The sequence below is a fragment of the Nostoc sp. FACHB-888 genome (genome assembly GCF_014696655.1).
In the GTDB taxonomy this organism is placed as follows: Bacteria; Cyanobacteriota; Cyanobacteriia; order Cyanobacteriales; family Nostocaceae; genus Nostoc.
On sequence record NZ_JACJQM010000002.1, the window covers coordinates 173015 to 230685 of the forward strand.

Here is a 57671-nt window from a genome sequence, read left to right on the forward strand (position 1 = left end):
GTAAGTCGCTTGGTTTGAATCTCGTCAAGTCGTTGGATACAACCGAATTAGCACAACTGCTGGATATTAAAGGAGCCAAACCCGCAAAAAAAAACTCCCCAACACCATAGTCAGCTTCGGATTTTGGATGTTGGATATTGGTATTGCATTGCTGCATGTGATGATTTTTATTTGACTTTGTACAGACGTAAGTTAAACAATCGCTAAATCAGTTAAGTCGCCTTTGTAGCCACTAATCTCAACAACAGCATCAGTAAGGGCAAAAAATCCATTACTACTGTCATTGAGTGCCACAAAAGTCCGCCCATTATTGCCTGTACCTAAGGTAAAAGTTGCCGCACCTTTAGCCACAAAAGCAGTTGTACTCAATATCTGTTGTACGTCTGACAGATTCAAACTTGCAACCGAGCCAAGTTGAAGCAAATTGGTGGCTGAAACTGCATTCAGACCATCAATTTTATCTTCACCGATTTTTAGGTCAGTAATTTTATCAAAACTAGACAGCAGCGAATCACTTAGGTTGTTGATTACAAATTCATCATTCCCACAACCGCCTGTGAGGGTATCACTACCAGCGCCACCGTTGAGGATATCATTACCGTTACCAGCAACTATTTTGTCATTTCCTGCTAATCCAAATAGTTTATCGTTGCCGTTTTTCCCGAAAATTTGATCGTTGCCAGTTCCACCAGTGAGTGTATCTTTACAACTGCTACCGTATAAGGTTTTATTCGGTACATTTGCATCGTTGGTGGTTGTACTGAGCAGTTGACCGTTGGCATCATATAAATAACTGGCAACTGCATCAATAATACCATCGCTGTTATTGTCAATATCTGCTGAAGTTAGTTTGCCATCGGCATCGTAGTTGTAACTGGTAATCTCGTCAGCCAGGCCATTATTATTTTTGTCAACTACCTGTGCAGTGAGTTTGTTGTTAGCATCGTAGCTGTAAGCAGTTACCTCATCAATGATGCCATCCTGATTATTGTCAATCTTCTGTGTAGTTAGTTTTCCCTTAGCATCGTAGCTATAGATACCAACTGCATCAATTACATCATCATTATTAAAATCATAACTGGCGCTTGTAAGTCCATAGATATAGGTAGTCACACTTTCAGCTATGCCGTCGGACTTTAAGCCATAGATACCATCAGTTTCGCCCTCGCTATTGTAGTCAGAGCTAGAGGATGTCAGATTGCCGTTGGCATTATAAGTATAGGTTGTGACACTCTCAGCTATGCCGTCGCCAATGTAGTCTAGGCTTGCCGATAACCGATTGCCCTTGGCATCATAAGTATAAGTTTCGACATAATCAGCTACGGGGTCCCCGGCTTCGCCAGTAAAGAAAAAATTAATTATGCCGTTGCTGTCATAGTCTTTGCTTTCCGATGTCAAGTTGCCGTTGACATCATAAGTATAAGTTGTTATCTCATCACCGACGCCGTCGCCGTTATAGTCGGGGCTAGAGGATGTCAGGTTGCCCTTGGCATCATAAGTATAGGTATAGGTTGTGACGCTCTCAGCGATGCCGTTGCCGTTATAGTCATTGCTAGAGGATGTCAGGTTGCCCTTGGCATCATAAGTATAGGTTGTTACAGAATCAGGAATGCCGTCGCCGTTGTTGTCATCGCTAGAGGATGTCTGGTTGCCCTTGGCATCATAAGTATAACTTTTTACAGAATCAGGAATGGCGTCGCCGTTGTAGTCATAGCTAAAGGATGTCTGGTTACCCTTGGCATCATAAGTATAACTTTTTACAGAATCAGGAATGTTGTCACTCTTGTTGTCATCGCTAGAGGATATCTGGTTGCCCTTGGCATCATAAGTATAGGTTGTTACATAATAAGGAATTACGTCACCGTTGCCGTAAGAGCTTTCCGATATCAGGTTATAGCCGTAGTTAATAACTGAGTCTATTGTCCCATCACTGTTGTTGTCTATGCTCTGGGATATCAGTTTGCCGTCAGCATCGTAAGTATAAGTTGTGGTTGAGGTCATAAACTTATGTTCCCAAATAAATATTTGTATGGCTCCAGTCGGGTACTGTTAAACCGCGTCCACCTTGAAAACTGTAGTTCTTTCCGTATGAACAGAAAAAACCCTCATACCCCAGCCCCTTCTCCCAAATTTGGGAGAAGGGGAGCCGGAAATAAGTCCCTTCCCCTACTAGGGTGAGGGCAAAAACTACGGTTTTCAAAATAGATGAGGTTTATGTGTTTAATCACAATTTATTTTAAGAGCAGTAGCAAAAATGCGTATATCAGCATTATAAATACTTCGTAATCAATGCTGAATACAGCACTCGGTTGCACAACATACTCTTGTTATGTGAATAGCACTTATAGAACCCATTTGACATCTTAGGATATACTTTAAAGAAATGTGACATTTAATTGCGCTATTGTAAAAATCAGCTTTACATAAGTTGATTTATGAGGCAGCCTGAAAATACTATTACCCAAGCTACTGCTCTGACTAACCACGATCGCAAACCTATCCACATACCTGGCTCTATTCAACCTCATGGCGTTCTACTAGCACTCAGTACCCAGCTAGAGATAGTGCAAGTTAGCAACAATACCCAAGTATATTTGGGCAAAGAGCCAGAAGATTTGCTTGGTCAACCATTGAGCCATTTGCTAGAATCTCAACAAATGGAAGCTGTAAAGCAGTGCTTGGCAAAAAAAATTGGCATTGCTAATGCTTTTAAAGTATCAATAAATACTTTGCATCAGGAACGATACTTTGACGGCATTGTTCATCGTACAGAAGAGGCTGTGATTCTGGAGTTAGAACCGACTGACTCAAAATCTGAGATGAGTTTTTTAGACTTTCATGCTTTGGCGGGTGAAGCGATCGCTAAAATGCAAAGGACATCAAACCTGATAGAATTTTTGCATATAGTAGCTGAAGAAGTCCAAAAAATCATCGGCTTTGATCGGGTAATGGTCTATAAATTTGACCAGTCCGGAGCGGGTTCTGTAATTTCGGAAGTTAAACGGGAAGATTTATCACCTTATTTAGGACTCCACTATCCCGCTACAGATATTCCAGCGCAGGCTAGGGAGTTATACACACGCTGCTTTCTGCGATTTCTCCCCGATTTGATAGCCGAACCTATTAAACTAGTTCCACCGGAAAATCCGACAATACATCAGCCTCTTGACTTAAGTTACTCTCTGCTACGAAGTTTTGATTCATGTTGTGCTGAATATCATCAAAATATGGGAGTAAAGGCTCTTTTGGTGATTTCGCTCATTCAAGAGCAGAAGCTTTGGGGATTAATATCTTGCCATCATTTAACACCAAAGTATATTTCTTACGAAGTGCTAAAGATGTGCGAATTTTTGGGACAGATTGTGTCTTCTGAATTAGCGCATAAAATTAGTTATTCAGAATGGAACTATAAGGTAAAACTGAAATCACTACAGGCTGATTTTTTAGAGTCTATTTCTCAGGCAGATAATTTTATTGATGCTTTAATTAAACCTGAAATCCGCTTGCTGGATCTTGTTAGTGCCTCTGGAGCTGCGGTTTGTCTGGATAATGAAATTAACTTTGTGGGAGCAACACCGAATATTCATGAAGTTCGGGCGTTAATTGAATGGGCGGATATTCAAGTTAATGACAACCTGTTTTTCACTAATTCTCTGCCGAAACTTTACCCAGAGGCGCTCATCTTTAAAGATACTGCCAGTGGCTTGCTGCTACTGCGAATTTCTAAAGTCCGACGCTATTATATTCTTTGGTTTCGCCCTGAAGTTATCCAAACGGTAAACTGGGCAGGTAATCCCAACGAATCCATTCAAGCTCAGATGGATGGTAGCCTTATTCTATGTCCACGAAAATCCTTTGAACAATGGCAAGAAACGGTTAGATTAACTTCTCTACCTTGGGAAACTTGCGAACTTGAGAGTGCGATCGCTCTGAGTAATGCGATCGTTGGTATTGTACTATCTAAGGCGGATGAGCTAGCTAAAATCAACCTAGAATTAGAGCGTAGCAACCGGGAATTAGCCTCCTTTGCCTACGCCGCTTCCCATGACCTCAAAGAGCCTTTGCGGGGAATTTATAACTTCTCGACGGTGCTGCTAGAAGATTATGCCCAAGTCTTAGATGATGAGGGAATAGAGTGTTTGCAAACAGTAGTGTCCTTGTCTATACGCATGGAAACTCTAATTAATGCTCTGCTGCGACTCTCGCAGTTAGGACAAGCACAACTGCGAGAGCAAGCAACTGACCTCAATGAATTGCTCAACCAAGTAATTGATGTCTTTCGTGCTAGTCGCCAAGACTCTGCGCTTGTGGATATTCGCATTCCCCGGCCTTTACCAACAGTTCAGTGTGACCGAGTTCTCGTTAATGAAGTCTTCAGTAATCTCCTCGGCAATGCATTTAAATACAACGATAAGCCAGAGCAATGGGTTGAGATTGGCTACCTTTCTCAAGAAGAGGAGCAGGGAGCAGGGAGCAGGGAGCAGGGGGCAGGGAGCAGGGGGCAGGGGGCAGGGGGAGCAGGGGGAGCAGGGGAAGCAGGGGAAGATGAACTATTGATTATTGACCAATCCCCAATTCCCAATTCCCAATTCCCAATCTTCAATTCCCAATTCCCAATCTTTTATATCCGAGATAACGGTATTGGTATTCCACAGCATCACTTAGAAACTATTTTTCGACTATTTAAGCGGCTCCACTCGCAGGAAAAGTACGGTGGAGGAGCAGGTGCAGGACTAGCTATTGTTAAGAAGATTGTTGAGCTTCATAATGGTCAAATTTGGGTTGAATCTACTGTAGGCGTTAGCTCAATTTTCTATTTCACCCTGGAATAGTTTAAGATAATAACCAAATATATATTTTTGTTAAGTTCTTTTAAGACCACGAATGACAAAAAAACTTCATGAACCTCTGCTTGTTGTTGAGGACAGCAATGAAGATTTTCGGATGCTACAACGTCTGATGCGGCACATGTCCGTCCAGAACCCCATACATCGTTGTACTAATGGGGATGAGGTTTTAGAATTCCTTCATCAACAAGGAAGCGAAGCCTTACGCAACTCTAAAGTAGCACTACGACCTTCTGTTATCTTGCTCGATCTAAATTTGCCAGGTATTGATGGCCGTGACATTTTAGATCGGCTTAAGCAAGATAAGAGTTTCAAGGAAATCCCCATTGTTGTTTTTACCACATCATCTAACCCCAAAGATATTGAACTGTGCTACCAAAAGGGCGCAAATGGATATCTGGTAAAGCCGATGGATGCTCAGGAACTAAAAAAGACGATTCAAGCATTTGTGGACTATTGGCTTGAAGCGAATATGCCGCCAGTCTTGGATTAATTTGTTTATTCTCTGTCGATGAGGCACTAGGGAAAAAAGGATAACAAAGGAGACGGCTCAGAGGACACAGAGACACTTTCCTCCTTGAGTCACTGTGTCTGTTTGTCTCTTTTAAATGCATTTTCCCCATTTTCTTGTTTTATGAATATTTGTATTACTTTAGAATTACTAAAGAATTTAGATTTTATTTACACTTATTTTATATTATTTTTAGAATTATGCAATAAAAACACAATCTGGATAAAAAGGATCTACATGGCTCCCTAAGCCTCATACTTGTATATGTTGGACACATGGACGCTACTCATCATCGATGATTGTGCAGCAGATCGAAAAATCTATCGTCGATATCTGTTGAAAGATCCGCACCAGTCCTACCAGATTTTGGAGGCAGACTGTGCAGAAGAAGCACTTGCTTTATGCCAAAAAATGCGGTTTGATGTCATCCTCCTAGATTTTTGCCTACCTGATATGAGTGGGTTAGAACTCTTCGATCAGATGCAGCAGGAGATATTGGAGACATCTGTCCCTGTGATTATGTTGACAGGGCGTGGTGATGAAGAAATAGCTGTGCAAGCAATGAAACAAGGTGCTTTGGATTATTTGGTCAAGCAAAATCTGACACAGGATGTGCTGCAAATAACAGTCCGCAACGCCATCAAACAATCGTGCTTGCAAGCCCAACTCAACAAAACTCAAGAGCAACAACGCTTAATTGCCACGACTGCTTTACGAATTCGCCAGTCTCTTAACCTAGAGGAAATTTTGAATACGGCTGTAACTGAGGTACAGCAACTTTTGAAGTGCGATCGCGTGATGGTGTATCAGTTCGCCCCAGATAGCGACGGTAAAATAGTTGCCTCCTCAGTTGAGCCATGCCGCACTGTAACATTGTGCGATCGCGTCGGGGCTAGGGAAGAAGCAGGGGAGCAGGGAGCGGGGAGCAGGGAGCAGAGGAAGGAAAGAGGTCAATTAATTACTTATTCTCCCCCTTGCACGCTGCACCCTGCCCCTCTGCCTCTTCTGCCCAATCCCCAATCCCCCATCCCTTATAACTATGAGTTTGGCTTGTGTAATTGTCTCAGCCTGAAAGAGCAATTTAATACTAAGGCAAATCTGGTAGTTCCTATTAATCTGAGTAACAATGGGAACCCAACCCCCAAACTTTGGGGTTTGTTGATTGCTGACCATAATTCTGGGGAACGACAGTGGCAAACTGATGATGCCCAAATGCTCAATGAAGTCTCAGTGCAACTAGCGATCGCCATCCAACAAGCGGAATTGCTAGCCCAAACTCAAGCAGCGCTTGCCAAAGAAAAGCAACTCAATGTATTTAAATCTCAAATCATTGCAACGGTTTCCCATGAGTATCGAACGCCACTAACTTCAATTCTTGCGGCTGCATCAACTTTGGTAAAACATAGCCAGCAACTGGATGAGTCTAAACAACAGAGGTTCTTGGGAATCATTGAACAGAAAGCAAGGTATATGTCCAAGCTAGTGGATAATATGCTTCTAGTTAACCAATTTGAACTGGAAAAATCCAAAATTAAGCCTATTCTGCTCGATCTACTGCAATTTTTTTCTGATCTGATAGAACAAGAGCGAGAAACAGTAAGCGATCGCCACGAATTGATTTTTCAAATTACTGGTAATAACCAGGGCTTTTGGGGCGATCGCGGACTTTTGCAGCAAATTTTTATTAACTTAATATCCAATGCAATTAAGTACTCTCCAGATGGAGGTACTGTAGAATTCCACCTGATCGGTAAAGAATCACAAGTAATCTTTTATATCAAAGATCAGGGAATTGGTATCCCAATGGCAGATCAAGAAAATTTGTTTCAATCCTTCAGCCGTGGAAGTAATGTTGACACAATCCCCGGTACAGGATTAGGGCTAGCGATCGCTAAAGCTTGTGTCGATTTACATGGTGGTGATATCACCTTGTCTAGTCAAGTAGGGCAAGGAACTAAAGTTACAGTTAGCTTACCAAAGGCCTGTCCATTTGCTTCATAACAGATGCACATCATCTGGTTGCCCGTCGTAGTTAGCATTTTCACATTTAATATAAGTACTTTTATTACTTTTGCGGTACTCAAGTTTGTGAATTCTGAACTACATAGTTACTCAACTTCAGTATTAAATAAAATTAGTAACAATAGTCTAGGAAAAGCAAAGACGTGAACCGTTTCAAAAAGCTATCCTTAATCGCATTTCTGCTATTAGCCTTTGTGTACCCACCTGCTTTAGCTGAAGCCAAAGATAATACTTTAGATAATGTTCTCAATGAACATCTTGATGTAGAGACAAAATTAATTGGAGAGCAAAGTGAAGAGCTTTTGTTAGCTCATCGACGGACTCGAGGACGTTATCATAGACGGCAACGGACTAGACAATATTATTATCAACGCCAACGTAATCGACGACATTATTATAGACGACGCTATCGTTCTATACGTTATCACGGACAACCATATCGTCATGGACAATGGGAACTTGTGCGTGATCGTCATGGGCGATTAATATATCATTGGCAGCGTTAATAGTAAACTTTATACCCAATTTTCCCAGAGAATATTTATGCGTAAATCCTAATATAGGTGGACTTGTTCGAGATAAGTAAAACGATTGGAAACAGGAAAAACTTAGCTATATCAAGAACATGAACTAGGCTAAAACACTCTTCACTTCTGCCTTTCATCCTTCGGCTTGGTGCAGCAATGTAATTGATAATTTAACCTCGATATTACCAAATTGCGTTGCTCCTTGACTAAAGCCCTAATTTTTCTTGAACGACTGCCTCATCTTTAAAGCCGACCAGCACAGCTGTTCCATCTTTGACGAAAAGTGGACGTTTGAGCAGCATTGCGTCGTGAGTAAATGCATCAATCCACTGTTCATGCGTCCAAGTCTTTTTTTGATCTCCTAAAGCGCGGTAGGATTGACCAGAGGTATTTCGCATGGGAGCAAAACTCAAAGACTTTACCCAGTTTTGGATCTGCTCACGGGTCGGCGGAGTCTCTCTGGTGTTGATAAACTCATAGTTAATTCCGTTGTCTTGGAGCCACGTCAAAGCTTTTTTGCAAGTGCCGCAGTTTGGAATACCGTAGACTTGAATAGACATAAAACAATTAAAACAATCTGCATATATGACATAGCTAGTATAACTTCTGCAATTGAATCTCTGCGGCAGAAATTTATAGCGATCGCTCGAAAGCGACTAATATTTATACTGGACTACACATATTTTTTGAGTCTCTTCGTTTTTTTTGCAAAATTGGGATGCTCACTAGGAATTTGGATTAATGCATTTGAGATGCTCACAGCCGAAAGCTTGAGTCATCATTGCAGATAGCTGTTGAGAAACTTGCCTATCAAAGTTGAGTTCTCGCATGATTTGGTCATGTGCTTGTCCCTGCGTGATCCGCTTTGCCATTTGCTCAAACTCTACCCAAGTCAAATCACTCTCAACAAATGCTTTCGCAAGGGTAATTATCAGTTCCTCATAATCATTGTCTTCCAGTTTCGTCATCATTCGGTGTTCGATTTGAAGTGAATCATCGAAACAGTAATACCAAGATTTTGGTTGCTGCTTAAGTACTCTTCGGAAAAAATCTTGCTGTTTCGAGCGACTAACAGCATGATCTGCTTCACTACATACCATTAAGATAGGGGCAGAAACACAGCCTTGAGCCTTTTCTAAAACCTGATATCCTAATTCCAGAAATATCCGTAATGCCTTAAGACGAAAACCTTTATAACCAAAATTACCAGGTGCATCTTTGTTGAACCATTCAAAGTAAATTGGCAAGATTTTTATAAGTAAATCGAATAGTGAATAGCGGCTACCCAAATAAGGCGTGAACAATAAGGTGCAGTCAATCTGCTCAGGATGCTCTAAAGCTAACCAAGCAGCTAAAGTTCCACCAGTTGATAATCCACCAATCACAACTTCTTGACCTAGGGTTTTTGCAATCTGTAACCATTTAATTACAAATTCTTGATAAATCTTAATATCTGTTGGCAGGGGTGGAGGGTTTTGATGCCTCCAGTCACCGGAGCGTCCATGACCGGGTTGTAAAGGAGTCAAAACGTTATATCCCATGTTAAAAAAGGCTTTACCGAGCGGCTCGAACTGGTAAGGGCCTGCTGTAAAACCATGCAAAAATAAAAAAACTTTTGATCTAAAATCAGGGTGAATCAAAAATTTTGAACGACAGGCTTCATTCTTTAGACCCAGTGTAGATTCTAATTGGTGAACTTGCTCCAGGATTTCTGCTGTTTTTTGAATGCCAGTTTTCATTGATTCCCGGTCGTATTTACAGATATCAACTTATTTTATTAACTTAATATTTACTACGTATCTAGCAGAGGATATGTTTCAAGCCTTCTAGATTCAATAAATGGTCATTACGAATGCAGCGTGTCGCAGACAAATAATCGCATAATCGTCTAGTTTTTGCGATTGCTTGTCTGTGACACGCTGCGCGAACGTCGTTCCTCCTCTGTGCGCCATCGCACAACCTAGAGCTAGATGACGAAACCAAGTACTAGGTAGAATTTTAAGACTTCTGTGTACACTGTAGGATAAGGGGGAGACCGGAATCAAAGTCCTCCTTTTAAAAGGGGATTTATAGGCATCTATGAAGTTTTAAAACAGCATCTTGCTAGTTAGTTAAATGTTTTTAACAGTTTAATAGATTCTTAATAAATTGATTATATAATATTGAAAAGCATAAAGGAACTTTATGGTTAGCATTGTAAAACCAGATTTCGCCGATGATTTTCTAAAAAACACACCGGATGTAGCTGGAGATGATAGTTTACTTAATAATAACCAAGAAAGCCCGGATTTTTCTGGTTTTCTAGACTTCCCAGAGGATGTAACTGAAGATAATAGTTCATTTATTAATAACCAAGAAAGCCCAGATTCTTCTGGTTTTGTAGACCTGCTAGAGGATGTAACTGAAGATAATAGTTCATTGATTAATAACCAAGAAATCCTAGATTCTTCTGGTTTTGTAGACCTGCTAGAGGATGTAACTGAAGATAATAGTTCATTGATTAATAACCAAGAAATCCTAGATTCTTCCGGTTTTGTAGACTTCCCAGAGGATGTAACTGAAGATAATAGTTCATCTAATAGCTTAGTAATCATAAATTTTGTCGGTAGCTTTAGAGATAACACACAGTATGTAACTGGAGATGTTGATCGAGATGGTGATGCTGATTTAATTGAAGTTTCGCAAGATGGAGGACTATTCAAATCCACAACTTGGATTAATGATGGTCTAGGTTCATTTAATAATATAGGAAGCATAGATTTTGTCGGTGACTTTAGAGATAACACACAGTATGTAACTGGAGATGTTGATCGAGATGGTGCTGCTGATTTAATTGAAGTTTGGCAAGATGGAGGACTATTCAAATCCACAACTTGGATTAATGATGGTCTAGGTTCATTTAATATAGGAAGCATAGATTTTGTCGGTGACTTTAGAGATAACACACAGTATGTAACTGAAGATGTTAATCAAGATGGTGCTGCTGATTTAATTGAACTTTGGCAAGATGGAGGAGTATTCAATACCACAAATTGGATTAATGATGGACTAGGTTCATTTAATATAGGAAGTATCGATCCCTTTCTAGGTACACCAATACCTTTGATTTAAGGCATCTCTTCGTTAAGTGAGCAGACGAGCGAGGGAGAACACTTCCCCTGTGCACCCTTGCTCCTCTGGTTGCCTTCTCCTTTGGAGACGCTACGCGAAAACGAGTAAATTTCTTACTCAAAAAGTATTGGGTGACACACAGTATCTAACTGGATATGTTGATCGAGATGGTGATGCTGATTTAATTGAACTTTGGCAAGATGAAGGAGTATTCAATTCCACAAGTTGGATTAATAATGGTCAAAGTTCATTCATTTAATAACAGAGCCATTACTGAAGGTGAGTTCTTATTTCAGGATATTCAGCTTGCAACTATCGAGAATATAGCAATCCTATCTTATTCGCAAACAACGACAGGCACAGATCCCCAACTTATTAAAGAAATCTGGGATCTTTTGTTTGTAAATTATTGCTGAAAAACATCTCCAAAATGGCTATTCTTGATGTCGATATAAAACTTTTATTACTCCTATTTTATTTTTAAAATAACCAATTACTTTTCTAGCTCTCTTCTTTCCAAAATTCTCGGCGTTGTCTGCACTTTTTGTGTATTATTTGGTAAGGCGCTGAGAGCATATTTTGACCCTGATTAATGCGTATAAATTAATGCTTTGTCAAGCATTAACTGCTGAATACTGATGCTTTGAGTATTATATTGATGAGTATTTTATAGAATTTAGAAGCTGTAACTATTGATTTTGTGTTATCTCAAGGTTTTCTCAACTTAAACAAACCATTTGGCTGGACTTCCCACGACTGCGTAGCGCGGATACGAAAATTGTTGCGCCTCAAACGTGTAGGACATGCGGGAACTTTAGATCCAGCTGCTACAGGGGTTTTACCAATCGCCCTTGGTAAAGCCACAAGATTATTGCAATATCTGCCAGAGAACAAAGGTTATAAAGCCACTATTCGGCTGGGTGTGCGTACCACAACCGATGATTTACAAGGCGAAATCATTACTTCTCAACCTTGTGCTGGATTGAGTTTGGCACAGGTGAAAAGTGCATTACCACAATTTGAAGGCAAGATTGAGCAAATACCACCTAGTTACAGTGCAATCCAGGTGGATGGTAAACGTCTCTACGACTTAGCACGCCAAGGGATAGCGGTGGAAGTTCCAGTGCGAACAGTGGAAGTTTTTCAGATAGATATTTTGGACTGGAGAGAAGGAGATTTTCCCGAATTGGATGTTGCGATCGCCTGTGGTTCTGGTACATATATTAGAGCGATCGCTCGTGACTTAGGTGCAATTTTAGAAACTGGTGGCACTCTTGCCGCTTTGATTCGCACCCAAAGCAGTGGTTTCGATTTAACAGATAGTCTCACTTTGACAGACTTAGAAACTCAACTGCAAGCCTATACATTTCAACCGATTTGTCCAGATGCAGCTTTACAACATTTGTCATCTGTTACTTTAGCAGCAGCATCTGCTCAAAAATGGTGTCAAGGTCAGCGAATTTCTCTAACTTTTGATGTTCCTGAAATAGTGCGAGTTTATGATGAAGAGACTCGCTTTTTGGGTATTGGGCAATTACAAGATGAGGTGTTGATTCCGCAAATGGTTTTTGAACCGATTTCTTAAAACTGTAAGAAGTTAAAAGTTTGAAATCAAAAGTGTTAGCTAAAGGCGGTGATAGGCGGTTTCATGCAAAGTTTATTGATGGTGTGTTGCACTTTCTAGGTTTGGTAACAGAACATTAGTGCAGAATAAATATGACAATACTACAATTAAAAAATCATCCACTATGGCGGTATTTGACTGAAATCTTAGAAAACTTCGATGCCACCATGCGTAAGACCATATCCAACAGAGATAGAGGACGATTGGAATTCAGGGCTGATTTATACCCTAGATCATCAAGAAGTTTTTTGAACTCAGGATCGAAGTCATTTTCATTTATAGTTTTTGCGTATTGTTCAATTTGAACATATGTTTCTCGCACTAACTGTTGAGTTTGATTAATTTCGTGGCGTACTTTCAACATTACTTTCGCCGTGCTGTGCTAGCTGTACGACACGATTAAAAAAATAATATAACGAATCACTATGACAGAAAGGCCAAATCGAATTGAGGCAATTTTAGAGCAAACAGCAGAAAGGGCTGAAGCAAATACGACAACGATGCAAGCGATCACTAGACAGGAGAACAACGAGTAATGAGCGATCGCCATCCTACCACTGCTGCACGTCTCAATGTCTACATCCAAGGTCAAGGATTCCCCATTCTGGGCTTACATGGTCATCCTGGTACTGGTCGTAGTCTTTCTGTATTTACCAATCATTTATCAAAACGCTATAAAACTTTTGCCCCTGATTTACGTGGATACGGCAAAAGTCGCTGGAATGGCAATTTTGATATGAATGACCATTTGACTGATTTAGAAGCCCTGCTAGACCGCTTTGAGATTGAAAAGTGTTTAGTATTGGGATGGTCACTTGGGGGCATTCTGGCAATGGAACTGGCATTACGTTTGCCAGAGCGTATTACAGGGCTGATTTTAGTGGCGACAGCCGCAAAACCCCGTGGCAGTCATCCTCCTATCACTTGGCAGGATAATTTATATACTGGCGTTGCTGGCCTACTAAACTATATAAAACCAAGTTGGCAATGGAATATTGAAACTTTTGGTAAGCGATCGCTTTTCCGCTACCTAATTCAACAACATACATCTACCACTTACAACTACATTGCGACTGAAGCAGTACCAGCTTATTTACAAACCTCTCCTGCTGCTACTCGCGCCCTTTCGAGTGCAATTCAATCGGGCTATAACCGACTTCTAGATTTGCAACAAATACAATGTCCTGGTTTAGTACTTGCTGGTGATCAAGACCGCCACATCACATCTGATTCCAGTTTAGAAACTGCTCAACACCTGAACAATTCTCAGTGGCAGTGCTATCCTAACACTGCCCATCTTTTTCCGTGGGAAGTCCCCCAGCAGGTGCTGAATGATATTGACCATTGGCTCGAAGTTCATCCGCAGGTAGTTGGTAGTCAATAGTCGAATATTTTAAAAATTTTGACTATTGACGAAGGAGAAATGGAGAGTGAAGATGTGGTGACGCGGTGAGTGGAAAAGACGCAATAACACAGTAAAAGAATTCTCTCTCAGTGTCTCCGTGTTTTTGCGTCCCTGCATCCTCGCATCCGGTTCATTCTCTGGCCTAACTAACTTAACTTAAATTTGACCGCCAAAGGCAGGCTGTACTTTGCGGTCAAATCTTTCCCCCAAGTCTTCAGCAATTGTTAAGGTGTTAGGTTTGCAACGCTTGACATTTACAGCAATTCCCGTAGCTCCTTCGATCTCCAAATCTTCTATATATCCAATGCTTGACAATCTTGCTTCAGAAGAACTTAGGAATGGCCCGAAGTAGTATGTGCAACGGGGATTTTGTGTCACAATCTCTACCCACCAAGCCAAGCCGAGGGAGTCGAATGTGTTAATTAACACTTCCTTGAGGTTATGCCAAATGGTTTTCATGGTTTTCGCGAGTTTATAAACGTCTACAGGGTGTTAAACGATATGTTGCTTTATTATCTTTTACATTTCTTTATACTCTGTTAGGGTTATTTTTTCAAAGAATTTTTTTGTAATTTATCTAAGTGCAGGGTGTTTAGCGATCGCTGACGGTAAATTTCATAAAGTGTCATACCTGCTGCTACAGAAGCATTGAGGCTAGGAGTCTTACCTTGTAGAGGAATCGATATCAAGAAATCACACGAACGTTGAGTCAACATACCCAGACCTTCACCTTCTGAGCCGATGACCAAAACGATTGGGCCAGTGAAATTCACTGTATGTACGGGTTCGCTACCACTTGCAGCAGTGCCATAAATCCAATACCCAGCTTCTTTTAACTCTTCTAAGGCGCGGCTGAGGTTAACAACTCTAGCTACAGCGAAATTTTCTAAAGCGCCTGCTGCCACTTTCATGACAGTGGAAGTTATCCCAGATGCTCTTCTTTGAGGAATTACCAAACCTTGAGCGCCTATTGCTTCGGCGGTGCGAATAATTGCTCCCAAGTTGTGGGGATCAGTAATTCCGTCAGCTACTACAATTACGGGATCGGTTACAGCTTTTGCCTGTTCAATTAAATCGGGCAATTCGATGTAGGCGTAAGGAGCAACTTGTGCTGCCACACCTTGGTGATTGGCCCCGTTGGTGAGATAGTCTAAGCGCTTAGGTTCAACCTCATCAATAACTGTGCCATTTTCCTTCGCTTGGAGGAGAAAATGGTGAAAGCTGGGATCGTAGCGTAGACGGGTAGTAATCCAGAGACGGTTGAGATTGCGCTGATTTTGCAACGCACTCAATACTGGATGACGACCATAGATGAGATCGTTATCTTCTTCTATGGGTTGTGTAGATACAGGCGGCTGGGAAAAGTTGTTATTTCGTTGGCGGGAGTTGCCAGAGATCGGGTTGCTATCTACTTTTTTGGGATTGCGGGTAGGATTAGCAACATCTATTTTCCTGGGATTGCGAGTGGGATTAGCAACAGAAATCGGGTTGCTATCTACTTTCCTGGGATTGCGAGTAGGATTAGTAATAACACGCTTGCCCTGAATTTTTACGGGTTGCCCACGATTGGGTTCATTAGTAGAAGTCTTGATGATTTTTCTCGGTTTATTCTGCATTTGAGTGATGGATATGATATAGCGTATGGTTGAACATACCGATTACCTGAATTTCTAAAACCTAATCTACTGCTTTACCTATTGTTGTGAAATTGAGTTTTCACCCTTTTTCTACATGAAGCATTTGCAACAGTTCGGTTAGACGCTGGTAATCGGTGAGATATAAGTAGCCTATTAAGGTTTCTAGACTAGTTGCCTGTTGATAAATTTCGGGATTAAGTCGCTTAGGGCGTCCTGTAGCGGCGTTTCTACCCCGTCGGACAATTTCTAATTCGGTGTCCCTTAAATGAGGAACCAGCGATCGCAAATGTAGTGCTTGTGTTTCCGCTCTTACCTGCTCCACTACCAAACGATGGTAAATTCCTGACCGCTGCAATGGCAGCAGATAGAACATTCTAACATACAACTCATAAATTGCATCCCCCAAATATGCTAAAGCAGTAGGAGAAATTTGTTGCACTTGTGAGAGGGAAATCTGTTGGAATGGCGCTGTGGTTGTCAAGAGTGCTTGAGTCCAAGATAAACTCTGTTTAGGAGTTTCGTCTTGTGTATCTAATAGCTCTTCCTCCTGTGACTTCACAATAAATCATTCCTTGACGGGCTACATTTGGCAGGCATTTTTTGCAAAGACTGATTTTTCTGAAGTAAGCCATAATACCATACTTAGCATAATCAATACTATCAGAAATACTTACTAATTCTATCTTTTTGATTGAGAGTTGGCATTTTACATTATCCTAATGTCAACGCCTATAAATCAAATTGCGCTTACTTGTGGTCTGTGTCTAAGATGGTGTAAAATCATGACATCAAACTCACCTGTTACTTGATCGCCTTGCCAATGCTTACTTGGTAAGCGACAATTTTTAACTATACAGTTACAGCATCAAGTCAAGTTTACCCATAAAGAAATCTGCTGACTTTGTGTTTCTTACAAATTTCTTAGACTTGATTGTTTATCTGATATTCTAGCCGACAATTACAGACCCAAGAATTGGGTGTCTATATTTTTGTTATTGGTCAACTTTAAACATAATAGCTTAACTGGCTTTGTGCCTCTCCCACAAGGAGAGAGGTTTTCTGCCAGAAGTTTTAAAAATTAAGCTATCCGATGTTGAATCTGGATAGCCGAATTGGTCTCTCGGTTCAAGCAATCAAGACTACTTGACGTTTTCTAGAGCTTCTTCAACTGATTTTTGCAGGGAGAGAAACTTTTCTAGGCGAACAAGCTTGACCGTTTGAGTTACCCGGGCATTCGTGACAATTTGCAAAGTGCCTTCAGCAGTTTGAGCCTGCTTGGCTAGCTGCACCAAAGCACCCAAGCCAGAGCTATCAATAAAGTCGATTTGTGAGAGATCCAAAATAATATGCTTAGGGCCCTCGTCAATCTTACTGCCAAGTACCTTGCGAAATGTCGGCTCAGAAAAGGCATCTAACAAACCTGTGAGGCGGAATAGCTGACAGTTATCCCGGACTTCACGAGTGCCCCTCAGGCTAACGGTTAGATTCAGTGGCTCAGCAATAATTCCCTCCTCATGAGTTAAAGTGAACGCTCAAGTATAGATGGTTTTTGAGCAAGTTGTCTACAATCTACTGGGGCATTGGGCATTGGGCATTGGGCATTGGGCATTGGGCATTGAAAAACTCTTTCCTAGTCCCAAGTTAGTTCCCATGTTTCATACCCTATTCCCCATTCCCTATTTTTACCTTACTTCGGCTGTTGCGGCTTGACGTGCTGTTCGCATGACTTGAACAAATTGCTCAAATAAGTAATCAGCATCGTGAGGGCCAGGACTTGCTTCTGGGTGATATTGTACAGAGAATACAGGTAGAGATTTGTGACGTACCCCGGCAACGGTGCGATCGTTCAAGTTCAAGTGACTGATTTCCACAACTGCCGTAGGTAAAGAATCTGGGTCTATAGCAAAACTATGGTTTTGGCTGGTAATTTCTATCCGTTGTTGTAAACCGGCTGGCTGATTTAAACCACGATGACCAAATTTGAGTTTATAGGTTTCTGCCCCTAGTGCATGACCTAAAATTTGGTGTCCCATACAAATACCAAAGATGGGCTTTTCACTTAACAGAAGCGCTTTGGCAGTTGCAATCCCTTCTGTGACGGCAGCAGGGTCGCCAGGCCCATTTGAAAGAAACACACCATCTGGATTGTAATTGAGGATTTCTTCTGGTGGCGTATCAGCAGGCACAACAATTACCCGACAACCATAACTTGTTAAGCGACGCAAAATATTACGTTTTACGCCAAAGTCAAGGGCAACAACGGTAAAGGGTTCTCCAAGATTTTCCGCAGTTTCAGAGTTGAATTCCCAAGCTGGAATTGTGGGATCTGACCATTCATAAGCATTTGGGGTGGTGACTTCCCGAACCAGATTCAATCCCGCCATGTTGGGAGCCGCCTGTACCAGCTCTAGCAATTCCGCTTCATCGAGGATGGTTGTGGAAATGCCTCCGTTCATGGCTCCAAACATCCGAATTTTGCGGGTGAGGGCGCGGGTATCAATGCCGTATATCCCTGGTACTTGGTTTTGTTTAAGGTAGTCTGGTAAGGATTGTGTTGATCGCCAGTTACTCGGTCGGTGACAAATATTCCGAGCGATCGCACCCCGAATTTGGGGCGCATTTGATTCCTCATCTTCAGGATTAACGCCAGTATTTCCTAATTCAGGATAGGTAAAAATGACAATTTGACCGCAGTAACTGGGATCGGTTAGTACTTCTTGGTAGCCGGTCATGCCAGTGTTGAACACCACTTCTCCGATCGCGGTTCCCGTAGCACCAAAAGACCAACCGCGATAAGTGGTTCCGTCTGCCAGGACAAGTAAAGCTGGTATTGCGTCAGTCAGGGGCATAGTAAATTGGGGAGTGGGGATTGGGGATTGGGGATTGGGTACTGGGGATTTGGAAGAAAATAGTATTTTTAATCTTTATTTCCTATTCCCTAGTCTCTATTCCCCAGCCCCTATTCCCCATTCACAAATACTGCGATTGTTAATTATCCCATGAGTTGAGCAATTGGGAGTTTTTAGAATAGTTAATTAAAATTAAAAGGGAATTAAATTAGCGGGAGTGGCTTTGGCAAAGCTTGGGTGGTTAAAATTAATTATGCTTCAGTCTTTTTTATCCCGTGCAACCCTAATTTTTCTATCAAGCGCTCTAGCGGTTTTGTGTGTTGCCTGTAGTGAAGACCAACGAAACACGGCGACTGGTGGCAATGAGCAACCCGCACCAATTGGGGATCAGGCATCAGTACAGCCTGCCGTCGAACCAGCAACACCAGCAGTTACCTCTACTCCAGAACCACAGTCGCTAGAGCCGTCTGACAGTGAACCAAGTCTTTTTGAGATGGGACTAGACAAAGCGGTTGGCGCTTGGAGCATCAGCCGATCTGCTCAATCTCCAGGTGATTGGATTTTGGTAGCGAATCAGTACCAGGATGCGATCGCGCTGATGCAAAGAGTCCGGCGGCAAAGCCCAGAGTTTGCGATCGCTCAAACCAAAATCACTGAATATCGTCGCCAAATCAAATATGCTCAACAACAAGCTGCTCCTCGCCCTGTGCGCCTTGCCGAACCGAAGAGGGTAGTAGTTGCAGTTCCCCAGACACCAATCACACCAAAGTATACCTTGCCTCCAGAAGAAACAAAACCGTTATCAATAAAGCCAGCTTTGCCGTCATCAGCAGTAGTGATTCCAGCTCAAGAAGTGTTTACAGCACCAATTAAAAGGCGAATTGGTGGAACGCCAATTGTCGAAGTTACTTTTAATGGGCAGCAACAATTTGAGATGATTGTGGATACGGGAGCCAGTGGCACTGTAATTACCCAAGAGATGGCAAATACCTTGGGAATAGTGCCCGTAGGGAAAGCTAAGGCAAATACCGCTAGTGCAAGAGCTGTAGAATTTCCTGTGGGCTATGTCAATTCGATGGCAGCTGGCGGGGTAATAGTAAATAGAGTAGCAGTAGCGATCGCAGGTGCGGAACTAGAAACTGGACTTCTGGGACATGACTTTTTTGGCAATTACGATGTCACCATTAAACGTAATGTAGTAGAATTTCGTCCGCAACTGCGATCGCAATTCAATTCCCCAGAAACTCAACTAACTGCTCCAACTTCGTCCAAGCAGCCCCACTTTGTAGAATATCCTTAGCGATTTTAATCCCTTGGGCGTGATCTAGGAGTGCGATCGTACCTGCTACTTGCAGCGCCAACGATGCATTCAACGCTACTGCATCTTGTTGCGCCTGAGTTCCCTTACCTTGGAGTACCGCCTTCAGAATCACCGCATTCTCTTGGACATCACCACCCCGAAGCATACCTATAGAAGCAGGTGTTAGATCCAAATCTAGGGGATTAATGGTAGTTAACTGCACTTCTCCGTCTGATAACACCGCCAAGTCAGTTAAATCTCCCAACCCAGCCTCATCAAGTTTTTCTCGTCCGTGCAGCACAATCGCCTTTTCCTTGCCCAAATTCTGTAAAGCTTCGGCAACAGTTGCCAAAAGCTTAGGAGTAAATAAGCCCACTACCTGCCCAGTTGGACGCAAGGGATTTACTAACGGCCCAAGCAAATTAAAAATTGTTCGCACTTTCAAAGTCCGCCGTAATGAGGCAACCGCCTTGAGTGCTGGATGCCAACCAGGGGCAAACAAGAAAGTGATCCCTACTTCTTGTAGTGCGGCTTGCACCTTTTCACTAGAGGCACTCAAGTTTACACCCAAGGCTTCCAATACATCTGCGCTCCCCGTGAGACTTGACGCTGAACGATTGCCGTGTTTGGCGACAGGTATACCAGATGCTGCGGCAACAAATGCAACGGCTGTAGAAATATTAAAGGTTGATGATCCATCTCCACCAGTGCCACAGGTATCTATTACAGTGCTGAATTCTAAGTGCTGAGTGCTGAGTGGTGAACATTGGGATTGTAATACTTCAGCCATACCAGTCAACTCGTCGGCAGAAATGCCTCTAAAGTTCAGCGCTGTTAAAATAGCCCCTGATAACTCTGGGGGAACCGCTTCACTGAGCCAACCTTGCATTAATTCAGCAGCTTGAGTACGGGACAAGGATTGGCCATCTATTAATTGTTGCAGCAGGACATACCAGCTAGCAGAGGATTCTTGAGCAAGGATTGGAGAAGTTATCATAGCTAAGGTTTGTATGTTGTAGCTATATTGAGAGCTATGGGGTTATCCTACCGGAAAATTGGAAGCTATAAAAGTTAAGTTTAAATCTCAAGGCTTAATTGCCAAGCTGGATTAGCAAGATTCTGAACTTGTGATTTTTTCTTCAAATCAAGTTTAACTTCGTAGTTTGTAATGAATAACTCTTTTCCTTTAGCTGCACTACTCTGCTTATAGTTATTCATCCCATACTGTAATTCCCACTCTGAAATATTAGCCCATTGAAAATTGTCTCGAATGTGCAGTGAGTCGTCGTAGGTAATTAGCCAGCGATGATGACATTGTTGCAAAAGGTTAGCAAACCTCTGATGTTCAAAATAAGTGTGCAAGTCACCATATTTACCGTATAGTTTTGATTTTGTAGCGCTAAAATATGGCGGATCTAAAAATAAAAATACATCTTCCCCTTCTGATTTTAATAGGTGGCTGTAATCCAAATTACTAATTTGGACATTTTCTGATAAAATATTTTCTAACTTTTCTAGCCGTTCTATTGAAGAATCAGTAAATCTTTTATCGAAAGCTTGTTCAGAAAAACCGCCTGATTCTACAGTTCCTGAAAAAGTAATTCTATTGAGGACGAAAAACCGAACTGCTCTTTCTAAATCAGATAAATTATTAATATCTACACTAGTTAATTCTATAAAGAGTAATTTACCATCTGTATGTTTAACTTTAATATGTCGAATTTCTTTAACTAATTGAGTTATATCAGACTGGGCAACCTTCCAGAATAAGAAGAGTTCGCGGTTTAAATCGTTAATCCAAATCTTGATATTAGGGAACTTTTGTTTTAAGTAAATAAATACAGAACCACCACCTACAAAAGGTTCTCTAAATTCAGAAAAGTTCTCTGGCAAGTATTTAACTATTTGATTTATTGCTTTTGACTTACCACCAGGATATCGGAGAGGACTTTTGATCATAACCAAAAATTATAAGGTTGAAAAATTACTGGATACTTCTATTTGAAGTTTCTAAAGCCAATTTTTTAATAATTATTTTTTGATTTGTATTAAAATTTTTAATATTAACTTCTAAAAAATATTTGAGTTCTTCTAGTGATGCATCTGGAAAGACAATAGAACCAATAATATTGTTACCTGTAAGTTTGAGCTTTGTAGCAAATAATACTTTCTGCCCATTCAATACTAAAGAATCTAAATTAGAAAATAAAATTAGCTTGAATAAACCATCTTGAATATCAGGAAGCTTTGGCAAAGATGCTGTTGAAGTATTTTTTGACTCTTGTATAATATATATGTTGTTCTCGAATATTATCTCATTAGGAGTCAAATAGTAAATTCCGCCAAGATAGTTTTCAATACTAAAAGTTGCTTTTAATCCATCCACTAAATATTCTAGCTTATGAGAAGTCAGCGCTTCTCTCTTACTAGCATTCTGAGAACCTTTAAGAGAAATATTCTTAAATTCCTCAAACTCTTCTCTGATCTTATGTAAATATTTATCTAATCCTTCTCGTGAGTGAATTATTACTCCAGTTTGATGAAAAATAGAATCATAAGAATCTAGAGCTTTTTCAAAAGTTTGTGTAAATCTTTCTTCAAATAAATTATTATTCCAATGAAGTGCGCTTTGGCGATATGCTAATATTTCACTAATTTGAAATTTAACAAAATCATTAGCAAATTTTTGATTACTCAATTTATTCTTATTAATTTGCCCTTTTTTAATACTTTTTTTTGCTGTTTCGTAATAAGCAAGTACTATATAGATATTAAGCAAATTCATCCAAGAAATTGTAGAGTATTGAATTTTATCTATATCTCCATCTTTGCCCTCATCTTTAATCACCGGAATAATAGTTATAACTTTCGAGGAATTATATGTATTATAAATTCTGGCAAATGGATAACTTCTGGTTCTCTTAGGTGATACCCATTTTGAATAAGCAATTTCAGTTGTAGGTGATTTGATTAATCCATAACCCCTTTCTTTATTTACATCAAATACATCTAAATTAATCCTACTTAAATTATCATCCAAGTAAGTTTTATAAATCACTCCTTTGATAAATCCTGTAAAATGGAGAACTTCTGCCATATATTCAAATTTTTATTAATATTTGTCTTTGCCATAGTTCAGTATTGGCTATTAAAGCATAGAAATAACGCAAGAACCGAGTTAATTTCCTCCTGAATGCTTACAATTTTCTGAAATAAGCTACTTAGGATTATTGTTATGCCCCGTTCTGTACCCTATCAACCTTTATTATTGCGAATTCTTCACGGCTTAAGTGGAATTTTAGTTATCGCAGCAATTATTACCGGATTTTTAGTTTACAACACTTACGATCGCCGATTTGGTAAAATACCATTTCCTCAAATTGGGGATATTCAGGGCATTCACGGCACTTTTGCATTATTTTTCTTGCTTATTCTCCCTGCTTTTGCCCTCTATAGCTTTCATGCTGCACAAAAGCGCCTGCTTCAATCTGATTCTTTGCAGCAACTAACCCAGGTTGGCAAGCCGATTTGGTGGGTTAGCTTGCAACGTCTGGTAAATACTCTTATGCTCATTGCTGCTGTTTTGGCTGTGAACTCTGGCAGGATGATGAAGGAAGAATGGCTTCCAGCAGGGCAGCTACATCATATTTGGTACTCCTTCCACCTTTGCACCTGGGTTGTGATGGTAGGCTGTGTGGCGATTCATGTTTTGATGTCTACCAAGGTGGGTGGTGCACCGTTGTTACTCTCAATGTTTTCGTGGAAGTTTCGCCCAGAAGATAGCCCTGCTAAATGGTCTAGTCGTTTCCGTACTTGGTTAACTAGCTTACAAACGAACTTTGGTGCGGAAATGAATAATTTTATACAAAATAATTTTTATGTCAGAATTATTGAGGTGATTGTGCTTGGTGGAATTTTGACAGCGTTTATCTTACCTGTATTTTTTCCCGGTAGTGAGTCATAGGTAATTGGCTGTTAGGGCACAGCCTGCCAATCGGCAGAGATAAATCCCTTGTCTGCGTAAATATCACTAGCATTAACCATCTCTAAAACACCATCAGCAGTAATTCTCTCATCTGTATTAGCAGGCACTATGTCATTAATAACGTTCCAAAGTCTATGCTAATCATCGGGGAAGTCTGAGTTGAAAAGCTGGTAACTTTCATCTTCTTACTTCTCCCGCCTTTTTTTTAATTCACATTAAGCGTTAGTTTTAATTCAAACATCTGTGCAATAAGTCTTTAAGCTTATGCTGATTGCCTGTGAGGTTGCTCCAGAACTTGGGGCTTAAGCCCCAAGTCTTGACATAGCTATCCTTAAATCTTAGTCATGAGAAATCTTGATATTTCTGCATGTGCCAACACAGCAGCAGGTTCGCGCTGGAGAGCGTTGTAATACTTTCTCTCGAAGGTATTGCCCGTCTCTAACGGTACAATCAGTGTGCGGACATCAGCAATCAACTTTTCAAAATCCTCCATTGCTATCGGTTCATCTGCTTCAAGCATTTCATCAACTTGCACAACCACCTCAGAAATACGATGTAGCCAAGCAAATTGTTCATGAGCGATAACTAGCTGAAGTAGTTCTCCACTTGATACTCGTCCACTAACCTGTTCGTAGGTAATGCGTTCTGTCTCCAGCAACATCTTATGAAGGTGGAGTAATTTGTTTCGTAAATCACGCAGATATTGATGTTGACGTATTCTTTGTGAAAGTGTGTTAGAAGTCAATGTTACCCATCCTTTCGTTATGATAGTTTTCAATGGCTTAAATAATTTCTGTGTCGGTATTCATTACGACATAGACTGTAGCGAACAACTGGTTTGTTGAGTGATACTTTAGGGGTTAGTAGCATATCCAACATACATAGTTGCGTAAACGTTCGCCAGCAGGCTTGCCGCTCTTACCAGAAATTTTCCTTTCCTTCTCTACAAGAGGCTTGCCTAACCTCAGTTCATGTATTTGGTTTCCTTCTGTAGACCTATGATAATCAACATATTTTTTATAATCGTTATATCTTATATTTGATTAATCATATATTAGCATAAACTTATAAGAAGTACATAGTGTAGAACCTATCAAAAAAATATCAATTATGGGAAAACCGTCTTAATGTCGCTAGCATACGTAATTCTAGGTCTTCTTCAGCAGCAAGAAATGACGGGCTACGACCTCAAAATAAGCTGCTTTGATCAATGCATTGCTTATTTGTGGCCAGCAGACCAGGCACAAATTTACAGAACTCTCGATAAGCTAGTTGAGCAAGGCTGGATTACCTGTACGGTTGAGATTCAGCACGATCGGCCCAACCGCAAAGTCTACAGCGTAACTGAACCAGGGAAAGCCGAATTCACCCGATGGCTTGGAATTCATCAGCCCTTGCCGACTGTACGAGAACCAATGCTTGTCCAGTTGCATTTTGCAGATCAGTTGCCGAATGAAACCATCATTTATCTACTGGAGCAACAATTAGCGGCTCGAAGCAAAAAGCTTGCTGAATGTGAAATCATCGATTTGCCATCACTTAGTGATGAGTCTGCCAACCGTGAGCAAGTTATGCAAAGGCTGGTGCTGGAGTTAGTGATCAAAAGAGAACAGACTTATATTGATTGGTTGAAGATAGCGCTTAATGTTATCAGTCACCAAAAGCCATATGCATCACATTACCAGATTCTTTGACACTCCCTAGCACGAAACGAAAATCGGCGGGAATCCTATCCCTTCAATCGGTACTAATGACTCGAAATCCCGCGGATTTTCATAGCCGTGGGATGAGTTAACTGTCCTCTTTAGGATGATTGGTTATCATGCCCACAGACTTAAACTGTATACTGTAGGGCGTTTTCACTAGAACCCCCGCGCCGTTAACATTTCAAAGAGAGGAAGCTGTTGGCTCTGGCTCGTTTTTCTGTAACTCTCATAAATCAAGGTAATGGTAACAATAGCAGTCAATCCGTATCTCGATCGCAATTTTGCTCCAATCCGCGAAGAAATCACCACAGACAAATTGCCAGTCATCGGTGAATTACCCCTTGACTTATCGGGGATGTTTGTCCGAAATGGCCCTAATCCTCAATGGACACCCATCGGTGAATATCACTGGTTTGACGGAGATGGAATGTTGCATGGTGTGCAAATTAGCAACGGCGTAGCCACTTATCGTAACCGCTACGTACAGACAAGGGGATGGAAAAAAGAACGAGAAGCGGGTAAGGCTCTCTGGAGTGGGATGTTAGAACCACCACGAACTGATAACCCCCACGGTGGCTACAAAAATACTGCCAATACTGCCTTAGTGTGGCACGCTGGTCAGATGTTGGCACTGAACGAGGGAGGTAAACCTCACGCCATTAAGCTTCCTGAATTAGATACTATTGGCGAGTATACCTATAATGGGAAGCTAACTTCTGCCTTTACAGCCCATCCTAAGGTAGACCCGGTGACGGGAGAAATGATCTTCTTTGGCTACTCTCTGTTTGTACCACCGTACCTGCAATATAGTGTGGTTTCAGCACAAGGAGAACTTTTGTGGACAGTACCGATTGATCTGCCAATAGGAGTGATGATGCACGATTTTGCCATCACAGAAAACTACACAATATTTATGGATTTGCCGTTGACTTTTAAGCCTGAGCGATCGCAACGGGGAGAACCTGTAATGATGTTTGAGCGCGATCGCTCTAGTCGTTTTGGCATTGTACCACGTCACGGTAACAACAGTAATATCCGATGGTTTGAGAGTCCCTCTTGCTACGTCTTCCATACCCTCAATGCCTACGAAGAGGGAGATGAAGTAGTGCTGATTGCTTGTCGCATGAGTTCTACGACTGTTTTGAGTTTAGATGATTCGCAACCTGACCCAGATGCAAATATTCCCCGCTTGCATCGCTGGCGATTTAACCTCAACACAGGGACAGTACGCGAAGAAATGTTAGATGATGTAGCTTCTGAATTTCCCCGCGTCAATGAAAACCTGTTGGGGCGACAAAACCGATATGGCTACACTAACAAAGCAGCAAACAATCCCCTACCTTTATTTGAAGGTATTATTAAATACGACTTCAGCAGTGGAAAGTCCCAAACCCACGAATTCGGACAGGGGCGCTATGGCGGTGAAACTGTGTTTGCACCGCGTCCTGGTGCAATTGCTGAGGATGATGGTTGGCTTATGACTTTCGTCCACGATGAGAATTCCAACACTTCAGAATTAGTAGTGGTGAATGCCCAAGATGTAACTGCTGAACCTCTAGCGCGGGTGATAATTTCTCAACGAGTGCCTTATGGATTTCATGGTGCTTGGGTTGCAGGGGAATAGTCGATCATTTCGCTTTTACAGTCAGCAATTATTATAAAAAGGCCTCTCCCTGGTTCTGCTACGCAAAACCTGTCCCTCTCCGAGTCGGAGAGGGACAGACTTGAACTTTAGTTCAAAGTAGGGAGAGGTTAGTGGAACTCACGTTTACGTTTTTTCCCTATACCCACCAGCGTAGTTAATTACACAAATTGTTCTATATGATTTGTGGGTTCCATAAGCAACGCCAGCTACTCTAAAAGTGCCGTTAAAAATGTTTGTTCTATGACCGCGATCGGGCACACCATCATCAATAATTAACTGCATGACAATATCTTGAGCGGTGTTTGGGCCATAACTGATATTTTCGCCTGCGGTTGTTTGCCATCTACCATAGCGATTGATGCGATTAAAGGGGTTACTACCATCGCTACCATCATGACCTGTAGCACCTTTTGGGCCTTGGTCTTTAACATGGTCTCTTGCTCCTAAAGACATACCCTTAGATGCACTCAACGCTCCTACAGGACGTGCTGATTTCAAAAATGCGATCGCTTCATCGACTGCTTTGACTCCTTCTTGAGTTCGCAGATAGGTATTATTAGAAATTTTGACTCGGTTCCCCTCAAAGCGCTTTCTATAGTTTTCCATAATCGGGAGATATGACTTGGGATTTGTTCGTACTTTATTTGTTTCAACAATTACCTGTTGTTCCAGTGGTGAAAGATAACTCGCCTTTGCTAATAAAGTTGGAGTGCTAGGTTTAACTACTGCTGGCTTAGAGTTTGCCACAGATGGGGTAGATTGAAACAGTTGATTTGAGCAGCCGAAAACCAGGGCAACTGGCAAAAGTACCCAAAATTTAATGCGATACATTCATTACCTCACAATCTTTTCTATGGATTAATTTAGTGAATTAGAAGAAATAAAAATTTTCAACACACAGAGAAGTTTGTAGACGCTTCTTTATTCGGAATTTTAGAAGCGGCTTGTTATCATACATTAAAACTTCGATCAGTCCCCTAATAAGAACGGAAATGAGTTTATCAATAGTTATAGATAACCCTGTGCTCGTCTTTGTTCCTTGAGTGTTAAAAAAGGATTACTTAATACCTGTTGTAACCTAGCTAACACTCAAACGCAAACCACAAAAAATATTTTTCCCGAAAAAATGGGTTTAGAGCTACGTCGTTCTACAACGGCTTTTGTTCTATTAGTTCAGAAGTTGTCATTTGTGGTTATGCTAGGTTGAATAAGAGTTTAATATTATGATCGTGGTATCCGATACCCGGTTGAATACCACGATCGTAAGATTAAATAGTCAGCTAGAACATATTAGTTATGTTCTAGTGTGTCAACTTTACTGATTATGAGTCTTAGGTAACAGTTGAGTCATCATAGACATCAGAGCTTCTAGCTTAATATTAAGCTCCTTATTTTGAGCTTCTAGCTCGTCTCTTTGGGCTAACGCTTGTGTTAGTTTATCTAACTTAGGTTGAATAGGTTGAGCAGTTTTTTTCTTACCTTTACCGATCATTCTCACGCTATCCGCGCTAACAAATGTAGGCTGCTCAACGCCTTCAGGTAACTGTAGATGAAATACATACTTATTGATGTTACTAGGATCGGAAGGGTCAACGGTACGCTTGATCCCGTATCCCTTTTCTTTTTTTAAGTAGTTACCGAAAAATGATCGCGATCCCTCACGCCCTGTTCCTATATTCATTCCCTTGTTCTCAAATTCATCTAAAGTCGATCCCTTCATTAGTAGGGTAACGATCATATACATCTGTGTTCCCTCTGTAATAGGCTTAAGTTTGTCCTTAGAATTAGGCGCTATATCAGCGTATTTGTCAAACTTTTTAACTCTAGTTGTTTTGACAGATTGATCGGCTTGATCGTTATTTTTATTAATCGTGATCGCTACAGGTTTAGTAGTTTTTTTCTTTTCCTCTAACATATCGGCAATCGGATCGGTTGATACGTTATGAGGTTCTAAAACTGTTTTTAGTGAGCGAATAAACTCCCTTATAATATCTGTTTTGGTTCGCTTTGCTTTTTTTGCATATCGCTCAATGGCTTTCATCTCTTCTTGCGAAACTCTAATGTGCAACTGTTTTTCAAGCATTCTGTGTACCAATGTGCTACACTAATTATAGTGGAAAGGTAATCAACCACTTAAAAAACCTAGCTGTCGAAAGACAAAGCACTGAACCTTGACAATTGAATCTATGCAGTTCTACTGCATTGTTCTAGTTTCTTCCTAGCAGTAGGTAAAAGATTCATAGGAGCTAGACGACTCAGAATTTTGGAACAATTTGTTTCAAACTAAACAGGACTTGCAGGAATGCAAATAGGGTAGGGCATACCCGAATTAACGCTTGGGGAGAATCCCACCTCTGGTCTAGATGACGCGAGGACTCTGGGTTAAGTGGTTTCGTTGAACCAAGAATTCCCGTCGATTTATCGCGGGGAGTGTCAAACTTTGAGAAACCAGCGCTGCCGATACATCAGAACACCAACAGCCCACCACAACAACACGGTGACTATGGCAAACAATAGGGAACCATTCAGCACTCCCGCCCAAGATGCGAAAAAATTCTGGTAAATCCAATTGTAAGTACTGGGAGCATCTTTACTTGTGCCAATAGTGGTTTTCACTAAGATTTTAATCAATAAAACGGATGGAACGAAAAGTGCGATCGCATTTAAGCCCATAATTTCAAAAGGTTTACTCCAGCGACGATTCAGCCGGACTTCGATTAATTCATAACAAGCTGCTAGCAAAAGTAACGCCCAACCGCTAGTAAAGATTACATAAGAACTTGTCCACAGCTTTTTGTTGATGGGGAATGTCCACCCCCACGCCCAACCGATAATTAAACAACCAACTCCAAATAATGCTAACCCGATACTTGTGCGTGACTGTACAGGTTGGCTACGTATCCATTGACCAGTAAAGTAGCCAGCGAGAACGCTTACTATTGCGGGAATAGTACTGAACAGTCCTTCTGGATCTCCCATAAAGTTGAAACCATCACCTTTATATAGATGTGGTTTAGGAATAATCAGACGGTCAACATAAGCACCAAAATTAGCTTCTCGTGTCAGAACTCCCGCGCCAAAATCGGGTACTGGTACATACATCATCGTTAGCCAGTAGCCAATGAGTAGCACTGCTGCGAGTATCCATTGAAATTTACGCGGAAGGTTGAGAACTATTAAGGAAGCCAGCAGATAGGTAATGCTAATGCGCTGCAACACTCCCATAATGCGGATGCTACTCAAATCAAAAGTCCAAATACCCTGATTCCAAAAGCCATTTAGTAGTAATCCCAAGGCAAAGAGAATGGCGGCGCGGCGTAAGATGCGCCAGTAAATAGCTGAGGTTGTATTACCTTCGGTGTACTTTGACAGCGAGAAAGTCATCGCTACACCAATAATGAAGAGAAAGAAGGGAAATACCAAGTCAGTTGGTGTGCAGCCGTGCCAATCGGCGTGGGCTAAGGGAGGATATATATCATCTGCAACTCCCGCCATATTAACAAGAATCATCGCTGCGATCGTAATGCCACGAAAAACATCCAGTGAAGTCAGGCGCATAAGCGGAATTTTATGTTAAATGAGTGAGTATCTAAGCTACTCTGCCTGATGCAGGTAATCAAGCAAAATTTATAGACTTGGATACAAGGTAAAATTTTGTTAAGTAATTACCACCACTCGCTATGCCAATTAAAGTTGGAGATACCGCTCCTAATTTCACTTTACCTGCTCAAAACGGCTCAACAATTAGCCTCCAAGATTTTCGCGGCAAAAAAGCTGTAGTCTTATATTTTTACCCCAAGGACGACACACCCGGATGTACGGCTGAATCCTGCGCCTTTCGCGATCAGTATGAAGTGTTTAAAAGTGCTGGCGCTGAAGTTGTTGGCATGAGTGCTGACTCCACCGAATCTCACCAACGATTTGCAGCAAAATATAATCTACCTTTTACCCTATTAACTGACAAAGGCGACCAAGTTCGGAAGCTATATGGCGCAACAGCAGCCTTTGGCTTATTCCCTGGTCGCGTTACTTACGTTATTGACCAACAAGGAGTTGTGCAATACGTCTTTGATTCAATGTTTAACTTTAAAGGTCATGTTGAAGAAGCATTGAAAACTTTGCAACAACTTGTGAAATGAAGGATTAGGTATTGGGTAGTGGGGATTGAGAAATTCTTTTCTAGTCCTCAGCCCCCAGTCTCTAGTTCCTAGCCCCTATTTAGAATGCGATTTTTCCGGCATGACAATATTAGCGTGGCTTGCCTTACCATTCTTGCCGTTAGTATGGGCATTACCATTGCGGGGATGGATCACACCATAACCGCCGTGGTTGCGTTCGTAAATTACATTAATCTCTCCAGTTTCAGAATTGCGGAACATATAAAAGTCGTGTCCCACAAGTTGCAGTTGTTCCAGGGCTTCTGCAAGGGTCATCGGCGGCATGGAAAAATATTTGGTACGGACGACTTCGTTAGGTAGTTCGGGGGTGCGATCGCCAATTAAATCTGTGACTACCGATTCTACAACAACTTCTGGTGGTTGAGCTTGAGTTTTTTGGTCTTGACGGCGTTCTTTGTATTTCCGTAATTGACGAGCAATTTTATCTGCAACTAAGTCAATGCTGGCATAGAGATTTTCGCTGCTTTCCTCGGCACGGATAACGTTACCATTTGCATAAATAGTTACTTCAGCCGCTTGTCTAGTATTAATTCGGGGATTACGGGCTACGCTAAGATGCACATCCACTTCATTTGTAATGCTCTGAAAGTGACTAACTGCTTTTTCAATCTTTTGATGTACATACTCACGAATTGCATCGGTGATTTCAATATTTTTGCCGTGGATGACAAGCTTCATGTAAACTCTCCCACTGAATATTTGATGTGTGAATTTGCTTTGTATGAAAAGAAATTGCGGTAAGGTCTATTACTCCCGCCAAAACAAATTGTGAACTTTTTCTATGTACTGCTCGTAAGCTGTCTCTAAGCTTACTGCATCTGGGTTTTTGCTCATTATACCCTTGATTTTCCTCCTCATCTCTGCGCTGATATCCAATTGGATTTTCACATAGAAATTTTTGATGAGAAAATATTAGCAGTAGCTTCTGTAACTATCTTTTGTATTAAAAGAACGCTTACAGAATTGTTGATAGTTGCTCCTTCTGTGTTCGGTTGAATTTTGCTTGCTGTTGTTCAATAATACAAGTCTTTGGGGAAATTTGATTCTGTTTAAAATTCAAACAATCTTATGAAAATCATCAGCCAATACATTCGCCTTTATCGTCTTGGCATGATGCTTATTGCAGAGAATTCCTCCTAAAACCTATTGAGGTTGTATATTCAAGCTAGCACTTTGTATTTTCTAATTTATGTTCCCTTGACTTTCCTTTAAAATCCTTTGCAAATCTTTACATTTATTGACTCCATCTGTGTAACTTGAAATATATTTCGTCCCCGATACGAGTTGATTTTTGGCATGATCCATAGTATAAAACTACATAAATACCGTTGTTTATTATATAACCAGGGATTAATGCCTTACTTAGATGCTCATGGATGGCAGCGATCGCTCCTCACTGAGCGTATCCATGACCCTAATCTAGATGACGTGTTAATTTTGCTAGAACATCCACCTGTCTATACTCTTGGGCAAGGAAGCAACTCAGATTTTCTCAAATTCGATATTGACAAAGGTCTATATGATGTGCATCGAGTTGAACGAGGTGGTGAGGTTACTTACCATTGTCCCGGTCAACTGGTAGGGTATCCAATTTTAAATCTGCAACGTTATCGTAAAGACCTCCATTGGTATTTGCGGCAACTCGAAGAAGTCATAATTGGCGTATTGGCAGTTTATGGATTGCAGGGAGAAAGAATTCCGGCTTTTACTGGCGTTTGGTTACAAGGGCGAAAAGTTGCGGCTATTGGTATTAAAGTCAGCCGTTGGATTACCATGCACGGCTTTGCATTAAATGTTTGTCCAGACATGACAGGCTTTGAGCGCATTGTACCCTGCGGTATTTCTGATAAACCTGTAAGCAGTTTGGCTGAGTGGATTCCAGATATCACCTGCGAAGAAGTGCGTTTTTTTCTAGCACAGTCCTTTGCTGAAGTCTTTGGCGTGGAATTAGTCGAGTCGCAGCCTCAAAGATTTTTCCGATCTGAGTAGATTCAGATTGTAATTATGTAATAAATGCTATAGCAGTTATATTTAAATTGTGAGACACTGATGAGAGTAGCCCATATTTAATAGTATGAAAATAACTATTTAACTACGGTTGTCAAAGCAAAAATTTGATTATTTACAAACTTCTATCCTAAATTTTTACGGTACTCAAGCACAACTTTGCGCGTGAATTACTCAAATAATCTCCAGGTATATGCCCCATCGTTAACCTTTCTGAGAGAACGTGATTGGACAGCTTTGATAGAACTATTTGATACAGACGATGGTGATGAAATTGAAGCCGACATCGACAGGAGTTTGTTTTGGCTGATACCTGAACCTTGTTGGGAAGATGATCCCTTTGATTTCTTACGCGAATATCTTTGATGAGTTATGAGTTATGAAAAAATCTTTAATTTACAACTCCTCGCTCCTAACTATTTAACGTTGAGGCGACTGAGGAAAATACGCAGACGATCGCTTTGGGGATTGGTCAGTACTTCATAGGCTGGGCCTTGTTCCGTCACAATACCTTTGTCTAAAAATATCACTTGATGGGCTACTTCTTTGGCAAATTGCATTTCATGGGTGACAACCACCATTGTCATCCCTTCTGATGCCAATTGCTGCATCACTTGCAAAACTTCGCCGACGAGTTCGGGATCTAGGGCGCTGGTGGGTTCGTCAAATAGCATGATTTGGGGATTTATACATAAACTACGAGCGATGGCTACTCGTTGCTTTTGTCCACCGGAGAGTTGTTCGGGATAAGCAGAGGCTTTGTCAAATAAACCAACTCTGTCTAAATATAATCTCGCTAATTGGGCGCTTTCCTTCGGTGTTTTTCCCAAGACTTTACGCGGTGCGAGTGTCATATTTTCTAATACGCTCAGATGAGGAAACAGGTTGAACTGTTGGAAAACCATGCCTACTTGTGTTCGTAGTTGCCGCAGTTGGTTATAGTTGACAGTGGATCGGGATAAGTTGATACCGTTGATTATTAAACGCCCGTTGTCAATGGTTTCTAGGCGATTGAAGCAACGTAGTAGGGTACTTTTACCACAACCGGAGGAACCGATAACTGCAACGACTTCTCCCCGGTTGATTTCGCCGGTGATTCCTTTGAGGACTTTTAGGGAACCAAAGTTTTTTTCGATGTTGTCAAAAATAATGGCGGGGATGGTATTGTTCATCACTTGTATCAGGCTGCTCTACAGTTGATTGTAAGGCTTTTAATATAGACGCGTAGCAGTTCTAAAAAGCGCCTCAGAATGTATTTATTGGCGGGAGATTTGATAGTTGCAAGATATAACTTGAACGAACCACAGAGGCGCAGAGAGCGCAGAGGAGGAGAGAAAATAATATGGTTAAATTTAGTTTTATCCGTTGGTTACGCTTATCTCTAGTTGTAAGTTTTAGCTGTTTGTTACTGGCTGGCTGTGGGGTGAATCCTAGTACGGTGAAAATGCGGGTTGCTACTGAACCGGCGTTTCCACCTTTTGAATTTCAGGGAAAAGGTGGTGAGTTGCAGGGTTTTTCGATTGATTTGATGAATGCGATTTCTTCTTCTACTAACTTTAAAGTGGATTTTCAAAGTCTGCCTTTTGACGGCATTATCCCAGCTTTGCAAGGCAAAACGGTAGATGCAGCGATTAGTTCGATCACTATAACAGAAGAGAGAGCGAAGACGATTTCTTTTTCTCGTCCTTATTTTAAAGCTGGGTTAGCGATCGCAATCCGCACAAACAATCAAAATATTACTGGCTTTGACAGTCTCAAAAATAAAAAAATTGCAGTACAAATTGGTACAACTGGGGCTGCAAAGGCTAAAAGTATTCCCGGAGTGCAAATTCGCAGTTTTGATTCAGCACCTCTAGCCCTCCAAGAATTGCTCAATGGTAATGTGGATGCGGTGATAAATGATGCTCCTGTGACTTTATATGCCATTAATATGGGCAATCTTCAAGGAATAAAAGTAGTACAGCAATTGCTGACGGAGGAGTTTTACGGGATTGCAACAGCTAAAAATTCGCCGAATTTGGCATTAATTAATGACGGTTTGGATAGGGTGCTGGAAAATGGTACTTATTTCCAAATTTATCAAAAATGGTTTAAAGCCGAACCACCATCATTACCAGTTAAATCACCATTTGAGAACCAGACTAGCGCTGGCGCACCTCAAATATTTACCTCAATTGGCGTGATTTTGCAGGCTTTTCCGACTTTATTACAGGGAGTTTTAGTAACGTTGCAATTAACAATACTTTCTGTAGTGTTTGGTTTAATTGGGGGTTCCTTGATTGGTATCGTCCGTCTTTCTCGTATCGCACCCGTGCGTTGGGTAGCCAGGGCGTATGTAGATTTTTTCCGGGGAACACCTTTGTTGGTGCAAATTTTTATGATTTATTTTGGATTACCTGCAATTTTGCAAGAACTTGGTTTTACATTTACTTTTGATCGTTTGGTAGCTGGGGTAATTGCCTTAAGTTTAAATAGCGCCGCATACATTGCGGAAGTTGTACGTGCTGGAATTCAATCAATTGAAACAGGACAAGCAGAAGCAGCGCAATCATTAGGTTTAAGTTCTGTGCAAACAATGAGTTATGTAATTTTTCCCCAAGCTTTCCGGCGAATGATTCCACCCTTGGGCAATGAGTTTATCAGTTTGTTGAAAGATACAAGCTTAGTTTCTGTGATTGGGTTTGAAGAATTGGTACGTAAAGGACAGTTAATTGTCGCTGATAACTATCGCGCTTTTGAGATTTACGCTGGTGTAGCAGTGGTTTATTTATGCTTAACGTTACTTTCTTCACAAGCTTTTAGTCGCTTAGAAGTTTGGATGAATCCGGTTAAACGGCAAAGAAAATACGATACCTAATAATTTTTCTGATGACTGGAGGCAGCGTAAGTCTCTGGCTCTGCGGCTAAATTTTTTATTATTAATAAGTGGATTTAGCTAAACTATAAAAATCAAATTTTTTCAACATTTCCAAAAAAGTGAATACCGCAGGCACATGGAGGGCATTAGATAGAATTGCAGTTCCAATTACTCTCTTTAGCGGTGCAGGTAAACTGTATACCTGCACCTTTGGGGGAATAGGTACAGCTGCCAAACGAGGCATAATAGCTGCTCTCAATCCTTGATTTACCATACTAACGACTGTGGAATCTTCTTGGATATCGCTAGCAGTATTTATTGGGATTGCTAAAGTCTTCAGGTGATTGTGAAGAATGCGTCCACAGGGTGTGCAAGGAAGTAAAACCGGTGGATAGGCTGCTATATCTTCCCAAGTAATTTCTGGACTGCTAATTTTGGTATGTGGTGGTAGTAAAGCTAGATACTCATCCTGAAAAATTTCCCAGGTGTCAAATTCTTCACCAGTTGGTAAACAGGTAATACCAATATCGGTACGTCCGTCACGCAAACACTGTTCTACATCTGTGAAAGCAGGGCACTCTATGATTGTGACAGCAATTTCTGGAAATTGATTATGAAACTGAGAGATCGCTTTTGGTAATAAATGGGTGGCGACGCTACGAAAAGCCGCAATTCGCACATGGCCACCATGTAAACCTTTATGCAAGTTTGCTTCGTGTTGCATCATCTCTAGATGCTGCATAGCCTGACGAGCATGATATAAAATGCGCTCTCCAGCCGGTGTCAGCACAGCACCGTGACGGCCTCTGGCAAATAAAGGCACACCTAATTCTTCTTCTAAGGTAGCGATCGCATGACTAATCGCAGGCTGAGAAAGCTGCAATTCTAAGGCTGCTTCACTAAAATTACCACGATCTGCGACTGCAACTATGGCTCGAAGTTGGGAGAATTTCATAGGCAATTAATGAGAACAAGGGTATACACATCCTGATTTAATTGTGACAAAAAGGTAGTATTAGTAATTTTTCATATCTATAAATCCTATTTATACAACCTATACAAGCCATGATTTGATTCCTAATTAAGATATTGCTACTGTTTTATTTACTGAGCAACTTTCAGGAATAATTTTATGAACAATAAAATTAGGCATCTCACAATAGGAGAGCCAAAAATAAATGGTAGCCCGTTATTGAAGAAAAAATTCAACTCCAAATTTTGGGGATTTCTGCATAGTATCTGGAAAAATTTTGTTAAAAAGCTCTTACTAGATTCTAACGAATTACAAGTTTGGCAGAAGGTTGACCGCTACGGTAATATCTACTGGCAAGCTTACGATCCTGCAACTGGAAAAAGTTTTTCTTCAGGTTCTCAAGCTGATGTTTGTATGTGGATTGAGCAGCTTTATAGGTATTAAAAATATGACGCAACTAACTTTAGTAATTGGTAATAAAAATTATTCATCTTGGTCACTCCGTCCTTGGCTATTGATGAAACAACTTGGTTTAGAATTCAATGAAATTAGGATTTCTCTCTACAATAACCTAGATTATGCATCAAAAATTCGGCAATACTCACCATCAGGGAAAGTACCTGTGTTGTTGCACGACACGCAAACTGTGTGGGATTCTCTTGCTATTTGTGAATATCTAGCTGAAACGTTTCCGACTCTGCAATGCTGGCCAGAAGATAAGGCCGCAAGGGCATTCGCCCGTTCCATCAGCGCAGAAATGCACTCAGGCTTTCAAAATCTGCGTCAGAATATGCCGATGAACTGCCGTACTAAATATCCTGGTAAAGGTTTAGCACCCGGCGTACAGCAAGATATTGACCGCATCACTAATATTTGGCAAGAATCACGTCAAGAATTTGGGAATGGTGGCAATTTTTTGTTTGGTCATTTTGCGATCGCTGATGCATTCTTTGCTCCAGTTGTCCTACGGTTTGTAACCTATGATGTGCAGTTAGATCCTGTTTCTAGAAATTATGTAGAGGCAGTTTTGGCACTTCCAGCTATGCAAGAGTGGATAAAGGCTGCAAAGAATGAGACAGAAATTATCCCCCAATACGAGTATTAATTAAGTAAAGAAGAATATGAACAGCAGGAATATTTCAATTCGAGAGGCAAACCAAAGGGATATTCCTGCCATTATGGAATTGATTCATTTGAAAGCCGAATTTGATGGTTGTCCTAAATCTGTAGAAGCAACTTCTCAAAAGCTAGAAATTGATTTATTTGGAGAAAAGCCCCTTGCTTTTGTTCTTTTAGCTGAGGTTGATAGGGATGCCATTGGGTTAGCAACCTATCACTTTACCTATTCAACTTTTTTAGCAAAACCTGGAATTTGGCTTGATGACTTATATATCAAAGCTGAACATCGAAGCCATCGTGTTGGTCAGGCGCTGATGTTACGCTTGCGCCAGATTGGGCAGGAAAAAGGCTGTGGCAGAATCGATTGGACTGTAGCTGTATCTAACGAGCGTGGAATCAAGTTTTATGAAAGAATAGGTGCCAAGATTATTAACAAAGTAAAATTATGTCGCTTAGATGGTCAAGAACTAAGTAAGTAAATCTTCAGTAGGGGAAGCAGAACTAACTCAGGCTTCCTTCCTTAGCTTATAACTGGTTAATAATAGAAATTAATATAAATAGTGCCTTCAGAGCCGTAAACAATTTTTAATCTGCTACAGCATGAGTTAATATATAAATAAATGTCTTCTCAGGCAAAAGTTAAATAATTTTAAATATTAATAATATTTATACAGATTTAATCTAAAAATATATATCTATACCAATAAAAATAAATTTTTATTTGGTATTATTTTGTGGTTGTTATAATATTATATTGGCATAAATCTCTCTATCACGAATAAAAATATCTAAATTCAGCGATTTAAGGAGTAAAAATTATATTTACTGAGTATCAACACACCGAGGACTAATAGAGTTAAACTAGATAAAATATAAATTACAAATTAGTAGCTACAACATAATAAGCATTTATAAAATGAATTATTGATGAATAGCATAACAAATTAAACACTTTTTTGTAGTCAAATTAAAGCAGAATACATAGATGCGGATAATTGGACATATCAACTACAAAACGTACTACCCATGAGTTCCCGCGCACTGCTGCTAGTAAATCATCATGCCCGCCAAGGGCAAAAGGGTCTGTCGGAAGCGATTGAATATCTGAAGACACTTGGCTTTAATTTAATTGAGGAGTCTACAGAAGATCCCAAACATCTTGCCGAAGTTATACTTCGCTATCAGCATAAAGTTGACTTGGTAATCATTGGCGGAGGAGATGGCACTCTCAATGCCGCAGTAGATGTTTTGGTTGATACTCAGTTGCCCTTAGGAATTTTGCCTCTGGGAACTGCCAACGATCTAGCGAGGACTTTAGGAATCCCGAATTCCCTCAATGAAGCTTGCAAAATTATTGCTTGTGGAAATTTACACCGCATCGATTTGGGCTGGGTGAACGGCAAGCACTTTTTTAACGTTGCTAGCCTGGGATTGAGTGTAAAAATTACCCAGCGGCTTACCAAAGAAGCCAAACGCCGTTGGGGAATATTTGCTTATGCCGCCACTGCATTGCAAGTGATTTGGGAAGCTAGACCTTTTACTGCTGAGATTGTGATCAATAGTGAATCAGTTCGCGTGAAAACAGTACAAATTGCTGTGGGTAACGGCCGCTATTACGGCGGCGGGATGGCAGTGGCTGACGATGCCACAATAGATGACCAAAGGCTAGACCTTTATAGCTTAGAGATTAAACATTGGTGGCAGATTATACTATTACTTCCTGCTATGCGACAAGGGCGACATATATATTGGAAAAGTGTACGCTCTCTTCAAGGTCAAGAAATAAAGGTGCATACTCGCAAACCTCGCCCTATCAATACAGATGGTGAAATCACTACCTACACTCCTGCTCATTTTCGGGTTATACCTAAAGCTATAGCTGTTTTAGTACCTCCAAAAATTAAAAGTTAGCTCTGCTAAAAATGTGGGAACTCGCATCAACTCACGCCAAATGCATCTGAGATTTTCTCAAGATATAAAGTCCCTGTTGCAACGCCTAGCTGAACAACCCTTGACTCTAGGTGATATTCTGGCAGAAACCTCAGAACGAGGGTTTTGCCTAGTAATTACATTATTAGTTTTGCCCTTTTTATTTCCTATGCCACCGGGATTAACTGGCCCTTTTGGTGGTGCTTGTTTACTGTTGTCAGGGCAAATGGTTTTAGGGAGGCGATCGCCCTGGCTACCAAAAAGAATCGCTAACTACAAATTTCCTCGTCCCTTTGCCCAGTTACTTTTGCAAAATTTGGGACGTCTTACCAAAGTTTTACAGAAAATCGCCCGTCCCCGATTAGCAAAAATAGCCAATAATCCTTTGATTTGGCGAATTAATGGTATTTGTATCTCTTTATTAACAGTATTACTAATATTACCAATTCCCTTTACAAATCCCATTCCCACTGTAGGTATTTTACTTTTGGCTGTTGCCACCATCGAATCTGACGGTTTATTAATTTGCATTAGCTACGGCATTACTGCCCTAATTACGTTGTTCTTTGGATTTATTGGTTATGCACTATGGTTAGCTCCCAATTTGTTGCCGTCTATATTTAAATAATAAAAGCCCCCAGCTTTAGGCTAAGGGCTGTAATTTATTAGGGTGCATCTACCATTTATTAATCCGCTTTCTTGAGTGCTATATCCGGGCATATTTAAATTGGGGACAAAATTATTTTTTCACACATCAAAGAACATCAGAAATAAAAAAGCCTTCAACTAAAAGCTGAGGGCTATAATTTAATTAAGGTGCATCTACTATTTAGTAATCCACTTTATTGAACGCCATATCCGGGAAAATTAGACTTATAAGCAAATTTATTTTATTCCCGAATTAGAAAATATCAGTAATAAAAAAAGCCCCCAACTAAAAGTTGAGGGCTATGATTTAATTAAGGTGCATCTACTATTTATATATCCATCTTAGTTATTGCTGCATCAGGAAAAATTGAAAAAAAAATGGATGGCTGTGGCATTGATTCCATTAGCTACAAAAGAAGTACTAGTCTGAATGAGGATAACCTTCGGTTTTTGACTAGGTAATCATTGATCAACTTCACATTAATTTTACAATTACCCGGAATTTCCCTTAGATAAACAAAGTTTCTGTTAATATCTCTGATGCTATATCCGCAATAGTACTAATTTAGTTTATTAGTTGGGTATATGACTATAAAAGTTAGACGCACCCAACTTGATGAAGCGATCGCAATTTCTATTAGCCCTAGCTAGTCTTTGTATTGTCGGGGGAAGCTTTTTTCTGAGAACCACTTTTAGCAGTACTAGCGAACCTAAAATAATAACTGATACATCACGCTACAAAGAAATTCGTAATCAACTATGGTCTGATAATGACCAAGTAAAACATTTTCCTAATGAGATTCCCAGTGATGCCAAAAGCGTTCGCATTGCTTACTCTCCCAAATTTTTGCAAGGAAGTAGTTTTTTTCAAATTAGGCTGAAACAGCCACCTAACAAGATAGAAACATTACTTTCACACTACAGAAGTAGTGCAAAACACAAATATAGGGGTGGTAACACAAACAATCACATAAACCAGCCTAATGGTGTGCCGACAACTTTTTTCTACACCAGTGACTTTCCTACGGAATCTTTTCCAGCTAATTATGAAATATTAGTATTAAATACAAATGATAAAGGTAGACCTGGCTTCAAGTGGAATCATGGAGATAGTTATGGTGTCGCTATTAATAGTTCTGCCTCAGAAATTATCTATTGGTCTGAAAAATGGTAATTAGCAATACTTCTAGAGATAAACCTCTGTATCGATTATAGGAATGACCTACCACGGTGATAGTGGAGGTAGTTGTTAATTCAAATACCCTATAAAATACCCCTAGTCAATTAAGTGGATATTAGATTGATTCTACTCTCATGATAGTAATAAAAGAACGCTAATTTCCACTTCCCAATTCCAAAGTTTTCATTCTCTGTTACTAGGGGAATATTCTCTTGATCTTAACTATATAATAAGCAACACCACTAAGATGCTTTAGTTATAAAATAACCCATCTCAATGGTACAGTTATTAGTATTATTTAAAATTCACGGTCAGTTAAGCGAAAAAGGTGCACAAAATGAAAAAACTAGCAAATAGCCTCCTGAATGAACGCACAAAATCGATTGTCAGATCATCTGAAATATATCAACTTTTATTTAATAAAATACATTCAAGTAAGCTAGCTGTTGCAGGCAAAAAGCTTGATATTTGTGCTAATGAAATTGCTATTTATCTGCTTCAGTGTGGGAAAGGGAAATATGTATTGCGTGATAAAATTTGTCTTGAAATTGGAAGCGGATGGTTACTAACTCATTCATTAGTCTTTTACCTTCTTGGAGCAAAAAAGGTTTATGCAACGGATGTTTACCCGTTATTACAAACCGAAAATATTTTTAAAGCTGTGTGTAAGTCTGTACATTGGAGTGTCTTAGATAGTCTATCTACATTTGAAGATCGTGAGATTATCCGCTTACGTTTAAATAAACTGCTTTCATTAAAACAATTATCCGTAGAAGCCTTACAAGAGTTAGGTATAGAATATATTGCTCCAATTGATTTGTCTGAAATAATGCCTAGTTCAGAAAAAATAGATTTTATCTTTTCAAAATCTGTCTTAGAACATGTGCCAGTTGATGATGTTGTACCGCTATTGAAAAATCTTATAAGTAGCCTTTCTGAAGATGGCTTTATGTTTCATCTTATTCATTTACTAGATCATAATAATTTAAACGAAAAACCATTTGATTTTTTTGTTTATCAGCAGGAAGCCTACTCGATGGAATTACAATCAAGGTGGGGAAATCGAATTCGACGAAGCCAATGGGCGCAGATATTTTCTAACCTCAAAGATGTGGACTCTAAATTTTTATTTGAGTGGTCATGCAAGGACAGAGAATTACCAGAAAAAATTGACCCATCTATTCAATATATAGATGAAGAAGATTTAAGAATTTCTCATATTGGTGTACTTACTCGGAGAATTCACATCACTTCCGAAAGTCAAGTCTTAGGGAAAGAGAAGTTTTGAGTAAAAGCTTTCTCTAACCCGAATTTAGTACTTAGTGCTGCTTTTAGCCTTTTGGGTATATCACTTTGGGTAGTTAAAAGTTATAGGCAGCATAGCTAAAATTAATAATATGCTTAACAACTATCTGAATATGTAGAATGCCAACCGCTCTAATTACTGGTGCCTCTAGTGGTATTGGTGAAGCTTTTGCTCAAGAACTAGCTGCACGCAAAACAAATCTTGTACTCGTTGCTCGTTCTGAAGAGAAACTAAGCCAATTAGCTAAACAACTACAAGAAGAACACAAAATTCAAGTAGACGTTATAATCAAAGACCTCACGGAATCTGATGCAGCTACTGCTGTGTTTAATGCCACTAAAGCAAAAGGATTAACCATTGACTTACTAATCAACAATGCTGGTTTTGGTTACTATGGCGACTTTGCTGAAGGGGATGGAGAAAGACAAATTAAAATCGTGCAATTAAACGTTTTAGCATTGGTAGATTTAACTCATAAATTTTTACCCTTGATGCGGCAACGTCGGTCTGGAAGTATTATTAATGTATCCTCTATTACTGCATTTCAACCGATACCATACCTTTCTGTTTATGCTGCCACTAAAGCTTTTATTTTAAGCTTTAGTGAAGCGCTATGGGCAGAAAATCGTCAATATGGTGTCCGTATCTTAGTCACTTGTCCAGGCCCAATAGAAACAAACTTTTTTACAGAAGCTAATTTTCCTCCAGCGCTCGTAAGCAGTACAGATAAAGTGTATTCTTCTAAAAAAGTAGTTTGTGAATGTTTAGAGGCTTTGGAAAAAGGCTATCCAACTGTTATTAGTTCTGATACTACCACTCAAATTAGAAGCAAACTATCTCGGCTAGTACCGCGCAAACTTCTGCTAACTATGTTAGCAAAACACTTTAAAGCTTAAGTATATAGTTAGGAGTTAGGGGTTAGGAATTTCTAGTTCAAGAAAGTGGTAAATTTTAAACTCTTAACTTTTCACTCCTCACTCCTCCCTCCTCACTTATTACATATACCTTGTTAATTGAACTCGGTAACGGTCTTTTTTAGTAACGGCGATTTCCCCAACTTCTAAACGCCCTTTAGAGCGAATGGCGATTAAGTCGCCTGATTTGACTTGAGAACTAGCTTGAGTAACTTCCTTCCAATTGACGCGAACATCACCAGCATCAATGAAATCAACCATTTTGCTGCGAGACATACCAAAACCAGCAGATGCGATCGCATCTAACCGCAAAGAAGCCTCTACAGTAGTTAACTCTTTTTTCTTGGGTTCCCGAACCTTTAATTCAGTTACCTCAATTCGCTGAGTTTTCACAGGAACCGATCGCACCTGTTTAAGACTCATTTCCAAAAATTCCACCAACTCTGGTGCGACAATCGCCTGCGCCCCCCGTTCTCCTAAGACAATGATATCTCCTGTCTTTTCACGAACAATTCCCGTTCCCAACATTGCGCCTAAAAAGTCGCGGTGAGAGGCGGTATCAAACAGGAAATTACCAGCAATTTCCACAGCCACAAGACTGACTTGAGATTGATCTAAGGGAAGTTCTGAACGAGCGATCGCTAGTCTTTGGCGTTCAGCTTGCGGGTATCCGCCCCACGCAACTAATTGCACTTCTGTTAATCGGTTAAACACCCGTTGAATTTCCGCCAATTCTGGGGGAGACAGAAAATCAGTTAAAACCACTTCCCAAGTTTTGATGGCTTGCTCCGCTTGGTCAATTACACGAGCTACACTATCTCGATTTTCAACACTTTTTAAAAGTTCTTCTCGTGGCAACATTCTTAAAAATTATGAGTTATGAATTGAGAATTAAGCTTTATAACTATTTTGATTCTAACTTTAATTCCCATTTCAGTAGGTTCTCATCCCTAGCAATTTGTTGCATTCCCAGTTTTTCCAAAATGCGAATCGAGGCAACATGATCGTCTGGAGAATGAGCGATAATTCTCTTGAGTTCTGGCTGAGTAAAGGCAAAATCGACCAGTGCTTCTACTGCTTCAAAAACAAATCCCTGCTGGCGATAAGCTGATACCACCTCATAACCCATTTCTACAGTTCCTGTCTGATCGGGTTTGCTACCAAATCCCAAATCACCAATCAGGGTAGAATCAGCAATGTGGATCATTAGCCAGACACCCCAACCCAACTGGGAAGGATCATCTATTAGCATTTGAGCATACATTGGGAAAAAATCTAGCACCTCAGATCCATACCAATCATCAGGAACCCTGACCCCTAAAAGCCTCTCTACTTGTGATTTATTTTTTGTAATTACCGCTTGTGCCACTTCCAAAGAACAAGGAAGTAGCTCAAGCCTCTGTGTTGTAATGTGTAAACTATGATTCATTTATTACACGTTACCTGTGTCAGCATAACCTTGGATATTTTCTGGATCAAACTGACGTAATATTCGGGTTGCTTGTCGAGTGAGAGTTTCAGAACCTTGAACGGCAACCAAGTATTTACCTGCATCTAAGCGGTTGCGATAAGGTAAAGCATCACCACTACCAAAGAGTAAACCGATTCCGCCACCAACAAATACACCACCCATAGCACCACTAGCAGCACCCAATAGTCCGCCAACGATGTGATTACCAACCTCACCCGCCCAGGCAAAAGTATTTAAACCAGTGATTAGGCTGAATGTAAAACCTGCAAAAAAGCCAAACGGTATCAGCCAGGTTGCCATCAGTTGTGCTTGCTTTTTGGCTTGGTCTTTAGGGTCAATTAAGCCAAACTCGTCAGCCGTTTTATAGCCCTTCCCAAGGATGGTACTGTTTATACCTTCTTCTTCTAAAGCTAAGTAAGCAGCTTCGGCTTGAATGCGGTCTGGTAATACGGCAACAAGGTAATTCATTGATTTTACAATTTTTCTAATAGAAGTTTTGCCTTAATTACAGCGTATCAGTCTTGGTAGAATCAATCTTGCATTGGGTAGGAGTTAAGAGTTAGAAGTTAGGAGTTTGCAAAGGCTTTGATTTTTACTCCCTAACGCTAGCGAGGGAGGAGTTGGGGTTAGGTCTGTATTGAATTCAACTACAAACCGCGACGCCGATAGCGTTCGCGTAGCGTCTCGTAGAGAAGCGTTAGCGAGTCTTCTCCTATCGGAGACGCTGCGCGAACAAGCGTCATAGCCCGCCGCAGGCATCGCACAAGTTAAGCACAAGTTAAATATACATCGGCTGATCACTTGAGCAAATTTAGTGGCTCACAAAAATTGTTCACGCCTTGCTTAAGGACATATATCAAAACTGGTGTTGCCAAAATTTTAGGAAACGTCGGCATTGCTTTTAAATGTTGCATCATCTTTTGAGGTGAAGTATTAAGCAAATCTTCTCGATATTCTTGTTCGCAAATGACCACACGCCATTTTCTAGCCAAGGCATCTAACCACTCGGAATTTGCTCTTTCTGGTTGCTGTCCTGCCCGGATAGCTAGCGTCATCGCCGCATCTTCTAAATCTCCATCACAGTCTTCAATCAAATCTAGCGCTTCCATATCGCTAGGATCATCTGCCAATTGAGAGCGAAACTGTGCAATTTCTTGAGATGTTACTTTAGTCATGAGTCTTTGACAAGGCGATCTAACACTCAGTTATGCTACATCATTTCACAAAATTGCTGTTACAAATACATTTTTTACCAAAAAGTCTCATTTTTCAATAATTACATTGAAAAATGAGACTTTTAAAATTTTTAATTGAGAGATGAGTCAGCACTACTAGCGTAATGCTCTGAGGGTAACAGACCGTTGTAACTGGGCTAAAGCGCGGTTGTAATCCAAAATTGCTGTGACTCGATTACCTTCAGCTCTTGTGAGGTCGTTTTCAGAGTTAATGACATCAGTTTGAGTGCCTACACCAGCTTGGAATCGCAAACGCGCTAAACGTAGAGCTTCCCTGGCTTGTTCTAAAGCGGTATTAGCGGTTTGAACATTCTCCAAACTAGATTGCTGGGTAGAAAAAGCTTGTTCTACCTGAAAGCGAATTTGGTTACGCTGTTCGGCAAATTGAGTTTCTGCGATCGCAATATTAGCTCTGGATTGATCTGCTCTTGCTCTTGCTGCTCCTCCATCATACAAATTTAGCCTTGCCTGAACTCCCAATGAATAACCATCAGTAACACTGACACTATCATCGAACTGATCTAGTAGGTTGTAGCTAGCTACCAAACTAACTTGAGGACCTAGCTCCGCAAGGGCCTGCCTACGCTGTTGTTCACTGATATTGCGTTGTGCTAAAAACTGTTGCAGTTCGGGACGATTTTGAAAAGCCAGCACAATACTTTGTTCTAGCGTTTCGTTCCAAAGACCAGCCAATTGTACAGGATCAGCCGCACTGATATTTACCGCCTGCGGCAAACTCAACCGAGTTGCTAAACGACGACGGGCAATTTCTTGCTGGGATCTAGCATTAGTCAGGTCTTGTTGGGCATTGGCTAAATTCACCTGAGAGCGTAGCACATCGAACCGCGTACCAACCCCAGCTCGCTCTAAAGCTTCTGCATCACGCAAACTAGCCTCGGAGTTCTGCACAGCCGACTGGGCAATGCGTACTTGTTCATCTGCTTGTTGCAAATTGTAGTATTCAGTAGCAACATTCAGGCGGATTTCTTCAGACTGAGTTTCTACAGCCAACTCATTGAAACGCACCTGTTCTTCAGCCGCTCTGATGTTAGCTTGTACTCTCCCAGAGGTGTAGATGTTATATGAGAGTTGTGCTTGACCGGAAAAAGATGTACTGGCTTCATCGGGAGATGATATACCCGTCTGCTGTTCTTGGAGTTCCGACGATAGCTGACTTCCAGCAGACTGACTGCGAGTAATATCCGTACTAACACCAAGAGTGGGTAATAAGGCCGCTTGCGCCTCACGTAGAGCCGCTCGATTGCGTTCTAGCTCCAATAGAGACACCTGCAAATCCCGATTATTACGCCGTGCTAGCTCCAGAGCCTGTGCCAAAGTAATTGGCTGATTTCCCTGGAGTCTCACTTCCTCTGGTTTGGTGGGAAACTGCAAGGGATTTGAACTGGGAATAAGGTTCTCTGGAATTTGTACTGGCCCTGACGGCACAGGAGTTACGGCTCTCGGCACAGTGGGAGGTTGGACTGAATCCTCTGGTACAGGAGTTACAGTTTCCGGCACAGTGGGAGTTGGCGTCGAATCTGGCGGAATCGGGCTATTACTCTGAGCAACGCGGGAGCCACCAGCATTTTGTTGTAAACAGGTGCTTGAGGTTAGTAGCAAAGTAGCTGAGGAATCAGTTTTGCTTTTCCCCAATTCCTGTGGACATCTTTGCGCTAACAACAGTTTTGCCGATACTACACCTGTAGCTGAAGTTTGTAAAAATGTTTGCAACTGAGTAACAGTATTTACCTTTTGAACCACTGGCTGCTGTGCAGAAGACAGAGGCAAAATTCCTTTTTGAACAGAAGAAGGTTTTGAAGTGTAGTTGGGAACTACTATCCTCTTTGATTCCTGCCCATAAACGTTTGAATTACTGTTTTTTTGGTTATTTTGAGCAGAACGGCTGACATCTAGCTGCTGAGAAGCATTAGAGGTAGGTGTCAAACTGAAAAATTTACTTTCATGTTTCTTAAGTACTTGTTTTATCGGCACAACAGTATTTTCAGCCGTAAACACTGGAACACTGTTGTTACTTAAAGGCTTCATACTAAGTTTGGTGAAACCGAAAGCAGGTACTAGGGTTGGAATACTAACATCTGCACCGTTATGCAGTTGCGTATTCATGATGTCCACAACCAAGTCTTGACCATAAGTCGAAGTCAAAACACTAGGAGAAGACGCCAGCTGTACCCCAGTTAGTTTTACAGTACCAGCCCAAGCAGGCTGAGTTGTTAAGACCGCTGCCGTCACACCAGGCAATAAGCTATGGAATAATTGCTGTCCTTTCACCGCATCCCTCACACGAAAATCAATCTAGCGGCAGAAAACCTTTCTTCACCACAGAATATAGCACGATACTAAATTTAGGAAAGAATATACTACGATACTAAATTTAGGGTTCGGAACTCTGTTTATCTTCAAAACGTCTAACAATGCGAGAAAGTTCCGCCTTTTCATCGATATTAACGCGAGTAGGAGCACCGCTGATAATCCGTTCGTAGTTTCGGAAAGAATCTTTGATATCGGGGCCATCCGCAGTGATATTATACTCTCTAATGCCCTTATCATGCCAAGACCCGCGCATTTTAAATACGTTAATTGCCCGCGACATTTCTCCACGAATTTCTACGTACTGTAACATCAGAATTGTATCGGTGATCGTGGAAATATGAGAGTCAGTAATCGAATGCGCTCCTAGAAATTGGTCAGTTGTGTTGGTAAAGAAACCAGTAATTTCTTCTTGTTTAGCATAACCCGTCACACCAATTACAAACTGCCGAAATGCGTTATTGCTCACTCCTCTAGCTAATGCTGATAGGGAGTCAATGGCGATACGAGCTGGTTTGAAGATAGCAATTTCTGATTTTATAATTTGTAAGTGGTCTTCTAAACCAGTTGATTCGGGATAGGTACAAATTATTTTGAGTAAACCTTGATCTTCTAACTCTTCAAAATCAATTCCCCAAGAGGAAGCATTACGAGATAGTTGGGCGCGTGATTCTTCGTAAGCAAATAATATTGCCTGTTCTCCATTGAGGCAGCCATCTTGAATAAACTTACTTACTAACAGGGTTTTACCAGTACCTGTGGCCCCTGTTGCCAAAATAATCGAATCTTTAAAGAAACCACCACCACACATTTCATCTAAGATTTTGACACCAGAAGATACCCTGACATTAGAAGAACGTTGAGTCAAGCGCATTGCTCCCAATGGGAATATGTTAATACCTTCATTAGTAATCGTGAAAGGATACTCGCCTTTCATATGAGTTGTGCCACGCAACTTGAGAATTTCACTTGTACGACGGCGGCGTTCTCCTTCTAAAACGTTGCGAACGATTACTACATTATCGGAAACAAATTCTTCCACTCCGAAAGAGGCAACGGGGCCATATTCTTCGCTACGTTCAGTTGTGATAATAGTTGTGACATTCAGTAGTTTTAGACGTGCTACTAGGCGGAAAATCTCGCGCCTGACTACTCCCATCGCTTCATATTGCTGAAATACTGCTGTTATTGAGTCGATTGAAACTCGTTTAGCTTTGTATTTGCGAATAGCATATTGTAATCGCTCAATTAGTGCAGATAAGTCAAAATTACCAACGATATCCTGACCTTCAGGATCGGGAGATGCATCGAGAATAAATAACTTACCTTCCTCGATTAGGCGTGGCAGGTTCCACCCAAAAACATGAGCATTTTTAATAATATCACTGGGTGATTCTTCAAAAGTAACAAATACTCCTGCTTCGTCAAAGTAGGTAATACCGTTATAGAGAAACTGAAGAGAGAATAAAGTTTTGCCTGTACCTGAAGTGCCGCTAATCAAAGTAGTTCTACCAACTGGTAAACCACCATGACTAATATCGTCAAACCCCTCAATCATCGTGCGAATTTTTTCTACACCCCTAATTTTCGGTGTGTTTTTTGATGTTAATTGCTCGGTTTCACTCATTGCTTGATAACAAAAGGGTAATAAAGACTGTTTTTTATTAAATTTTAGACTCTATTTTTTCTAGACTATTTATAAAAATAGCTTCCCTACACAGTTAAAACTTATTTTATAAATGGTCTTTTGCATCATTAATTATTTTACTCTTCAAAATCTCCTTCACTTAGTTCTTCATAGAGCAAATCTAATCCAATCAATACTCTTTCCCTATCTGAAAGATCCCCGATAATTTTGCGAACGGGTGGAGGCAAAATTTTAGATAATGTTGGTGTTGCCAATATTTTATCTTCTTCTGCCAGTTGCGGACTTTTCAGTACATCAATTACTTTTAAAGCATAAACACCTTTAAACTCCTGTTCTAAAATATTTTTGAGTGTTTTTAATGCCCGAACTGAATTAGGAGTATTACCTGCTACGTAAAGCTTGAGAACGTAGGTTTTTCTGGCTTTATTCATACACTTACAAGCTAGTAATGAGAATAGAAATACAATATTTGTTCGCACATTGTGAGTAACCGAAGAGGCAGAGTAGCAGGAGAGAAAGCTTCTGAAATTTCCCTGCATTCAAGGGTTTCAGAGCAAATAAACTGATTTACGCTCAAAAATAAAATATTTATTTCGGGTCTTGGCACGAGAAGAAATACGTCCATATTTGAGAGCAGCTACGTTTATTTATGGTGTTTTCCCCTAGCTCCAAGTTTTGTGCCTTTTTCCCTCTTTTTTGACTAATAGAGGTAGCTTGTTCCAAGTTGAACATCTATAAGTTTAATTTATTTATAAATCGAACTCCTATAGAGTTCACACAGGTGAGCTAGGATATCTATCAACGTTAGACGGTAATCAAGTAACGTTTCATTGCTCCTTCCTTCTAATTTTAGCTGTTTAGAAAATTCTTCGATTACCTCCATGTGAATTTCGATGATTTGGGGCACAGGAATATTACCATAAAATATAGTATTGATAAATTTATCAATTTTTTCTTTGAGCGTTTTATCTGTGGTAAAATAATCTATAAGAATCAAGCTGTAATCTAATTTGAGTTGTCTTAATAATCCTTGCCTTTCTGATGGAGTCATCTCCTGAAAATGCTGTTGACTTTTTTGGGTGTTACTGGCGAACAGGTAGATGTACTTGTCAGTACATGCCTTATTTGGATTTTGTTGCAGCCAATTTGGTAAATAGTTGATTTTTCCAGAGGTAGTTGCAGCAGCAGGTAAATAGCAAAATTGGGCAATAATCCTGTCAATAAGTTTCCACGCCCACGTGCTCAAACTTTTTTGGTTGTTTAAGCCTACTGGATTATTTAAAGATTTATTAACATCAGGTTGCAGAATCAATATCGGTAATAACATTTATTCTTGAATCTATCTCCTTGATCGCCCTGACCAAGAAACGTGTGCTGATAAGTTTGGCTAACGCTTCTAAGGGAATACTAGATGTGCAGTAAACTGGTGATTCCACCCCAAAATAACGCTCTATGTTTAGTAGATAGTGCTAGCCACTCAACAACCTAGTCCAGCAACTGAGTAATAAGACTTAGTAGGTTTTTGATGATGGGGTATCTGTCGCCATAGCAAGACCCAGTAGATAATTGATTATTTACATATCTATCTATTTGTATAGATAGATTTCTTTCTTTTGCTCCTTGATAAGATACTTAAACGAACTTAAAGGATTGTCCTATTCTAAATCATTATAATTCCTCAAGGTTCTAAAGCGATTCTTTGGGGCCATAATTGTTTTAGCTGTCGCTATCGATGAGGAGTTTAAATACCAGTAAGACACTGGGGAGGTTAGTTGCTAGAAATGAGAAACGTCGCCTCGTGAAAAATGCACTCGTCCGCAAGCAAGTGTCCGTGAGGGGAAATCCCGTTGTTTTAATGGCGTTGAAATAACCAGAGTTGCTTATATGAGTCTTCTTAGAGGATATGACTTCAGGCGAAAAGACCATCAACAGTTGGCAGATGGAAATGCCGGAGGGTTCCACAGGAAGAATGACCCCCAAAGCCCTATGTTAATGCTAGATTACCCGCTTTATAACTTTCAGGCAACCGTACCTAGCTGCCCCCAAACAAGTTCTCTGGCAGTGGTGTTAGAGATTTTTGAGCAAGAGCAGTGCGATCGCTTGGTAGTAGTGAATCAACACCACTGCCCCATAGGATTGCTGTATTCTGCCCGTTTAATCCAAAAATTATTAACACATAGTGACGATAAAAATCTAAATTTACACCAATCACTCTCTACCTGGGGTCAAGGTCTAATTGAGCCAATACAGACAATATCAGCTTCTGAGCGTGTAGAGCAATTAAGCTTGCACTTGCGTTATCCACAAGTCGAAAAACACCAGAAATTAGATTGGGCGCTGATTGACTCTGAGGGTCAATATTTAGGGCTGCTGGATAGTTCACGCCTGTTGCGATTGTTGGCTAAGGAACGCATGGCTGGGTCACTAAGTTCAGCCGGGCAGAGATCATCTGGTGAGCATCGCCATGAGTATAATGCTGGTGTACAGCCGCCAGAACCTAAATCATTGGGACACCAGCCGTTGGTACAGTTGCTAGAAAGACTGCCTTGGCCTTTGATGTTGCAAACGAGTAGTGGCGAGGTGGTAGCACGAAATCCCGCCTGGTGGCAGCAATTAGGAGCCTTGAAAGATCCAGAAGGAGTTAGGCAACAGGTGGAGGCAATTCTTGCCCCTAAGCTCTCCGAAAAATCAGAATATGTTAGCCAACGAGCAATCAAGGTTTATCCCAATGGTGGGGAAAATGAGCATGGTAGTGAACAAGAACTGACCCAGCAAGAAGCATCACTAGATGCTGTATACAGTCGGTGCTATTTGGATAGCCAAGTAGGTACTTGTACTTGCGTTGTCGAAGTGCAAAATGGTCAGGAGCGAATCTGGCAGTTTACCAAAATTCCATTAGACAGTCCTGAGTTTCAAGCCATGAGTGCTGGAAATAAGGCTGCACTGAGCGATGATTTGTGGTTGGTCTTAGCGACTGATGTCACTGAACAACAGCAGCTTTGCAAAGAATTAGCAGCAAAAAATGCTGATTTAATTCAACTCAATCGGCTCAAAGATGAGTTTTTAGCTTGTATTAGTCATGAACTCAAAACTCCCCTAACTGCCGTTTTAGGACTATCGCGCTTGCTCGTGGATCAGCAGTTGGGAGAACTTAACGAGCGTCAAGCGCGTTATGCGGGACTGATTCATCAAAGTGGTCGCCACCTGATGAGTGTGGTTAATGACATTTTAGATTTGACCCGGATGGAAACGGGACAAATGGATTTAACGCTGACGCCAGTAAAAATTAGTGCTGTGTGCGATCGCGCCCTATCAGAAGCCAAAGCCATCCACACTCAAACTCCTAAAACAACATCCCAAACTCAACAAAATGCTCGTTCATCTGCTCCCGAATTCTGCCTTTCAATTGAACTAGGTTTAGACCAGATAGTGGCAGATGAATTGCGCTTACGTCAGATGCTAGTACACCTACTTTCTAATGCCTTTAAATTCACCGAAATATCTGGCGAAATCGGGCTGCGGGTGAGCCGTTGGGAAGGATGGATTGCCTTTACGGTTTGGGATACAGGCATTGGTATTCCTGAACATCAGCAACACTTAATCTTTCAAAAATTCCAACAACTGGAAAATCCCCTCACCCGCCAATTTGAAGGCACTGGTTTGGGGCTGGTATTAACTCGGGCCCTGGCCCGTCTCCACGGAGGAGATGTCAGCTTCTTATCTCGTGAAGGAAAAGGTAGCCAGTTTACCCTACTTCTGCCACCCAGTCCCCCAAAAACAGGCTTTTCTGAACCAGATATGGGCATCAGAGAAGAGGAAGAGACACGATACCAACAGACACGAGAAAACCCCGCAGCAGCTCGTCAGCAGGTTAATACATCCACACAACATCATCCCGCGAGTTCGCAACGGTTGGTTTTAGTAGTCGAGGCAGTAGCCCGATATATTGAAGACTTGACCGAACAACTCAAAGGTTTAGGATATCGGGTAGTGATTGCGCGATCGGGGACAGAAGCAGTCGAAAAAGCTCGGCGCTTGCAACCAATCGCGATATTTTTGAATCCGTTGCTACCCTTGCTATCAGGCTGGGATGTGCTGACTTTACTGAAATCTGACACCGCAACCCGTCATATATCTGTAATTGTGACCGCAACGGGAGCAGAAAAGGAGCAAGCATTTGCTAACCGAGCCGATGGTTTCTTAAGTTTGCCAGTAGAGCATCAGGTCTTAGCACCAGTTTTAGAAAAATTATGTACTGCACAAGCCGTTTTGCAGCAAGGGTTAGACAATAGCGCAATTACCCGGACTAAAACCCCACTGCGAATTCTCAGGTTGGTGAATCCCCAATTGGAATCGGTCAATCCCCACCCCTCACTTCGAGAACACCGAGTGATTGAAGTAGATGACTTAGATCAAGCAGAACTTTTGGCGCGGGTATGGCAATTTGATGTCATTTTGCTGGATGTCGAAAGTACCACCGCCCAAATTTATCTGCAACAACTAATTCAGCACACACGTTTGGCGGCTCTACCACTTGTTACTTGTGATGTTGCTACTACGCTAATAGCTTCTAAAATACCAGGGTTATCTGTATTTCCTTACTTAACACCATTTACCAAAGACAATAACAATCGTACCGAGAAAACAGATGCCTTATTATCAGTACTGGAAATTGCTTCTGGTATTTGCTGCCCTCCTAACATCTTGGTAGTGGATTTGACAATGCTGCGTGATTTACCACAGGTAAGACGCAAGCAAGTTAAGGGTTATCGAACAGCAAAAAATTGCTCAATTAGTAGTGAAACTGCTGAACGGGGATCTGAGTGGTTCCAAGCTTTAATTCAGTACCTACAAACAGCAGGCTTCAAAGCAGCGATGAGTCCCTGTTGGGCAGAAGTGTTACAACAAATTCGCCACCAAAGCGTTGACTTACTGCTAATTTGTTTAGGAGAATCCGCTATCCATAAAGACGTGCTAAAAGCACTGAAAACATTGGGAAATTCGCCCGATAAATTACCACCAATTTTGGTACTGAATCAGCGATTAAATCGTCTAGAAACCAGTTTCCAACCTGGGGTAGTTTACAAGGAAATTGACAAGCAGAAGAAGAATGGTTTGGAATCTATAGAAACTATTGTTGGTGCGATCGCTACCCAAATATTACCGCGATCAATATCAATGGAAGACCTATTAAACCAGATCAATGATGCTTTAGCTGTCAACGGTTACAATGACAAATGTTAATCAGGTCATTAGTCATTTGTCCTACCCTGCGGGAAGCCCTTCGGGTTCAGCAGTCGCTCATGGGGGAAACCCCCAAGACCGCGCTGCTTCACCGCAGAAGCGTCTATGTCTTTTGTGAATAACCAATGACCAATGACCAATGACTAATGACTATTTATGATATGTCTATCTTTTGATTTTTCTTTTTCTTAAAAGGAACTCGAACCAAGCTATAAGCGCCCTTGGTCGATAAACTCTTGTAATCATCTGGCTGTAAGTCCATTTGTAAAAACTTTTTCTGTTCAGCCAATAGCAGCAGTGATGGAGGTTGTAATCCCTTAGCAGCTTGGTTTTGAATATGCTCTATAGCCTCTTGGGGAAATCTTAAATAATTTACGTGAATGCGGCTGTAAAATACCACACTAGGCTTTTTGAAGCCAAGCATGATCAATTCTTCATTTGGTTGTTTTGCTTCTAAAATGACCGCAGACAATTCTCTTAAGGGTAATTGACGTTCTCGATCGATAAAGAACGAAGCAGGAGTTAAGACAAAAATTAAAAACGCCACAAACCCGATTAAATTAATACCGATAATGTAGTTCCATCGCTGGCTTAGTAATAAACCCCCAACTGAAATGGCACAAATCAGCCACATGAGGCCGGCTATTACTGGTAAACCAGATTGTTGAATTAGTTCGTGGAAGTTACTTATAGCTGGATCAGTACCTAAAATGTGGGTTATGTTAAACAGTGCTGTTGCCAGAACTGATAAAAACATTACATTCACCCAACCACTAACTCTCAGAAAAGAGGGGGAGACGGGAGGAGTGCTAGAGGCAGAGACAAGGGGAGACGAGGAAACAGGAATTTGCCTCGCCTGTATATCCTGGAAAAAGTCGCTCCAAAATAGGGCTACTAGGATGGCTGCTGCTGGCATTAAAGGCAATACATAGCTTGGGAGTTTGGTAACAGCAATGCTGAAAAAACCAAAGATGCTAGCAAACCAGAACCAGGCGAATAAACCGAACTGCTGAAAACGTTCAAGGGATCGCCAGTGCGATCGCTGCCAAAACTTTAGTCTTACTATAGAAATTGGTAAATATACTGAGTATGGTGCAAACCCCAGCAGCACCACTAAAAAGTAAAAATACCAAGGTGCTGAGTGACCATTAACTACTTCTGTAAAGCGTTCCAGGTTGTGATAACCAAAAAAGGCATTAATATAATTCCAGCCATTGCGCCAAATTACTAAAGCAAACCACGGCACTGATAAACCTAAAATTATCAGCATACCCACGAGAAGGCGCATTTCCCGCAATACCTCTCGAAACTTCCCTACGTAAAGCAAAAATGCGGCAACAATTAGCCCTGGTAAAACAATTCCCACTGGCCCTTTACTCAAAATTGCGCCAGCAATCAGCACATAAAAAGCTAAATACCACTTATTAGGGAATAGGGCAGAAGAGGCAGAGGGACAGGGGGCAGG

Annotated in this window: 54 protein-coding genes (2 of these 54 running past the window's edge); 26 read left to right on the top strand and 28 right to left on the bottom strand. The window is 40.8% G+C overall.

What is annotated here, in order from left to right; genetic code table 11:
* Nucleotides 1–110, top strand: the end of a protein-coding gene (locus tag H6G26_RS02090; protein WP_242053558.1) for an alpha/beta hydrolase. The gene continues 1534 nt to the left of window position 1, outside the view; the window shows 110 of its 1644 coding nt (coding positions 1535–1644); its start codon lies beyond the left edge, outside the window; the stop codon is at nucleotides 108–110.
* A gap of 82 nt (nucleotides 111–192) precedes the next feature.
* Here H6G26_RS02090 and H6G26_RS02095 read toward each other — a convergent pair whose 3' ends face one another.
* Complete coding sequence (locus tag H6G26_RS02095; protein WP_190727684.1) at nucleotides 193–2001, bottom strand: bluetail domain-containing putative surface protein; 1809 nt, start codon at nucleotides 1999–2001, stop codon at nucleotides 193–195.
* Nucleotides 2002–2435: 434 nt separating this feature from the next.
* Here H6G26_RS02095 and H6G26_RS02100 point away from each other — a divergent pair, with 434 nt between their 5' ends.
* From H6G26_RS02100 to H6G26_RS02115, 4 genes are all read left to right on the top strand, one after another.
* A complete protein-coding gene (locus tag H6G26_RS02100) occupies nucleotides 2436–4832 on the top strand; it encodes an ATP-binding protein (protein ID WP_190727685.1) in 2397 nt (798 codons plus the stop codon).
* A gap of 52 nt (nucleotides 4833–4884) precedes the next feature.
* Complete coding sequence (locus tag H6G26_RS02105) at nucleotides 4885–5340, top strand: response regulator (protein WP_190727686.1); 456 nt, start codon at nucleotides 4885–4887, stop codon at nucleotides 5338–5340.
* A 282-nt stretch (nucleotides 5341–5622) separates the two neighbouring features.
* Nucleotides 5623–7359 carry an ATP-binding protein gene (locus H6G26_RS02110; protein WP_190727687.1) on the top strand — a complete coding sequence of 579 codons (1737 nt, stop codon included), beginning with the start codon at nucleotides 5623–5625 and terminating at the stop codon, nucleotides 7357–7359.
* Nucleotides 7360–7523: 164 nt separating this feature from the next.
* A complete protein-coding gene (locus tag H6G26_RS02115) occupies nucleotides 7524–7886 on the top strand; it encodes a hypothetical protein (protein WP_190727688.1) in 363 nt (120 codons plus the stop codon).
* Between the two features lie 227 nt (nucleotides 7887–8113).
* Here H6G26_RS02115 and H6G26_RS02120 read toward each other — a convergent pair whose 3' ends face one another.
* Nucleotides 8114–8467 (bottom strand): Spx/MgsR family RNA polymerase-binding regulatory protein, encoded by a 354-nt coding sequence (locus H6G26_RS02120; RefSeq protein ID WP_190727689.1) that lies wholly within the window; start codon nucleotides 8465–8467, stop codon nucleotides 8114–8116.
* A 165-nt stretch (nucleotides 8468–8632) separates the two neighbouring features.
* Nucleotides 8633–9646, bottom strand: a complete 1014-nt coding sequence (locus tag H6G26_RS02125) for an alpha/beta fold hydrolase (RefSeq protein WP_190727690.1) — start codon at nucleotides 9644–9646, stop codon at nucleotides 8633–8635.
* 445 nt (nucleotides 9647–10091) lie between these two features.
* Here H6G26_RS02125 and H6G26_RS02130 point away from each other — a divergent pair, with 445 nt between their 5' ends.
* From H6G26_RS02130 to truB, 3 genes are all read left to right on the top strand, one after another.
* Complete coding sequence (locus H6G26_RS02130; RefSeq protein ID WP_190727691.1) at nucleotides 10092–11018, top strand: VCBS repeat-containing protein; 927 nt, start codon at nucleotides 10092–10094, stop codon at nucleotides 11016–11018.
* Nucleotides 11019–11145: 127 nt separating this feature from the next.
* Nucleotides 11146–11277 (top strand): hypothetical protein, encoded by a 132-nt coding sequence (locus tag H6G26_RS43680; protein WP_277883753.1) that lies wholly within the window; start codon nucleotides 11146–11148, stop codon nucleotides 11275–11277.
* Nucleotides 11278–11718: 441 nt separating this feature from the next.
* Complete coding sequence (gene truB, locus H6G26_RS02135) at nucleotides 11719–12603, top strand: tRNA pseudouridine(55) synthase TruB (protein ID WP_190727692.1); 885 nt, start codon at nucleotides 11719–11721, stop codon at nucleotides 12601–12603.
* 154 nt (nucleotides 12604–12757) lie between these two features.
* Here the strand turns inward: truB and H6G26_RS02140 are convergent, their stop codons facing one another.
* Entirely contained in the window at nucleotides 12758–13006 is a 249-nt protein-coding gene (locus H6G26_RS02140; protein WP_190727693.1) for a hypothetical protein, read from the bottom strand.
* 171 nt (nucleotides 13007–13177) lie between these two features.
* On the opposite strand from H6G26_RS02140, the gene H6G26_RS02145 reads away from it, so the two are divergent.
* Nucleotides 13178–14026 carry an alpha/beta hydrolase gene (locus H6G26_RS02145; RefSeq protein ID WP_190727694.1) on the top strand — a complete coding sequence of 283 codons (849 nt, stop codon included), beginning with the start codon at nucleotides 13178–13180 and terminating at the stop codon, nucleotides 14024–14026.
* A gap of 177 nt (nucleotides 14027–14203) precedes the next feature.
* Here the strand turns inward: H6G26_RS02145 and H6G26_RS02150 are convergent, their stop codons facing one another.
* From H6G26_RS02150 to carA, 5 genes are all read right to left on the bottom strand, one after another.
* Nucleotides 14204–14506 carry a DUF1816 domain-containing protein gene (locus tag H6G26_RS02150; RefSeq protein WP_190727695.1) on the bottom strand — a complete coding sequence of 101 codons (303 nt, stop codon included), beginning with the start codon at nucleotides 14504–14506 and terminating at the stop codon, nucleotides 14204–14206.
* Between the two features lie 86 nt (nucleotides 14507–14592).
* Nucleotides 14593–15663, bottom strand: coding sequence for a 23S rRNA (guanosine(2251)-2'-O)-methyltransferase RlmB (gene rlmB, locus H6G26_RS02155; RefSeq protein WP_190727696.1), 1071 nt, complete (start codon nucleotides 15661–15663; stop codon nucleotides 14593–14595).
* 100 nt (nucleotides 15664–15763) lie between these two features.
* Nucleotides 15764–16243, bottom strand: a complete 480-nt coding sequence (locus tag H6G26_RS02160) for a ribonuclease III domain-containing protein (RefSeq protein ID WP_190727697.1) — start codon at nucleotides 16241–16243, stop codon at nucleotides 15764–15766.
* A gap of 580 nt (nucleotides 16244–16823) precedes the next feature.
* The gene (locus tag H6G26_RS02165; protein WP_190727785.1) at nucleotides 16824–17189 is read right to left on the bottom strand and encodes an STAS domain-containing protein; all 366 of its coding nucleotides are present in this window, start codon (nucleotides 17187–17189) and stop codon (nucleotides 16824–16826) included.
* A gap of 177 nt (nucleotides 17190–17366) precedes the next feature.
* Entirely contained in the window at nucleotides 17367–18533 is a 1167-nt protein-coding gene (gene carA, locus H6G26_RS02170) for a glutamine-hydrolyzing carbamoyl-phosphate synthase small subunit (protein ID WP_190727698.1), read from the bottom strand.
* 253 nt (nucleotides 18534–18786) lie between these two features.
* On the opposite strand from carA, the gene H6G26_RS02175 reads away from it, so the two are divergent.
* Nucleotides 18787–19833, top strand: a complete 1047-nt coding sequence (locus H6G26_RS02175; RefSeq protein ID WP_190727699.1) for a retropepsin-like aspartic protease — start codon at nucleotides 18787–18789, stop codon at nucleotides 19831–19833.
* Here H6G26_RS02175 and trpD read toward each other — a convergent pair.
* The 3 genes from trpD to H6G26_RS02190 all read right to left on the bottom strand — a co-directional run bounded on the left by trpD (nucleotide 19763) and on the right by H6G26_RS02190 (nucleotide 22930).
* The gene (gene trpD, locus H6G26_RS02180; protein WP_190727700.1) at nucleotides 19763–20830 is read right to left on the bottom strand and encodes an anthranilate phosphoribosyltransferase; all 1068 of its coding nucleotides are present in this window, start codon (nucleotides 20828–20830) and stop codon (nucleotides 19763–19765) included. The genes H6G26_RS02175 and trpD overlap by 71 nt on opposite strands.
* Before the next feature lie 80 nt (nucleotides 20831–20910).
* Entirely contained in the window at nucleotides 20911–21792 is an 882-nt protein-coding gene (locus tag H6G26_RS02185) for a DNA adenine methylase (RefSeq protein WP_190727701.1), read from the bottom strand.
* A gap of 25 nt (nucleotides 21793–21817) precedes the next feature.
* Nucleotides 21818–22930: a hypothetical protein gene (locus H6G26_RS02190; protein WP_190727702.1), complete on the bottom strand. Its 1113-nt coding sequence runs from the start codon at nucleotides 22928–22930 to the stop codon at nucleotides 21818–21820.
* Between the two features lie 138 nt (nucleotides 22931–23068).
* Between H6G26_RS02190 and H6G26_RS02195 the strand changes: the two genes are divergently transcribed.
* Complete coding sequence (locus tag H6G26_RS02195) at nucleotides 23069–23797, top strand: cytochrome b/b6 domain-containing protein (RefSeq protein WP_190727703.1); 729 nt, start codon at nucleotides 23069–23071, stop codon at nucleotides 23795–23797.
* A 352-nt stretch (nucleotides 23798–24149) separates the two neighbouring features.
* Here the strand turns inward: H6G26_RS02195 and H6G26_RS02200 are convergent, their stop codons facing one another.
* A complete protein-coding gene (locus H6G26_RS02200; RefSeq protein ID WP_190727704.1) occupies nucleotides 24150–24563 on the bottom strand; it encodes a hypothetical protein in 414 nt (137 codons plus the stop codon).
* 382 nt (nucleotides 24564–24945) lie between these two features.
* Between H6G26_RS02200 and H6G26_RS02205 the strand changes: the two genes are divergently transcribed.
* Nucleotides 24946–25512 (top strand): PadR family transcriptional regulator, encoded by a 567-nt coding sequence (locus H6G26_RS02205; RefSeq protein ID WP_190727705.1) that lies wholly within the window; start codon nucleotides 24946–24948, stop codon nucleotides 25510–25512.
* 253 nt (nucleotides 25513–25765) lie between these two features.
* On the top strand, nucleotides 25766–27148 hold the full coding sequence (locus tag H6G26_RS02210) for a carotenoid oxygenase family protein (protein ID WP_190727706.1): 1383 nt from the start codon (nucleotides 25766–25768) through the stop codon (nucleotides 27146–27148).
* 144 nt (nucleotides 27149–27292) lie between these two features.
* Here the strand turns inward: H6G26_RS02210 and H6G26_RS02215 are convergent, their stop codons facing one another.
* The 3 genes from H6G26_RS02215 to H6G26_RS02225 all read right to left on the bottom strand — a co-directional run bounded on the left by H6G26_RS02215 (nucleotide 27293) and on the right by H6G26_RS02225 (nucleotide 30727).
* Nucleotides 27293–28000 carry a CAP domain-containing protein gene (locus H6G26_RS02215; RefSeq protein WP_190727707.1) on the bottom strand — a complete coding sequence of 236 codons (708 nt, stop codon included), beginning with the start codon at nucleotides 27998–28000 and terminating at the stop codon, nucleotides 27293–27295.
* A 484-nt stretch (nucleotides 28001–28484) separates the two neighbouring features.
* Nucleotides 28485–29252: a ribbon-helix-helix protein, CopG family gene (locus H6G26_RS02220; RefSeq protein WP_190727708.1), complete on the bottom strand. Its 768-nt coding sequence runs from the start codon at nucleotides 29250–29252 to the stop codon at nucleotides 28485–28487.
* Between the two features lie 350 nt (nucleotides 29253–29602).
* Nucleotides 29603–30727 carry an acyltransferase family protein gene (locus tag H6G26_RS02225; RefSeq protein WP_190727709.1) on the bottom strand — a complete coding sequence of 375 codons (1125 nt, stop codon included), beginning with the start codon at nucleotides 30725–30727 and terminating at the stop codon, nucleotides 29603–29605.
* Nucleotides 30728–30849: 122 nt separating this feature from the next.
* Here H6G26_RS02225 and H6G26_RS02230 point away from each other — a divergent pair, with 122 nt between their 5' ends.
* On the top strand, nucleotides 30850–31308 hold the full coding sequence (locus tag H6G26_RS02230) for a peroxiredoxin (RefSeq protein WP_190727710.1): 459 nt from the start codon (nucleotides 30850–30852) through the stop codon (nucleotides 31306–31308).
* 75 nt (nucleotides 31309–31383) lie between these two features.
* Here the strand turns inward: H6G26_RS02230 and raiA are convergent, their stop codons facing one another.
* Nucleotides 31384–32025, bottom strand: a complete 642-nt coding sequence (gene raiA / locus H6G26_RS02235; RefSeq protein WP_190727711.1) for a ribosome-associated translation inhibitor RaiA — start codon at nucleotides 32023–32025, stop codon at nucleotides 31384–31386.
* 618 nt (nucleotides 32026–32643) lie between these two features.
* Between raiA and lipB the strand changes: the two genes are divergently transcribed.
* Both lipB and H6G26_RS02245 read left to right on the top strand, forming a co-directional pair.
* Complete coding sequence (gene lipB, locus H6G26_RS02240) at nucleotides 32644–33336, top strand: lipoyl(octanoyl) transferase LipB (RefSeq protein WP_190727712.1); 693 nt, start codon at nucleotides 32644–32646, stop codon at nucleotides 33334–33336.
* Nucleotides 33337–33519: 183 nt separating this feature from the next.
* The gene (locus H6G26_RS02245) at nucleotides 33520–33720 is read left to right on the top strand and encodes a hypothetical protein (RefSeq protein ID WP_190727713.1); all 201 of its coding nucleotides are present in this window, start codon (nucleotides 33520–33522) and stop codon (nucleotides 33718–33720) included.
* 50 nt (nucleotides 33721–33770) lie between these two features.
* Here the strand turns inward: H6G26_RS02245 and H6G26_RS02250 are convergent, their stop codons facing one another.
* A complete protein-coding gene (locus H6G26_RS02250) occupies nucleotides 33771–34526 on the bottom strand; it encodes an amino acid ABC transporter ATP-binding protein (RefSeq protein WP_190727786.1) in 756 nt (251 codons plus the stop codon).
* 170 nt (nucleotides 34527–34696) lie between these two features.
* Between H6G26_RS02250 and H6G26_RS02255 the strand changes: the two genes are divergently transcribed.
* A complete protein-coding gene (locus tag H6G26_RS02255) occupies nucleotides 34697–36211 on the top strand; it encodes an ABC transporter permease subunit (RefSeq protein ID WP_190727714.1) in 1515 nt (504 codons plus the stop codon).
* 61 nt (nucleotides 36212–36272) lie between these two features.
* Here the strand turns inward: H6G26_RS02255 and H6G26_RS02260 are convergent, their stop codons facing one another.
* Nucleotides 36273–37166: a LysR family transcriptional regulator gene (locus H6G26_RS02260; RefSeq protein WP_190727715.1), complete on the bottom strand. Its 894-nt coding sequence runs from the start codon at nucleotides 37164–37166 to the stop codon at nucleotides 36273–36275.
* 177 nt (nucleotides 37167–37343) lie between these two features.
* Here H6G26_RS02260 and H6G26_RS02265 point away from each other — a divergent pair, with 177 nt between their 5' ends.
* From H6G26_RS02265 to H6G26_RS02300, 8 genes are all read left to right on the top strand, one after another.
* Entirely contained in the window at nucleotides 37344–37628 is a 285-nt protein-coding gene (locus tag H6G26_RS02265; RefSeq protein WP_190727794.1) for a hypothetical protein, read from the top strand.
* A gap of 4 nt (nucleotides 37629–37632) precedes the next feature.
* Nucleotides 37633–38289 (top strand): glutathione S-transferase family protein, encoded by a 657-nt coding sequence (locus H6G26_RS02270; protein WP_190727716.1) that lies wholly within the window; start codon nucleotides 37633–37635, stop codon nucleotides 38287–38289.
* Between the two features lie 16 nt (nucleotides 38290–38305).
* Nucleotides 38306–38782: a GNAT family N-acetyltransferase gene (locus H6G26_RS02275; protein ID WP_190727717.1), complete on the top strand. Its 477-nt coding sequence runs from the start codon at nucleotides 38306–38308 to the stop codon at nucleotides 38780–38782.
* 547 nt (nucleotides 38783–39329) lie between these two features.
* Complete coding sequence (locus H6G26_RS02280) at nucleotides 39330–40214, top strand: lipid kinase (RefSeq protein ID WP_190727718.1); 885 nt, start codon at nucleotides 39330–39332, stop codon at nucleotides 40212–40214.
* 40 nt (nucleotides 40215–40254) lie between these two features.
* Complete coding sequence (locus H6G26_RS02285; RefSeq protein WP_190727787.1) at nucleotides 40255–40860, top strand: exopolysaccharide biosynthesis protein; 606 nt, start codon at nucleotides 40255–40257, stop codon at nucleotides 40858–40860.
* A gap of 636 nt (nucleotides 40861–41496) precedes the next feature.
* Nucleotides 41497–42054, top strand: a complete 558-nt coding sequence (locus tag H6G26_RS02290) for a hypothetical protein (RefSeq protein WP_190727719.1) — start codon at nucleotides 41497–41499, stop codon at nucleotides 42052–42054.
* Between the two features lie 343 nt (nucleotides 42055–42397).
* Complete coding sequence (locus H6G26_RS02295; RefSeq protein ID WP_190727720.1) at nucleotides 42398–43348, top strand: hypothetical protein; 951 nt, start codon at nucleotides 42398–42400, stop codon at nucleotides 43346–43348.
* A 137-nt stretch (nucleotides 43349–43485) separates the two neighbouring features.
* On the top strand, nucleotides 43486–44262 hold the full coding sequence (locus H6G26_RS02300) for an SDR family oxidoreductase (RefSeq protein WP_190727721.1): 777 nt from the start codon (nucleotides 43486–43488) through the stop codon (nucleotides 44260–44262).
* Between the two features lie 99 nt (nucleotides 44263–44361).
* Here the strand turns inward: H6G26_RS02300 and H6G26_RS02305 are convergent, their stop codons facing one another.
* From H6G26_RS02305 to H6G26_RS02340, 8 genes are all read right to left on the bottom strand, one after another.
* Nucleotides 44362–45141, bottom strand: coding sequence for a photosystem II S4 domain protein (locus H6G26_RS02305; protein ID WP_190727722.1), 780 nt, complete (start codon nucleotides 45139–45141; stop codon nucleotides 44362–44364).
* Nucleotides 45142–45184: 43 nt separating this feature from the next.
* Nucleotides 45185–45709: a GNAT family N-acetyltransferase gene (locus H6G26_RS02310; RefSeq protein ID WP_190727723.1), complete on the bottom strand. Its 525-nt coding sequence runs from the start codon at nucleotides 45707–45709 to the stop codon at nucleotides 45185–45187.
* Between the two features lie 3 nt (nucleotides 45710–45712).
* Nucleotides 45713–46219 carry a hypothetical protein gene (locus H6G26_RS02315; RefSeq protein ID WP_190727724.1) on the bottom strand — a complete coding sequence of 169 codons (507 nt, stop codon included), beginning with the start codon at nucleotides 46217–46219 and terminating at the stop codon, nucleotides 45713–45715.
* 329 nt (nucleotides 46220–46548) lie between these two features.
* A complete protein-coding gene (locus tag H6G26_RS02320) occupies nucleotides 46549–46926 on the bottom strand; it encodes a hypothetical protein (RefSeq protein ID WP_190727725.1) in 378 nt (125 codons plus the stop codon).
* A gap of 156 nt (nucleotides 46927–47082) precedes the next feature.
* Complete coding sequence (locus H6G26_RS02325; RefSeq protein ID WP_190727726.1) at nucleotides 47083–49275, bottom strand: TolC family protein; 2193 nt, start codon at nucleotides 49273–49275, stop codon at nucleotides 47083–47085.
* Nucleotides 49276–49378: 103 nt separating this feature from the next.
* Nucleotides 49379–50941: a circadian clock protein KaiC gene (kaiC, locus tag H6G26_RS02330; protein ID WP_190727727.1), complete on the bottom strand. Its 1563-nt coding sequence runs from the start codon at nucleotides 50939–50941 to the stop codon at nucleotides 49379–49381.
* A 137-nt stretch (nucleotides 50942–51078) separates the two neighbouring features.
* The gene (gene kaiB, locus H6G26_RS02335) at nucleotides 51079–51393 is read right to left on the bottom strand and encodes a circadian clock protein KaiB (RefSeq protein WP_190727728.1); all 315 of its coding nucleotides are present in this window, start codon (nucleotides 51391–51393) and stop codon (nucleotides 51079–51081) included.
* Nucleotides 51394–51707: 314 nt separating this feature from the next.
* On the bottom strand, nucleotides 51708–52289 hold the full coding sequence (locus H6G26_RS02340; RefSeq protein WP_190727729.1) for a KaiA family protein: 582 nt from the start codon (nucleotides 52287–52289) through the stop codon (nucleotides 51708–51710).
* 659 nt (nucleotides 52290–52948) lie between these two features.
* On the opposite strand from H6G26_RS02340, the gene H6G26_RS02345 reads away from it, so the two are divergent.
* A complete protein-coding gene (locus H6G26_RS02345; RefSeq protein ID WP_190727788.1) occupies nucleotides 52949–56206 on the top strand; it encodes a hybrid sensor histidine kinase/response regulator in 3258 nt (1085 codons plus the stop codon).
* Nucleotides 56207–56360: 154 nt separating this feature from the next.
* Here H6G26_RS02345 and H6G26_RS02350 read toward each other — a convergent pair whose 3' ends face one another.
* Nucleotides 56361–57671, bottom strand: partial view of a glycosyltransferase family 39 protein gene (locus tag H6G26_RS02350; protein ID WP_190727730.1) — the 3' portion only. Its footprint extends 642 nt past the window's final position; only the last 1311 of its 1953 coding nucleotides appear in the window; its start codon lies off the right edge, out of view; its stop codon occupies nucleotides 56361–56363.

Excerpts from the sequence above, each read along its gene's own strand:
- carA (WP_190727698.1), bottom strand. The coding sequence starts at position 18,533 with ATGCCCCTGACTGACGCAATACCAGCTTTACTTGTCCTGGCAGACGGA.
- H6G26_RS02185 (WP_190727701.1), bottom strand. The coding sequence starts at position 21,792 with ATGATCAAAAGTCCTCTCCGATATCCTGGTGGTAAGTCAAAAGCAATA.
- kaiC (WP_190727727.1), bottom strand. The coding sequence starts at position 50,941 with ATGAGTGAAACCGAGCAATTAACATCAAAAAACACACCGAAAATTAGG.
- H6G26_RS02305 (WP_190727722.1), bottom strand. The coding sequence starts at position 45,141 with ATGTTGCCACGAGAAGAACTTTTAAAAAGTGTTGAAAATCGAGATAGT.
- H6G26_RS02280 (WP_190727718.1), top strand. The coding sequence starts at position 39,330 with ATGAGTTCCCGCGCACTGCTGCTAGTAAATCATCATGCCCGCCAAGGG.
- H6G26_RS02270 (WP_190727716.1), top strand. The coding sequence starts at position 37,633 with ATGACGCAACTAACTTTAGTAATTGGTAATAAAAATTATTCATCTTGG.
- H6G26_RS02345 (WP_190727788.1), top strand. The coding sequence starts at position 52,949 with ATGTTAATGCTAGATTACCCGCTTTATAACTTTCAGGCAACCGTACCT.
- H6G26_RS02100 (WP_190727685.1), top strand. The coding sequence starts at position 2,436 with ATGAGGCAGCCTGAAAATACTATTACCCAAGCTACTGCTCTGACTAAC.
- H6G26_RS02195 (WP_190727703.1), top strand. The coding sequence starts at position 23,069 with ATGCCCCGTTCTGTACCCTATCAACCTTTATTATTGCGAATTCTTCAC.
- H6G26_RS02150 (WP_190727695.1), bottom strand. The coding sequence starts at position 14,506 with ATGAAAACCATTTGGCATAACCTCAAGGAAGTGTTAATTAACACATTC.
- H6G26_RS02315 (WP_190727724.1), bottom strand. The coding sequence starts at position 46,219 with ATGAATTACCTTGTTGCCGTATTACCAGACCGCATTCAAGCCGAAGCT.
- H6G26_RS02110 (WP_190727687.1), top strand. The coding sequence starts at position 5,623 with ATGTTGGACACATGGACGCTACTCATCATCGATGATTGTGCAGCAGAT.
- H6G26_RS02175 (WP_190727699.1), top strand. The coding sequence starts at position 18,787 with ATGCTTCAGTCTTTTTTATCCCGTGCAACCCTAATTTTTCTATCAAGC.
- lipB (WP_190727712.1), top strand. The coding sequence starts at position 32,644 with ATGATCCATAGTATAAAACTACATAAATACCGTTGTTTATTATATAAC.
- H6G26_RS02125 (WP_190727690.1), bottom strand. The coding sequence starts at position 9,646 with ATGAAAACTGGCATTCAAAAAACAGCAGAAATCCTGGAGCAAGTTCAC.
- H6G26_RS02190 (WP_190727702.1), bottom strand. The coding sequence starts at position 22,930 with ATGGCAGAAGTTCTCCATTTTACAGGATTTATCAAAGGAGTGATTTAT.
- H6G26_RS02225 (WP_190727709.1), bottom strand. The coding sequence starts at position 30,727 with ATGCGCCTGACTTCACTGGATGTTTTTCGTGGCATTACGATCGCAGCG.
- H6G26_RS02130 (WP_190727691.1), top strand. The coding sequence starts at position 10,092 with ATGGTTAGCATTGTAAAACCAGATTTCGCCGATGATTTTCTAAAAAAC.
- raiA (WP_190727711.1), bottom strand. The coding sequence starts at position 32,025 with ATGAAGCTTGTCATCCACGGCAAAAATATTGAAATCACCGATGCAATT.
- rlmB (WP_190727696.1), bottom strand. The coding sequence starts at position 15,663 with ATGCAGAATAAACCGAGAAAAATCATCAAGACTTCTACTAATGAACCC.
- H6G26_RS02095 (WP_190727684.1), bottom strand. The coding sequence starts at position 2,001 with ATGACCTCAACCACAACTTATACTTACGATGCTGACGGCAAACTGATA.
- H6G26_RS02120 (WP_190727689.1), bottom strand. The coding sequence starts at position 8,467 with ATGTCTATTCAAGTCTACGGTATTCCAAACTGCGGCACTTGCAAAAAA.
- H6G26_RS02285 (WP_190727787.1), top strand. The coding sequence starts at position 40,255 with ATGCATCTGAGATTTTCTCAAGATATAAAGTCCCTGTTGCAACGCCTA.
- H6G26_RS02105 (WP_190727686.1), top strand. The coding sequence starts at position 4,885 with ATGACAAAAAAACTTCATGAACCTCTGCTTGTTGTTGAGGACAGCAAT.
- H6G26_RS02140 (WP_190727693.1), bottom strand. The coding sequence starts at position 13,006 with ATGTTGAAAGTACGCCACGAAATTAATCAAACTCAACAGTTAGTGCGA.
- H6G26_RS02290 (WP_190727719.1), top strand. The coding sequence starts at position 41,497 with ATGAAGCGATCGCAATTTCTATTAGCCCTAGCTAGTCTTTGTATTGTC.
- H6G26_RS02215 (WP_190727707.1), bottom strand. The coding sequence starts at position 28,000 with ATGTATCGCATTAAATTTTGGGTACTTTTGCCAGTTGCCCTGGTTTTC.
- H6G26_RS02275 (WP_190727717.1), top strand. The coding sequence starts at position 38,306 with ATGAACAGCAGGAATATTTCAATTCGAGAGGCAAACCAAAGGGATATT.
- H6G26_RS02260 (WP_190727715.1), bottom strand. The coding sequence starts at position 37,166 with ATGAAATTCTCCCAACTTCGAGCCATAGTTGCAGTCGCAGATCGTGGT.
- H6G26_RS02250 (WP_190727786.1), bottom strand. The coding sequence starts at position 34,526 with ATGAACAATACCATCCCCGCCATTATTTTTGACAACATCGAAAAAAAC.
- H6G26_RS02320 (WP_190727725.1), bottom strand. The coding sequence starts at position 46,926 with ATGACTAAAGTAACATCTCAAGAAATTGCACAGTTTCGCTCTCAATTG.
- H6G26_RS02310 (WP_190727723.1), bottom strand. The coding sequence starts at position 45,709 with ATGAATCATAGTTTACACATTACAACACAGAGGCTTGAGCTACTTCCT.
- H6G26_RS02340 (WP_190727729.1), bottom strand. The coding sequence starts at position 52,289 with ATGTTATTACCGATATTGATTCTGCAACCTGATGTTAATAAATCTTTA.
- H6G26_RS02230 (WP_190727710.1), top strand. The coding sequence starts at position 30,850 with ATGCCAATTAAAGTTGGAGATACCGCTCCTAATTTCACTTTACCTGCT.
- H6G26_RS02210 (WP_190727706.1), top strand. The coding sequence starts at position 25,766 with ATGGTAACAATAGCAGTCAATCCGTATCTCGATCGCAATTTTGCTCCA.
- H6G26_RS02255 (WP_190727714.1), top strand. The coding sequence starts at position 34,697 with ATGGTTAAATTTAGTTTTATCCGTTGGTTACGCTTATCTCTAGTTGTA.
- H6G26_RS02220 (WP_190727708.1), bottom strand. The coding sequence starts at position 29,252 with ATGCTTGAAAAACAGTTGCACATTAGAGTTTCGCAAGAAGAGATGAAA.
- kaiB (WP_190727728.1), bottom strand. The coding sequence starts at position 51,393 with ATGAATAAAGCCAGAAAAACCTACGTTCTCAAGCTTTACGTAGCAGGT.
- H6G26_RS02265 (WP_190727794.1), top strand. The coding sequence starts at position 37,344 with ATGAACAATAAAATTAGGCATCTCACAATAGGAGAGCCAAAAATAAAT.
- H6G26_RS02295 (WP_190727720.1), top strand. The coding sequence starts at position 42,398 with ATGAAAAAACTAGCAAATAGCCTCCTGAATGAACGCACAAAATCGATT.
- H6G26_RS02205 (WP_190727705.1), top strand. The coding sequence starts at position 24,946 with ATGTCGCTAGCATACGTAATTCTAGGTCTTCTTCAGCAGCAAGAAATG.
- H6G26_RS02145 (WP_190727694.1), top strand. The coding sequence starts at position 13,178 with ATGAGCGATCGCCATCCTACCACTGCTGCACGTCTCAATGTCTACATC.
- trpD (WP_190727700.1), bottom strand. The coding sequence starts at position 20,830 with ATGATAACTTCTCCAATCCTTGCTCAAGAATCCTCTGCTAGCTGGTAT.
- H6G26_RS02300 (WP_190727721.1), top strand. The coding sequence starts at position 43,486 with ATGCCAACCGCTCTAATTACTGGTGCCTCTAGTGGTATTGGTGAAGCT.